Source organism: Amycolatopsis sp. NPDC023774, assembly GCF_040639695.1.
In the GTDB taxonomy this organism is placed as follows: domain Bacteria; phylum Actinomycetota; class Actinomycetes; order Mycobacteriales; family Pseudonocardiaceae; genus Amycolatopsis.
Genome location: NZ_JBFAAJ010000013.1, coordinates 54904 through 111219 on the forward strand (window position 1 = coordinate 54904; position 56316 = coordinate 111219).

Here is a 56316-nt window from a genome sequence, read left to right on the forward strand (position 1 = left end):
CCCCGGGTCTTCCGGTCACCGCAGAGGCCCAACCCGAGTTGTGGGCACTGGTTCGCGAACTGGCGAAAACCGTCGGCACCGCGCCGCCCGACGAGATCCGGATCATGAACCGGGCGAACGCCGCGGTGCACGAGCGGACGGTCTGGTTCGGGCTACGCGTCACAGTGCGCACGCGGTTCATCGGCGCCCTGCTGTTCGTGGGCCTGGGCGTGGCCGAGCTCCGGGCCGTGCTCGGCCACGAGTTCGCGCACTACAGCAACCGCGACACCCGGTTCTCCGGTGCGACCTACCGCGGGCGGGTGGCGATCCCGCGAGTCCTGAGTGGACTCGACGGGGCGTCGTGGTTCAGCCGGCTGCTGCATCCGCTGTTCCAGGGCTACGGCTGGGTGTACTTCGCCCGTGTCGGCGCGGCTGGGACGCCGGTTACCTGCCTGACCGGCCCGCCGAGGGATACCGGCCGCTGCTGACCGACGAAACCCGCGCCCAGGAGCCGGCACAGCCGCGGCAGAACCCGCCCGAGGCGTCGCCGTTCGACAGTCGCCCGCCTACGGCCGAGCGCATCAGAGTGCTCGAAGCGGCCGGCCTCATCCCGGCGTGCGGGGGGAGGACCGGCCGGCGAGCGAGCTCCTCCGCGACGCCGAAGAGGTCCTCGACGCCGCGTGGTTCGCCGAAATGTCGGACGAAGGCCGCACAAAACAGCGCACCGACTGGGACACCCTCGCCGACGTCTCGTCACGGCACGAGTTCGGCGAGCTGGCGGCGCAAGTCCTGCGGGACCGCTCGGCGCGCGACGTGCTCGACGCGCTGGACGCCGGACGGCCGGACGACCTGGCCGATCCCGACCTGCCGATCCCCGCCGACGCGGACCGACGGACTCGCCGGGAACTCGTGACCGAGTCCGCTCGCGTCCGGCTGTCGGTCGTGGCCCTGTCGCAGGCTGCCGGCGCGGGCGGGGCGCGGTGGACCATCTCGTGGTCGAAGACGACCGCGCTCAGGCTGACCCCGCGGCTCAGCGGAGCGCTCTTCCCCGCGATCGATGCCGCCGTGGCCGGGGACATCGCTGCCCTGCGCGCGTTGCTGAGCGAGCGCAGCCGCGTTCCGGCTGCCTGATTCCCGAGCCGAACGGGAGCCCGCTCCACAATGGATCGACCGGAGCCGCGGGAACAATCGTCCGAATCGCACGATTTGCCGGAGTAGCGCAGACAACGTCGTTTCGTGAGCGAAACGAAATCGAGGTTTCCGCCGATATCCGCCAGGATGATCGAGCCCGGCGCTCGAAGCGCCGCCTGGGAGGATTCCACTTTTCCATGAAGAACTCTTCGCGAGCGTTGCTCGCTGTTGTCCTGCTGGCCGGATTTCCGGTCCTCGTGCTGGTGATCGTCGCCGCGATCGTCGTGGCCGAGGTCTGGGCGATCCGCGACTCGCCGAGCATCGGGCTCCGGCTGGCGGTCATCGCCGTGCCGGCGGTCTACGTGCTGCTGCAAGCCCTGTTCACCATCGAACGCACCCACGACGACGGCGGCTCAGGGCTACCGGTGACGCCCGAAGCGCAGCCCGAGCTGTGGGCGCTCGTCCGCGAGCTCTCCGACGCCGTCGGCACCCGACCGCCGGACGAGATCTACCTGGTGCCGCAGGTCAACGCGGCCGTGAACGAACAGACGCGGTGGCTGGGCCTGCGGGTGACGCGGCGCCGGTTGTTCATCGGCGCACAGCTGTTTGCCGGCCTGCGGATCGACCAGTTCCGCGCGGTGCTGGGCCACGAGCTCGCGCACTACAGCAACCGCGACACCCGCTTCGGCGGCGCGACCTACCGCGGGCGGCAGACGATCGGCCGAGTCGTGAATGGACTGAACGGCACCAGCTGGTTCGGCCGAATGCTGCGCTCGCTGTTCCATGCCTACGCCAAGCTCTACTTCGCCGTGTCGATGCGGGTGAGCCGCGACCAGGAGCTCGCCGCCGACGCCGCGGCCGCCCGGGTCGCGGGCACTACCGCGGCGAGCAGCGCGTTGCGCGAGATCGAGGCGCTCGCCGTGGTGTGGCGGTTCTTCCTGAACACGTACGCGACGATGGGCTGGACGGCCGGCTACGTGCCGGCCCGGCTGGCCGAGGGCTACCGGCAGCTGCTGGCCGACGACAGCCGCGGGGTGGAGATCGACAAGGTGCGGCAGAACCCGCCGCAACGCGAGGTCTCGCGGTACGACAGCCACCCCGCCACGCTCGAGCGCATCGCGGTAATCGAAGCGGCACCCGTCGTGCCGGTGGCGGAAGGCGGCGAGCGGCCGGCGACCGAGGTCCTCCACAACGCTGCCGCGACTCTCGACGAAGCGCTGCTCACCGGCCTGTCGACCGAGGCCCGCCGGAAGAAGCCGACGGACTGGCCGACCCTCGTCGACGCCGCCACCCGGCACCAGTTCAGCGAAAACTCGACGAAGATCCTGAGCGGCCGTTCGCCTCGGGACCTCCTCGACGCACTCGACGCCGGCCGGCTGGAAGACCTGGCCGATCCCGACCTGAAGGTGCCCGCCGGTGCCGGCCCGCGAGCGCGCCGGGAACTCCTCGGCGAGTCCGCCCGCTCGCGACTGTCCACTGTGGTCGTCTCGGAACTCGCCACCGCAGGCCTCGCACACTGGACGCTCTCGTGGTCCGGGCCGGCCGAGCTGGCGCTCGACGAGCCGTACGCCGAATCACTCACCCCGGCGCTCGATGCCGCCGTCACCGGGGACACCGCCGGGTTGCGGGCGCTGCTGCCCGCCGCCGAACCCGACCCGATCCGTTCTTGAGAGGAAACCCATGAGACTCGTAGGCCTGCTGTTCGACTCGAGACGTCGGAAGACCGCGTTCGCCCTGGCCAAGGCCGCCCGGGAACGCGGGATGAGCGTCGCGGAGTTCACCGCTTCGCTCAGCCGCGAGGACCTGGCCCGCTACGTCGCGCCGGACAAGAAGGCGCCGAAGATCGAGATGCCCGACGTCACCCGGTTCGGCCTGCCGCCGGACAACGAGGTCACGGCCGCCGATTTCAACCGCGACCGCGAGATCGACGCGGCCAGGAAGGCATTCGTGACCGGCGGCTGGGAGCCGGCGGCGGGGCTGTTGACCGAGATCGGCACCGACTGGGACCGGCGCACCTACCTCATCCGCCAGCTCGGTGAGGTGGCGGCGAACGACGAGGCCGGGTTGGAACGCTGGCAGAGCGAGCGGCCGGGCGACGCGGACGCCGCCGCGGTCAACGCCGAGAGTCTCGTGCAGCTGGCCTGGCAGGTCCGCAGCGGGCTGCGGGCCGAGCACGTGAGCCGCGAGCAGTTCCAGAAGTTCTTCGCCATCCTCGAGACCGCCGTGCCCGCGGCCCGCGAAGCGGCGGCGCTGGCCCCCGAAGACCCCACCCCGTGGGTGACGATGCTGGCGGTCGCTCGCGGCCGGCAGTACGACAACGACGCGTTCCGCGAGGTGTGGAAGGACCTGGTCGCTCGCGACCCGCTGAACCTGCCCGCGCACGGCTCCGCGCTGCAGTACTGGTGCGAGAAGTGGTTCGGGTCGCACGAGCTGATGTGGGCGTTCGCCGAAGAAGGCGCGGCGAAGCACCCGAAGCTGGCGTGGCTGCCGCTGGCCGCGGCGCACGAGGCGGAGTACCTCGGGGTCGAGAACGCGTGGCGGAACCCGCTGGTCGCTCCGGCCGTCGACCGGCTGCTGCCCTGGCTCGAAGGCGAGGGGCGCGACGCTTCGGGCACGGCGACGAGCCGGGCATACGCCGCGCGGGCGTTGGTGGAGCTCGGGCGCGGCGAGGAGGCCGTGGAACAATTCCGGCAGCTCGGAGTGCACGCCGACGCCACGATGTGGGCGTACGGCAAGAAGGGACCGGTCGTCGAGTTCCGCAAGATCCGGTACCTGGCCTGTCACCTCGCAGAGAAGGCCAAGTCCACAGTGGAGTGACGAAACGTTGTCACCGCCGCGAGCGATATCCGACAAGACCGGGCGAGGAGGTCCGAATGGCGCTGCGTGCCGTGGGGCTCCTGGTGGCGTTCTTGCTGGTGGTGGTCCTCGCCGTCGGCGGGTTCGTCGCGGCGGAGGTCGTGCTGTGCGTGGCGATGTCCCCCGCGGCGCTGGCCTTGCTCGTCGTGGCGCCGGGACTCGCGACGCTCGTGACCGCAGTGTGCTCCCGCGCCGACCCCACGCCGACGATCCGGCTCACGCCCGCTTCGACGCGGTTGTGGGAGCTGGTGCACGCCGCGGCGGACGACGTCGGCGTCGAGGCTCCGACGTCCGTCCGGCTCGACGCCGGTGTCGCGGTGCGGCTCGCGTCGCGCCGCCGGCTGGTCATCGGGGTCCCGTTGCTCGAGGCGGCGAACCCGGCGCAGCTGAGCGCGTTGGTGCGCCGCGCGCTCGGCGAGGACGTCCGTCTCCGTCCGGCGATCGCGTGGGGTGTGCGGTTCCTCTCGCGGACGCGCGACACCCTGGCCCACGCACCGCGCTGGAACGCGCCGGCCCGTCCTGCGGTGCGGGCTTTCACCGGGTACTACCTGCGCTGCGCCGAACGAGCGCTGGCCGCGCCGGATGCGGCTGAGGTGCGGTGGGAACGCGAGGTGATCGGAGAGCTCTGGGAGCTGTTCCTGGTCCGCTACGCCGCGCTCGGCCTGCGAGCAGGACTCCTGCCGGCGCGGCCGATGGGGGGCTTCCGGCAGCTGCTCGACGCCGAGCTCCCCCTCGGTGACGAGCCTCGGGCCAGCGCACTGCTCGCCGACGACGAGACGCTCGACCACGCCTTCGCGCAGCTGCTCTCCGAGGAACAGCGCGCCATGCCGCGCGCCGACTGGGACACGCTCGCCGACCTGTCCCAGCGGCACGAGGTCACGCGCGCGGCCCTGGAGGTCCTCGGCGGCCTCACCCTCGGGGCCGCGCTCGACCGGCTGGCCGCGGGTGAGCTCGCGTTCCTCGCCAAGCCCGGTGCCGCGGACGTCGTGGCTTCCGTCCGCTACCGCCTGGCCCTGGTCGTCACGGCGGCCCTGGCCGACGCGGGAGTCGTGCGCTGGCGCATGGCGTGGCCCGGGCCGCCGGAGCTGGTCGTGGCCGATCCGGGTGCGGAGGCGATCACGACCGCACTCGACGAGGCGGCGGCGCTGCCGCCGGAGGTCTTGCCGCTGCGGCTGCTGCTCGTGGTTCACGGTGTGTCGCCGGACTTCCGACCGGTTCGGCAGCTGAGCTCGACCCGATGAGACAGGGCCGCCTTCCCGAGGGAAGACGGCCCTGTCTCACACCGAGGATCAGCGGTTGCCGGCCACCAGCTCCGCGATCTGCACCGCGTTCAGCGCGGCGCCCTTGCGCAGGTTGTCCGTCGCCACGAACAGCGCCAGCCCGCGGCCGTCCGGCACACCGGGATCGGAACGGATGCGGCCGACGAAGCTCGGGTCCTTGCCCGCGGCCTGCAGCGGTGTGGGGACGTCCGAAAGCTGCACGCCGGGCGCCACCGAAAGCAGTTCCGTGGCGCGCTCCACCGAGATGGGCTGCGCGAACTCGACGTTGATCGACAGCGCGTGGCCCGAGAAGACCGGGACACGGACGCACGTGCCCGACACGAGCAGCTCCGGCAGGCCCAGGATCTTGCGGCTTTCGTTGCGCAGCTTCTGTTCCTCGTCCGTCTCGAACGAGCCGTCGTCGACGACGGAGCCGGCCATCGGCAGGACGTTGAACGCGATGGGCGCCACGTACTTGGCCGGGGCCGGGAAGTCCACGGCGGAACCGTCGTGGGTCAGGGCGGCGGCGCGGGAGGCGACGGCGTTGACCTGGGCGGCCAGCTCGTCGACGCCGGCGAGGCCGCTGCCCGATACGGCCTGGTAGGTGCTCGTGATCAAGCGCAGCAGGCCGGCCTCGTCGTGGAGGGGCTTGAGCACCGGCATGGCCGCCATGGTGGTGCAGTTGGGGTTCGCGATGATCCCCTTGCGCGCCTCCTTGATGGCTTCCGGGTTGACCTCGCTCACGACCAGCGGCACGTCGGGGTCGCGGCGGAAGGCCGACGAGTTGTCGATCACCGTCACGCCCGCGGCGGAGAAGCGCGGCGACTGCTCACGCGAAGTCGAGCCGCCCGCGGAGAACAGGGCGATGTCCAAACCGGACGGATCCGCCGTGGCGGTGTCCTCGACCGTGATCTCCTCGCCCTGCCACGGAAGCTTCGTTCCCGCTGACCGGGAAGACGCGAAGTAGCGCATCTCGTCCACCGGGAAACCGCGCTCCGCCAGCAGTTTCCGCATCACACCGCCGACCTGGCCGGTCGCCCCGACCACGCCGACGCGAAGACCGTTGCCCATCAGCGACCACTCCCCGCATACACGACGGCTTCTTCGTCGCCGCCGAGCTCGAACGCCTCGTGGATCGCGCGCACGGCGTCGTCGAGCTGCGCGTCGCGGATCAGCACCGAGATGCGGATCTCCGAGGTGTTGATGATTTCGATGTTGACGCCCGACTGCGCGAGCGCCTCGCAGAACGTCGCCGTGACCCCGGGGTGCGAGCGCATCCCCGCGCCGACGAGCGAGACCTTGCCGACGTGGTCGTCGTACAGCACGGTCTCGAAACCGATCTCGCCCTTGACCTTCTCCAGCTCCTGCACGGCCTTGGCGCCGTTGGCCTTCGACAGCGTGAACGTGATGTCGGTGCGACCCGAGATCGTGCTGGACACGTTCTGCAGCACCATGTCGATGTCGATCTCCGCGTCGGCGATCACGCGGAAGATCCGGGCGGCCGCCCCGGCGTGGTCCGGCACGCCGGTGACCGTGATCTTGGCCTCCGAACGGTCGTGTGCCACACCGGTGATCAGCGCTTGTTCCACGGGGATCTCCTCGATTGACCCGGTCACGGTGGTGCCCGGTTTGTCGCTGTAGGAAGAGCGGACTCGGATCGGCACGCCGTAGCGGCGCGCGTACTCGACCGAACGCAGGTGCAGGATCTTCGAACCGCTCGCGGCGAGCTCCAGCATCTCCTCGTACGGGATCGTGTCGAGTTTCCGCGCGTCCGGCACGATCCGCGGGTCGGCTGAGTACACACCGTCCACATCGGAATAGATCTCGCACACGTCGGCGCCCAGCGCCGCGGCGAGCGCGACGGCGGTGGTGTCCGAACCGCCGCGCCCGAGGGTCGTGATGTCCTTGGTGTCCTGGGAAACGCCCTGGAACCCGGCCACCAGCGCGATGTAGCCCTGCTCCAGCGCCTCCGTGACACGGCTCGGCGTCACGTCGATGATGCGCGCGTTGCCGTGCACCGACGTCGTGACGACACCCGCCTGCGAACCGGTGAACGACCACGCCTCGGCGCCGTGTGCGGAAATCGCCATCGCGACCAGTGCGTTCGAGATGCGCTCACCGGCGGTGAGCAGCATGTCCATCTCCCGCTCCGGCGGCGCGGGGTTCACCTGCTGCGCCAGGTCGAGCAGCTCGTCGGTCGTGTCACCCATCGCCGAGCACACCACGACGACGTCGTTGCCCGCCTTCTTGGTGGCGACGATGCGTTCGGCGACGCGCTTGATCCGGTCGGCACTCTCCAGCGACGATCCGCCGTACTTCTGGACCACGAGGGCCACAGCCCGAACCTCCTTGACGGGCCGGGTCTGCTCCTGGTGGGCACCGAGGAGCCCCCGCGTCCCTTCACTTGGGCGAAACTCTACCGGGGCCGTCCGCGCTCGCCACTCAATCGAGTGGCGGCGCACACCGATCGAGGGTGTGTTGGAAGTAAATCTTCCTTAACACCACCGAAATGTTCGAAGTCCTTCCTCCGGAGTGATGGAGAGCACTCCCGCCGTACTACGGTGCGGGACGTGCGCAAACCCGCAGAAACGAGTGTCCCCGTGATCCCGGCCGTCGCCGAGCGCTGGAGCCCCCGCGCCTTCGACGCGACCGCCGAGGTGTCCCCGCGTGAACTGACCGCCTTGCTGGAGGCCGCGCGCTGGGCTCCGTCCTTCGGCAACACCCAGCCCGCGCGCTACCTCGTGGGCCGGCGCGGCGACACCACGTTCGCGCGGATCCTGGCCGCGTTGAACACCGGCAACCAGGCGTGGGCGTTCCGCGCGGGCGCGCTGCTCGTCGGCGTGATGGTGACCGCGAACGAGAAGGGCGAGGTCCCCTACGCGGAGTACGGCCTCGGCCTGGCGAGCGAGAACCTGGTGCTGCAGGCCGTGGAGCTCGGCCTGATCGCGCACCAGATGGCGGGCTTTTCGCCCGACGCGGTCCGCTCGTCGTTCGGGTTGCCGGACGAAGCGGTGCCGCGCGTGGCCATCGCCGTGGGCCACGCCGCCGAGGCCGCCGTGCTGGAGGACGAGCGGCGCATCGAGCGGGAGCTCAAACCGCGGCAGCGCCTTCCGCTGAGCGAGTTCGCGTTCAGCGGCGAGTGGGGCACGCCCGCGTTGGGTGACTGAACCGCGGACGACTGATCGCATTCGCTTCGCACCGCTAAGTAATGTCGCTCGACCGGGGAACCGCTGATCGGGGCACCGCATCGAAGCCGGCAACACACTGGGTGGACACGAGGAGAGAACGATCATGCGTAGTCGTGTGCTGGCGGTCCTGGGGATCTCCGCGGCGGTACTGGCGCTGGCCGGCTGTGCGGGCGAGACGAACGGCACGCCTTCGGCCGCGGGCGGTGCCCCGGCGCAGCAGCAGAGCCAGAGCAGCAGCAGCGCGAGCGCTCCCGAGACGAGCAGTTCCGCGTCGTCGGGCGGCACCGGGAACACGTCGGCCGGTGGTTTCACTCCGCAGGGCACCAAGCTGAAGCTGGGCGAGAAGGCGATCGTGCCGTTCAAGTCGGAGGACAAGACCGGCTCGATCGGCGTCACGGTGAAGTCGATCGACAAGGGCACCGAGGCCGACCTCGCGCCGCTGGACCTGGGCGACAAGGCGAAGGGCATGACGCCGTACTACGTGCGCGTCACCGTCTCGAACGAGAGCGGCACGGACTTCTCCTACACCTCGCTCGGACTGATGAACGCCCTGCTCCCGGACGGTTCCGAAGCGCAGGGCGTGTCCGTGATCGGCACGTTCGACAAGTGCGACAGCGGCGACGCGGGCAAGGACTTCACCGCGAAGGGCGCCACCTACGAAAGCTGCGTGCTCGCGGTGGCGCAGGCCGGCACAACCGTGACCGGCGCGTCGTACAACGAGGGCGACTACAGCGACCAGGCGCCGGGCACGGACTACGGCAGCAAGCCGATCACCTGGCAGAGCTGACCGGGAGCCGAACCCGTGCGAACGGGCCGTTCCCGCCACGGCGGGAACGGCCCGTGACCGCGGTCAGGAAGAGATCCCACCGCCGATACGGCGGAGGATCTTCGCGACGATCCCGGACACCACGAGCCAGAAGATCGCCGCGATGCCGTAGTTGACCAGCACCCTGAGTTTCGCGTCACTCGGGGTGAAGAGATCCTTGAAGCCGATCGAGAGGCCGTCGGCCCAGCTTCGGACGAACGAGACGATTCCGTTGTCAGGATTGGCCTCGCCGACGGTGAAGATCACGTACAGCACGAGGATCGCGGCGAAGATCAGCCCGACCCACCGCACGAGCGTGGCGAGGAAGGAAAACGCCTGCTCACGGGTGCGCCGCCAGTCGATCTCGGCACGCTTCGGCCGCGGCTTGGTCTCCGCCTCAGGTGTTTGTTCGGCGTGCTCGCCCATGCTCGGCAGTCTGACACGTCACACCCCCGCCCGCTACCCGCTGGTAACACCCAGCAGCCACCGGACGTAACAGTTCGATCGCGGAGGTGACTTCACAACGACCGCGTTCCGTGGTTAAGGTGACCTCGTGGCGCGTGCTCTCCTGCTTCGCTGCCGCGACGGGGCCTGACCAGACCGGCTCCTCGTCGCGGGGCTTTGTGGTGCCGGTCGTAAGCACCCACCTCGTCAGGAGACGTCTTCACCCATGGCCACGAACGATCCCCGCACGAACACCTCCCGGGTCCGCACGCCGTCGCGCCCGGCGCCCGCGGACCAGCCCCGCTGGAACCCGCAGCGCGGCACGTCGATGCCCGTCCACCGCTACAAGCCCTGGTACGAGCTGATCGAGAACATCGAGCTGCCCGACCGCACGTGGCCCGAGAAGCGCATCGAGCGCGCGCCGCTGTGGTGCGCGGTGGACCTGCGTGACGGCAACCAGGCCCTGATCGACCCCATGTCGCCGGCGCGCAAGCGCAAGTTCTTCGACCTGCTCGTACGCATGGGCTACAAGGAGATCGAGGTCGGGTTCCCCGCCGCGTCGCAGACGGACTTCGACTTCGTGCGCGAGATCATCGACGAGGGCGCCATCCCGGACGACGTGAGCATCCAGGTGCTGACGCAGTGCCGCCCGGAGCTGATCGAGCGCACGTTCAAGTCGCTCGAGGGCGCGCCGCGCGCGATCGTGCACATCTACAACTCCACCTCGATCCTGCAGCGCCGCGTGGTGTTCCGGGAGGAGCGCGAGGGCATCAAGAAGATCGCGACGCAGGCCGCGGAGATGGTCGTCGAGCTGGCCGCGAAGCAGCCGGACACCGACTTCCGCTTCCAGTACTCGCCGGAGTCCTATACCGGCACGGAGCTGTCGTACGCGCTCGAGGTCTGCAACGCCGTCACCGAGATCTGGCAGCCGACGCCGGAGAAGCCGGTGATCCTGAACCTGCCGGCGACCGTCGAAATGGCGACGCCGAACGTCTACGCCGACTCGATCGAGTGGATGAGCCGCAACCTGGAGCGCCGCGACTCGGTGATCCTGTCGCTGCACCCGCACAACGACCGCGGGACCGGCATCGCCGCCGCCGAGCTCGGCTACCAGGCCGGCGCCGACCGCATCGAGGGCTGTCTGTTCGGCAACGGCGAGCGCACCGGCAACGTCGACCTCGTCGCGCTGGGCATGAACCTGTTCAGCCAGGGCGTCGACCCGCAGATCGACTTCTCGGACATCGACGAGATCAAGCGCACCGTCGAGTACTGCAACCAGCTGCCCGTGGGCGAGCGCACGCCGTGGGGCGGCGACCTGGTGTTCACCGCGTTCTCCGGCAGCCACCAGGACGCGATCAACAAGGGCCTCGACGCACTGAAGGACGCTGCCGACAAGGCGGGCGTGCCGGTCGAGGACTACCCGTGGGAGGTCCCGTACCTGCCGATCGACCCGAAGGACGTCGGCCGCACGTACGAGGCCGTGATCCGCGTGAACTCGCAGTCGGGCAAGGGCGGCGTCGCCTACATCATGAGGGCCGAGCACCAGCTCGACCTGCCGCGGCGCCTGCAGATCGAGTTCTCCAAGGTGGTCCAGGCCTACACCGACACCGAGGGCGGCGAGGTCGACCCGGCCACGATGTGGAACGCGTTCTCGAAGGAGTACCTCGAGCCGCGCACCCCGCTGGAGCTGGTGCGCCAGCGCGTGACCGACAACGGCGGCGGCGAGTACGACATCGAAGCCACGGTGACCGTCGACGGCGACGAACACGACATCACCGGCCGCGGCAACGGCCCCATCGCGGCCTTCTTCGACGCCCTGTCCACCGTCGGTTTCGACCTGCGGCTCCTGGACTACAGCGAACACACCCTGACCCCGGGCGACGACTCGCGCGCCGCGTCGTACATCGAGTGCGCGATCTCCGACCGCGTGTTCTGGGGCGTGGGCATCGACCCGTCGATCGTGACGTCGTCACTGCGCGCGGTGGTGAGCGCGGTCAACCGGGCGAACCGCTGATGTCGTCGGTGCGGTGAAAGCGGAGAGGCTGGTCGCGCTGCTGTTCACGCTGCAGCGCCGCCGCAGCGCGACCGCCTCCGAGCTCGCCGCCGAGCTGGGTGTTTCGGAACGCACGATGCACCGCGATCTTGCGGCGTTGCGGGACGCTGGCGTTCCACTGTGGACGGAACAGGGGCGGCACGGCGGCTTCCGGCTCGTCGACGGGTGGCGGGCCGGCCTCGAGGGGCTGACCGCACGGGAAGCCGTGGCGCTGTTCGCTTTGGGCGCGCCGGAAGCGTTGGCCGGGTTGGGGTTGGACACCGCCGGCAGTGCCGCCCGGGCGAAGGTTTCGGCGGGGATGCCGGCGGAGCTACGCGAGCACGCGGCGCTGGTGGCCGGCCGGTTTCACCTGGATGCGCCAGGGTGGTTCGGTGGCGCTGACCAGCCGGCGGCATTGAGCACGGTTTCGCGCGCGGTCTGGACGCAGCGCCGGCTCGCGATTTCCTATCAGCGCAAAGACAAAGTCGCCGACCGGGTGCTGGAGCCGTTGGGGCTCGTGTTGAAGGCGGGAGTCTGGTACTTGGTGGCGCGGGTCGAGAACGCCTACCGCACGTATCGCGTCTCCCGGATCCTTGACGCCGACGAGCTCGCGGAAGAGTTCGACCGCCCGGCCGATTTCGACCTCCCGACCTGGTGGCGCACTTCATCCGCGACCTTCGAACAGGTCTCCCGCCCAGTGCGGGTGCAGGCCCGCCTGAACCGCCTCGCCGTCCGCGAACTCCGCCGCGTCTTCGGCGGCGAACACCTCGCGGACACCGTCCGCTCCCTGGCCGAGCCGGACTCCGACGGCTGGGCCCTCGCGGAACTCGCGCTTGAGGGCGGCGAGATCGCCCTCGGTCAACTGGTGGCCCTCAGCCCCGGCGTCGAAGTCCTCGACCCACCGGAGCTGAGGGCCGCCCTGGCCGACATCGGCACCGAGCTCGCCGCCCGCAACGCTCAGCGGTAGCCGCTCACCTCCGCCGGCTTGCCGGCGTCCGCCACCTCGACCAGGTACCGCCAGGCGTCCGGCCGGCTCCCGTCCACATCGGTCACGGAGTACGCCTGCGCGAGCTGCCCGCTGCTCACCGTCTGACCCGACCACCGGGCCCGGTCCGGATCCGCGGCGAGCGCGACGATCGTGCGGCCGCAGAGATCGCGAAGTGCGGCTCCTTCGCCACCGCGTCGCGCCAGGTCGCTTCCGTGACGCCGTAGATCTCCAGCATCGCCTCCGAGCGGAGCCAGCCCGGGGTGAAGGCGACGGCCGTGCCGCCGAACGGCGCCAGCTCGGCGGCTTCGCCGATCGCCAGCGGGTGGGCGGAGCACTTCGCCAGGTAGAACGGCAGCGAGGTCCCCGCGCGGTACTTCGCGTTGTACGACGCGGTGCCGTCCGTCAGCTCCACCACCAGGCCGCCCGGGCGGTCGATCAGCAGCGGCAGCAGATGGTGGCTGGTGATGAGGTGCGCGTCGATGGCCAGGCGGATCATGCGCAGGCCCGCGTCCAAGGAGTGTTCCCAGACGGGTTTGCCCCATTCCAGGTGGCGGTCGCCGCCCCAGAGGCCGTTGACGAGGATGTCCAGGTGGTCCAGCCGAGAGGCCAGCGCCCCGACCTCGGACGGCACCAGGTGGTCGACGCGAATGGCCTCGGCCTGGCCACCCGCCGCCTCGACCAGAGCAACCGTCTCCTCGATCGTCTCCGGCCGGTCCACTTCGGACCGCTCAGCGCCCGACGTCCGACCCGTGACGTAAACGAAGGCGCCGGCGCGGCCCAGCTCCACGGCGATCGCTCGGCTCGCACCGCGCGTGCCACCCGCGACGAGGGCGATCTTTCCCGAAAGGTTCATGCGGACCACGGTCGCGGTCAACCATGACACCCGCTGTCATGGTTGACCCGAGCTGTGTACCTCCTGTGCCTTGCTGTGAGTACTCGGTGAACGGGACTCATCCGCCCGCGCACGGCGGTTAATGGGAGTGTGGACGCAACGACGGCAGGGCTCGTGGTGCTGTTCGTCGTCTCGCTGGTGCCCCTGCTGCCCACCGAGGTGACGATCCTCGGCATGGGCATCGCGGCCGCGCAGGGCGGGACGTCGCTGGCCGTGGTGATCGCCGTCGCCACCGCCGGATGCCTGGTGAGCGACCAGGCCCTCTACGCGCTGGGCCGCTTCGGCGGCGCCCGTGTACTGGCACTTCTGAGCCGGCGCCGCAAGATGGCCGCCGGCCTGGCCTGGCTCGACGGTCGCCTCCACCGCCACCCGCGTCCGATCCTGGTCCTCGCCCGCTGGCTGCCCTCGGGCGGCACGGTCGGCGCGCTGCTGGCCGGCTCGCTGCGCTGGCCGATGGGTGAGTTCTTCAGCGCGTCGGCCATCGGCATCACGCTGTGGACGGCGTACGTCGCCTTCCTCGGCTACGCCGGCGGCGAACTCATCGACGAACCGGTGGTCAGCATGCTGCTCTCCTTCGGCGTCGCGACGCTACTGGGCGTGGCGATCACCTTCGGCGTCCGCCGCGGCGCCCGCGACTAGCGAGCTAACCCGTCAACGCCGCCACTTCCGCCCGCAGCTGGGCGATCACCGTCGCGACCGCGGGACGCGTCAACGCACCCCGCCGGCACACCACCTCGACCAGCCGCGCAGCGCGAATCCCCGCCAGCGGACGCCCGACCAGACCACTGCCCCGCCGCGTGTCCATCGTGTACCGCGGCAGCAATGCGATGCCGTGCCCGGCCGCGACGAGCCGTTCGGTGATGCGGAAATCGTTGATGCGCTGGACGATCTGCGGCCGCATCCCCGTCCGCACGATCAGCGACCGCAGCACGTCGTCCACCGGAAACCCGTGGTCCACGGAGATCCAGCGTTCATCGGCGAGGTCCGCGAGGTCCACCCGGCGCCGCCGCGCCAACACGTGCCCCGCCGGCAACGCGACGTCCAGCGGCTCGCGCAGCAGCGGCACCACCTCGAGCCGGTCGGAGGTGAACTCGCCGGCGTGCTCGTCCCGGTGCGTCACGACCACGTCGTAGTCCGCGACCAGCCCCGGCACGTCCGAAGGCGTCATGTCGACATCGCGGACGTCCACCTCCAGGCCGTCGAACGCCGCGACGCGCGTGAGCAGCCCGGGCAGCAGCATCAGCCCCGCCGACTGGAAGATCGCGATCCGCACCCGCCCGCGCGGTGCACTTCGGTACGTGTCGAGCTCGGATTCCGCCCGATCCAGCGCGGCGAGCACCTCGTCGGCGCGTGCGACGAGCGCCCGGCCGGCGTCGGTGAGCCGCAGGCCGCGACCGTCCGGCTCGGTCAGCGGCAGGCCGACCTCCGCCTGCAGCGCGCGCAGTTGCTGCGACACCGCCGAAGGAGTGCAGTGCAGCGCCCTCGCCGCGGCAGTCACGCTGCCGCGGTCCGCGAACTCCCGCAGTGTCCGGAGTCTTCCGAGGTCCACAATGCCCCCTTTACCGATCCGACCAAAAGTAGGCGGGAACCCAACCGGACGTAACGCGGCTGGCAACCAGCCCCGCCAGTCGGATCGGTGAACAACAACACAGTATGTGAAGCAGGGCTACATGGTCAGTGCAGTTTTTCTCGCTGGTCCTTCACGATCCCCGCCTGCACAGTGGAGAACATGCCCGCACGTGACCGTCTCCTCGCCGTGTTCGTCGCCGTGCTGTGGGGCTGCAACTTCCTCGCCATCCATGCCGCGCTGGGCCAGTTTCCCCCGATGTTCGCCGGCGCGCTGCGGTTCGCGCTGATCGCGATCCCCACGATCCTGTTCGTGCCGTGGCCCAAGGTGAAGCTGCGCTACCTGCTCGGCTACGGGCTCGGGTTCGGCACCGGCCAGTTCGCGTTCCTGTTCGTCGCCATGGACCTCGGCATGCCGACGGGCCTGGCTTCGCTGGTGCTGCAGGCCTCCGCGCCGTTCACCGTGCTGCTCGGCGCCGTGCTCCTGCGCGAACGCGTGTCCCGCCGCCAGCTCACCGGCATCCTGCTGGCCGTCGCGGGCATGACGGCGATCGCGTGGCAGCAGTCCTCGCACGCCGCGCTGCTGCCGGTGATCCTGACCCTGCTGGCCGCGCTGAGCTGGGCGTTCGGCAACCTCGCGGTGCGCCGCGCGACACCCGACAACCCGATGCACCTCATGCTCTGGATGTCCGTGGTGCCGCCGCTGCCGATGCTCGCGCTGTCCTTCCTCTTCGAAGGCCCGACGGCCGGCTGGCACTCGCTCACGACACTCGGCACCACCACCACCGGCTTGATCGGCGTCGCGGGCATGGCCTACGTGATCCTGTTCGGCACCGTCGTCGGCTCCGGCATCTGGACCACGCTCATGAAGCACCACCCAGCCGGCGTCGTCGCGCCGTTCTCGCTGCTCGTACCGGTGGTCGGGCTCACGGCGTCGTACTTCGTGCTCGACGAGGTGCCCACTGTGCTCGAGATCGTCGCCGCGGCCGTGGTCATCGGCGGGGTGCTCCTGGGCAGCCTGCGCCGCAAACCGGTCGAGCTGCCCGACGAAGACCTGCTACCCGCCGGAACCTGAGGCAGGCGGGGCGAGGCGGGCGTCGAGCTGGCTCCACGCGGCGAGGGCCACCAGACCGGACAGCCCGAACACCGCGGCCGGCCCGATGCCGGACGCCGCCGCGCCGGCCAGTGGCGACGCCGCGGTCTGGCCGACGCCGAGGCCGACGAACGACCAGGTGACCCCGCGAGCCGGGCGCGCGGGAAACAGGCGGGTGGCCCAGAGGATGCACAGCCCGGTCAGTGCCATGTAGGTGCTGCCGAACAGCGCACTGGAGACCAGCGCACCGGGCAGGCCCGGCCGTGGCAGAGCCGGCAGTGCGAGGCCGACCGCCGCCAGCGTCCAGGTGCCGAGGTTGGCGATCCGCAGCCCGACGCGCTCGGCGGCCCGCCCGGCCAGTCCGCCGAGCAGCCCGGCCACTCCGATCGTGAACCAGCACCAGGTCGCCGCGGCCGGGCTCAGGCCCGTCGCGGTGAGCCGCGAGCTGGAGAACGTCCAGTACGGCGCGCTCGTCGTCCCGATGAGAACGGAGTTGACCACGAGCGGCACCAGGCCGCGGACCGGGGTGGACTCCACCGGGATCTCGGCGGACGAGGGCGGGCGCGGCAACGTCCGCCAGGCGAGCACCGTCATCGCCGCGGCGAGTACGGCGAAGCCTGCCCAGATCGACGACCAGCCGAACGCCAGCAGCGGCGTGAACGCCGACGCGGCCAGCCCGAGCCCGGTCCCGGTGTTGGCCCAGGTCTGCGCCCGGACGCGGCGGCGCACCCCCACCGTTTCCCCGATCAGCTGCGCGACGCCGGGCGAGACCAGCCCCGCGCTGCCGCCCGCGAGGATGATCCCGGCGCCGAACACCGCCACGTCCGGCGCGGCGGCCATGAGCCCGAGCCCCACCGCCGCCAACGCGCCGGCCAGCAACACCGTGCCGCGCGCGGATCGCGTGGCCGTGCGCAGGGACAGCAGCAGCCCGACACCGAAGCCCGCGGTCGACAGTCCGCCCAGCACGCCCACACCGACGGTCGTGAGCCCGAACGTCTCGCCGAACCGGGGCACGAACAGTCCGTAGGCATAGCGCGCGAAGCCGTAGCAGAGCGCGATCACGCCGCCGCCGACCGCCGCGGTGGACCACCACCGCGCGGTTGCCTGCTCGCCGATCCCGACCATCACCGCAACCAAACAGACAGGTCTGTCTGTTGTCAACTGATGCTAGAGTTTGGACTGGTCAGCACGAGACCGAACAGTCTGGAGTAGCCGTGAGCCGGACCCGGCGCGGCGACGCGGGAGCCAAGGTGCTCAAGGCCGCGTCGACGTTGTTCTACCGCGACGGCATCCATGCCGTGGGCGTCGACACCGTGGCGGCCGAGGCGGGCGTGACGAAGGCCGCGCTCTACGGCAACTTCGGTTCGAAGAGCCGGCTCGTCGTCGCCTACCTGCGCGAGCGGGACCGGCAGTGGCAGGAGGAGATCGACGGGATCACGGCCGGGCACACTGACCCGGTGGAGCGGGTGCTGGCAGTGTTCGACGCCTACGAAGCCTGGCTCTCCCGCGACGGCTACCGCGGCTGCGGCTTCCTCAACGCCACCTCGGAGTTCCCCGATCCGGCCGACCCGGTGCGCGAAGTCGTCCGCCACCACAAGACCGCGCTGCACGGCTACCTGCTGACGCAGCTCCACCGCATCAAGCCGGAGCACGCCGAAACCCTGGCCGACGAACTGATGCTGTTACTGGAGGGCGCCGCGGTCACGTCGGTGGTCACTCAGGCCGCGCGGCCGTTCCACACGGCGAAGCGGCTGGCGGCGACGCTGATCTCACCGCCCGCGAACTAGGCGACCGCGTCGTCCTTCTGCTCCGTCTGCGCCTCGTGGTTGCGCGACATGCGCTTCTTCAGCACCAGTGTCACGACCACGCCGATCACCACCGCCGCGCCGAGGCCCGCCCACTGGAAGCCCTTGAGCCACTTGTCCGCGACCACGCCGAGGTAGTAGATCAACGCCGTGGTGCCGCCGGCCCAGACGATGCCGCCCAGGGCGTTGGCGATGAGGAAGCGCGGGTAGTGCATGTTCAGCGAACCCGCGAGCGGACCGGCGAGGATGCGCAGCACGGCGACGAAGCGGCCGAAGAACACGGCCCACATGCCGCGTTTGTGGAACATCCGTTCCGCGTTCGCGATGTGCTCCTGCCCGAAGTGCTTGGGGAACTTCCGGCCCGCCCAGTCGAAGAGGCGTTTCCCGCCCTTGCGGCCGATCAGGTACCCGATGCTGTCGCCGACGATGGCGCCAGCACTGGCCAGGATGCCGATCCACAGCGGGTTGAGACCACTGTGCGAAGAGGCGAGCAGAGCCGCGCTCACGAGCACGATCTCGCCGGGCAGTGGGATGCCGAGGCTCTCGACCATCACGACGAGCCCCACGAGGAGGTAGACCGACAGCGGAGGGATCGCCTCCAGCACGTGGTCGATGTTCACTGCCCTACCCCCTGCGGCTTGCCGTTTTGTGCCTGCACTCCGCAGACTACCGGGGCCCTGGTGCGCGGGCGTCACCCTTCAGTCGGGGGTGGGGTCCGACTTGGGTCAGGATTTTCGGTGCATATCGGGCAAACTACGCGCTTCGAGATGCCTGCGCTCCGGCAGGCTCAACGTCCGCCGCGCCGCGGCCGCGTAGTACTCCCGGGCGGCTTCGCGATCACCCGCGAGCTCCAGCAGGTGCGCGCGGACGACGTCGACGCGGTAGTGGTCCGGCGGCTCGGCGGCGTCGAGCTCCGCCAGCGCGACGGCCGGGCCCTCGACCATCGCGAGCGCCACGAGCCGGTTGAGCGTCACCATCGGTCCCGGCGCGACCCGGCGCAGCAGGTCGTAGAGCAGCAGGATCTGGGGCCAGTCGGTGTCTTCCGCCGAAGCCGCCTCGTCGTGCACGGCGGCGATCGCGGCCTGCAGCTGGTACGGACCGACGGGGGCGGTCGCCAGCGCGTGGGTGATCAGCGCCGTGCCCTCGGCGATGGCGTCGGCGTCCCAGCGCGAACGGTCCTGTTCCGCGAGGGGGACCATCGTGCCGTTCTCGCCGAGGCGCGCGGCCCGGCGCGCGCCGGTGAGCAGCATCAACGCGAGCAAGCCGGTCACCTCACCATCCGAGGGGAGCTCGGCGTGCAGCTGCCGCGTGAGCCGGATGGCCTCGGCCGTGAGCTCCACGCGGTCCACGGCCGAGCCCGCGCTGGCCGTGTGCCCCTCCGTGAAGATCAGGTACAGCACCTGCAGCACGGCGGCGACGCGAGCGGGCCGTTCGTCCGCCGGCGGCAGGCTGAACGACGTGCCCTTCACCTTCTGCTTCGCGCGGCTGATGCGCTGGCCGATCGTCGGTTCCGGCACGAGGAACGCCCGCGATATCTCGGCCGTCGTCAGGCCGCCGACCGCGCGCAACGTCAACGCGACCTGCGAAGGCCGCGTCAGCGCCGGGTGGCAGCAGAGCAGCAGCAACGTGAGCGTGTCGTCCACGGCCGGCGCCGGGTCTGGGTCGGGCGGCGCCAGCGCGGCCGCTGCCTCCTCACGCCGTTGCCGGGCGGAATCGCTGCGCCACAGCTCGATCCGCCGCCGCGACGCCGTGGTGATGAGCCACGCCTTGGGGTTGTCCGGCACGCCGTCACGCGGCCACTGCACCGCAGCGGCGAGGAGAGCCTCCTGCACGGCGTCCTCGCACGTGTCGAACCCGCCGTAGCGGCGCACGAGCGCGGTGAGGACCTGCGGCGCCAGCTCACGCAGGAGGCCCTCGATCACAGGTCCGCCAGGTCGAAGTCCACGTCGCCGGTCAGGCCCATCACGGGCCGGACCTCGATCGTCGCGTACGGCGCCTCCGGGATCCGCGCCGCGATCTCCAGCGCGCGCGCCTCGGAGTCGCATTCGAGCAGGTAGAAGCCGGCGAGCTGTTCTTTGATCTCCGCGAACGGGCCGTCGGTGGTGCTCACCTCGTCGTCGCGCACGATGACCTGCTTCGTGAGCTCGGGCGCGGCCAGCCGTTCGGAGACGATGCGCTCGCCGGAGCCGTCGAGGTCGTCGTTGAACTCGACGTACGCGCGCAGGCCCGCGGCCTTCTGCTCGTCACTCATGCTCGCCCACACCGAGCGCGAAGCCGGGTTGCCGTAGATCAGGACCAGGTACTTCATGGGGTGCCTCCTCGAAATCGTCGTCACCCGTGATGTCGAAGCCACGCCAACGGCTTCGACGTCCCCGGTGAACGCATCCGGCGAAGGAACCAAGGAGAGCACAGAATGTCCGAGAACGAGATCCGGAACCTGCTGGCCGAGCGCACCGCCGCCATGTCCGCCAAGGACCCCGCGCGCCTGGTCGCGGGCTACGCGCCGCAAGCCGTGAAGTTCGACCTCGCGCCGCCGCTGCGGACCACCGGCGCGTCCGCGGAGGACCTGACGAAGTGGTTCGCCACGTTCGACAGCCCGGTGACCTACGAGTACACCGACGTCGAAGTGACCGAGTCCGGCGACCTGGCCTTCACCACGGCGCTGGCGAAGATGTCGGCCGTGCCGGTGGGGATGAGCGAACCGTTCACGCTGTGGTTCCGCTCGACGCTGGTCTTCCGCCGCGTCGAGGGCGCGTGGCGGATCGTGCACGAGCACAGCTCGACGCCGTTCCACATGGACGGTTCGTTCCGGGCCGCTATCGATCTGCGGCCGTGAAACGCGGTGAAGGGCACCTCGAGGAGATCGAGGTGCCCTTCACGCCCAGCGGTTACAGGATTTCGGTGACCGAGCCGATGTCCGGCGCCGCGTCCGGGCTCAGCACGCCGGTGAGCTCCACCAGCTCGGGCTCCACGTCGTGCGGCTGGATGCGGCCGTCGCGGATTTCCTCAGCGTAGTGGCAGGCCACGCGGTGCCCGGCGCCGATCTCGCGCAGCTCCGGCCGGTCGGTGTCGCACAGGCTCGCCTGCCGCCACGGGCAGCGCGTGTGGAACCGGCAGCCCGTGGGCGGGTTGGCCGGCGAAGGCAGGTCGCCCGCGAGCAGGATCTGCTCCCGGGTGTCCTCGACCACCGGGTCCGGCACGGGAATCGCCGAAAGCAGCGCCCGCGTGTACGGGTGCAGCGGGTTCTCGTACAGCTCCGCCGAGGTCGTCTCCTCCACCAGCGCGCCCAGGTACATCACGCCGATGCGGTCGGAGATGTGCCGGACGACGGCGAGGTCGTGCGCGATCACCACGTACGTCAGGCCCAGCTCGTTCTGCAGGTCCTCCAGCAGGTTCACCACCTGGGCCTGCACCGACACGTCGAGCGCGGACACCGGCTCGTCGGCGACGATCAGGTCCGGCTCCACGGCCAGCGCCCGCGCGATGCCGATGCGCTGGCGCTGTCCGCCCGAAAACTCGTGCGGGTACTTGCGCAGCGCCGTCTCCGGCAGGCCGACCGCGCCCAGCAACTCACGGAGGCGCTGGTCCGTGGCCGCCTTGTCCTTGGCGAGCCCGTGCGCGCGCATGCCTTCGAGCAGGATGGACTCCACCGGCTGCCGGGGGTCCAAACTGGACATCGGGTCCTGGAAGATCATCTGCATGCGCCGGCGGGCCTTGCGCAGTTTCTCGCCCTTGAGCTGGGCGACGTCCGTGCCGTCGAACACGACCTTGCCGGCGGTCGGCTCGTTGAGCCGCAGGATCGCGCGGCCCAACGTGGACTTGCCGCAGCCGGACTCGCCGACCAGCCCGTAGGTCTCGCCGCGGCGGATCGACAGGTCGACCCCGTCCACCGCGTACACGTGCCCGACGGTGCGGTCGACCACGACGCCGCGCTTGATCGGGAAGTGCACCTTGAGGTCGGTGACCTCCAGCAGGACGTCGTCCTGCGGCTCGTTGATCACCTCGGTCATCGGGTCCCTCCTGTGGTGGCCACGGCGGGCTTCACCGGGTTGTGGCAGCGCAGCAGGCCGTTGCGATCGGGCACGAGCTGCGGCGAACGCTCCTGGCAGACCTCCAGCGCGTTGGGGCAGCGCGGCGCGAAGGCGCATCCGCCGTCCCACGGGATGTTGTCGGCCACGGAGCCACGGATCGGCACGAGCTTCTCGCCCCGGCCCTCGTCGAGGCGCGGGATCGAGGCCAGCAGCCCGTGGGTGTACGGGTGGCGCGGCTCGGCGAAGAGCGCGTGCCGCTCGGCCCGCTCCACGATCTTGCCGCCGTAGAGCACGTTGACCTCGTCGCAGAGGCCGGCGACGACACCGAGGTCGTGCGTGATCATGATCAGCGCGGTGCCGGTGTCCTGCACGAGTTCGCGCAGCAGTGCGAGGATCTGCGCCTGGATGGTCACGTCGAGCGCGGTCGTCGGCTCGTCGGCGATGAGCAGCCGCGGCCGGCACGCGAGCGCGATCGCGATGAGCGCGCGCTGGCGCATCCCGCCCGAAAGCTGGTGCGGGTACTCCGAAAGCCGCCGCGTCGGGTCGGGAATGCCCACCTTGTCGAGCAGGTCGGCGGCCTCGACTTTGGCCTTGCTGCGCGACATCCCGCGGTGGCGTTCGAGCACCTCGGTGATCTGCAGGCCGATCGGGATCACGGGGTTGAGCGAGGACAGCGGGTCCTGGAACACCATGCCCAGGTCGCGCCCACGCCGGTCGCGCATGTCGCGGTCGGAGATCTTCAGCAGGTCGGTGCCCTCGAACGACACCGAACCGCTGACCTTGTTGCCCCGCTTGGCCAGCAGCCGCATGATCGCCAGCGACGTCACGGACTTGCCGCAGCCGGACTCGCCCACGAGCCCCACCGTCTGGCCGGGTTCGACGTCGAAGCTGACGCCGTCGACCGCGGTGAACGGCTTTTCACCGCGGCGCTGGAACACGACCGTCAGGTCGCGGACTTCGAGGAGTGCCATGGGTTACCGCCGGTTCTTCGGGTCGAGGGCTTCACGCAGGGACTCGCCGAGCAGCGTGAACCCGAGCGCCACCACGATGATCGCGATGGCCGGGTAGTACGCGAGCTCCGGGCGGATGTCGAGGAACTGGCGCGAGGCGTTGCCCAGCATCAGCCCCCACTCCGCGCGCGTCGGGTCCGGGTCGCCCAGGCCGAGGAACGACAGCGCCGCGGCCTCCAGGATCGCGGTGGCCAGCGTGAGCGTGGCCTGCACGATCACGGGACCCAGCGAGTTGGGCAGCATGTGGCGGAAGACGATCGTGCCGCGTTTGACGCCGAGTGACGTCGCGGCCAGCACGTGGTCGGCTTCCCGTTGCGCCAGCATGGAACCGCGCAGCAGGCGCGCGAAGATCGGCACGCCGATGATCGACACCGCCAGGATCACCGTCCACTGGCTCGGCTTCGCGAACAGCGCCGCAATCGAGATCGCCAGCAGCAGCGAGGGGAACGACAGCAGCACGTCGACCAGTCGCATGAGGACGGTGTCGACCCAACCGCCGAACGCACCGGCGATGCCGCCGATGAGCACCCCGATCAGCACGCCGATCACGGTCGCGAGCACGCCGACCAGCAGCGTCTGCTGCGCGCCGACGATGAGCCGTGAGAGGAAGTCGCGGCCGAAGTCGTCCACACCGAGCGGGAAGCCCGGGCTCGGGCCGGGGATGACGCCCTTCCCGAGCTCGACCTGGTCCTGCAGGTAGCGGATCTGCGGGTCCTTCGGCGCGAGCAGCGGCGCGAAGATGGCCAGCAGCAAGAACAGCAGCGTGATCACACCACCGGTGATGGCGACCGGACTGCGCAGCATGCGCCGCAACGCTTCGGCCCCGAGGCTGCGCCCGCCCGCCGACGCCGCGGCGAGCTTGTCGATCGGTTCCTTCTTCTTGGCAAGCAGAGTGTTCATCGCACACGCACCCTCGGGTCGATGATCCCGTACGAGATGTCGACCAGCATGTTCACCAGCACGTACACCAGAGCCCCGAACAGCAGCAGAGCCTGCAGCCGGGGGTAGTCACGCCGTTCGATGCCTTCGGCCAGCAGGAAGCCGAGGCCGCGGAAGTTGAAGACCCGCTCGGTCAGCACCGCGCCGCCGAGCAGCGCGCCCGTCTGCAGGCCGATGGTGGTGACCACCGGGAGCAGCGCGTTGCGCAGCACGTGCCGGCGCCGGATCACCGACTGCGTCAGGCCCTTGGAGTTGGCCGTGCGGAGGAAGTCCTCGTTGAACACGTCGAGCACCGACGCGCGCGTGATGCGGGTGATCACCGCCAGCGGGATGGTCGCCAGCGCGAACGCCGGCAGGATCAGGTGCTTGATCGCGTCCCAGACGGCGTCCCACTCGCTCGTCATGATGCCGTCGAGGATGGCGAAGTTCGTGATGCTCGTCGCGTCGATACCCGGGGCCTGGCGGCCCTGCGACGGCAGGCCGAGCGGAGCGGCCAGCAGGTCCTGCATCGTGTAGCCGAGGAAGAACACCGGCACCGCGACGCCGACCAGCGTCAGCACGATGATGATGTTGTCCGGCACGCCGCCGCGGTAGCGCGCGGCCAGATAACCGAAGGGCACGCCGAGGACGATCGCGATGATCATCGCGGACAGCCCGAGCTCGATGGTGGCGGGGAGGAACGTGCCGATCTCGCCCATCACCGGCTGGGCCGAGACGAGGGAGTTGCCGAAGTCGCCGGTGACGGCGCGGCCGAGGAACTTGAAGTACTGCAGGATGATCGGCTGGTCCAGGCCGAGCACGTGGTTGAGGCTGGCGATCTTCTCCGGCGTCGCCTTGTCACCCAGGAGCGCGGCCGCGGGGCCGCCGGGCAGGGAGCGCAACCAGGCGAAGACCAGGATGGACAGGATGAGGAGCGTCGGAATCGCTTGTAGCACCCGACGCACTAGGAAACGGAGCACTTGTAGTCCTTTGTGTACAGCCCGGGAACGTGGGCAAAGGGGGCAGGCGCGGTAGCGCCTGCCCCCCAGCCCGGCTGCTCAGCGGAGCACGTCAGCCGATCGTGACGTTGTTGAAGCGTTCGTCGGTGAGCGGGCTGGCCACCACACCCTTGATCTTCGGTCCGACCACGATCGCCGGCGTCGGGTAGGCGATCGGGATCGCGGGCAGGTAGTCCATGATCTGCTTGTTCACGCCCTGGTAGGCCTTGGCGTGCGCGTCACCGGCGGGCGAGGCGTCAGCCGCGGCGAGAGCGTTGAACAGCTCGGGGTTGTTGAACCCGAACTCCTTCTTCTCGCGGCCGAAGAACGTGCCCACGAAGTTGCCGGCGTCGTTGTAGTCACCGGTCCAGCCGAGCAGGTGCAGATCCTGCTTGCCGAACTTCTGCACGTCGTCCTTGTAACCGCCGTTCCACGGCTCGGCCACCGGCTGGATGGTGATGCCGATGTTCTTCAGGTCCTCGGAAATCGAGGTGAACGTGTCGGCCGGGTTAGGCATGTAGGGCCGGGTGACCTCGGTCGGGTAGTAGAACTTCAGCGTCAGGTTGCTGGCGCCGGCCTCGGCGAGCAACTGCTTGGCCTTCGCCGGGTCGTACGGGTACTTGGTGACGTCGTCGGTGTAGCCCGAGATGGCCTTCGGCACGAACTCGGTGGCGACCTCGGAACCCTCGGCCAGCTTCGACTTCACGAACTGCTCGCGGTTGATGCCGTAGGCCAGGGCCTGGCGGACGCGCACGTCCTTGAGTTTCGGGTTGCCCGACTGGTTGATACCGAGGTACAGGACGTTGAACGACGGGCGGATGAGGACCTGCTCACCCTCGTTGCGCAGCAGCCCGTAGTCGGCCGGCGCCGGGAAGTCGTAGCCCTGGATGTCGCCGGCCTTCAGGGCCTGCTTGCGGGCGTTCTCGTCAGGGATGACCTTGAAGACGAGCTTGTCGAGCTTCGCCGGCGCGTAGCTGGAGTCGTTGCGCACCAGCGTGATCTCGCCCTTGCCCTGGTCCCAGCTGTCGAACTTGAACGGGCCGGTGCCGGTCACGAACTTGTACGCGTAGTCGCTGTAGGTGAAGGAGTCACCGGACTGCGTGACCTTGTCCGCGTCGTGCTGCTTCATCGCGGTCGGGCTCTGCATCGCGAACGACGGGAGCGTGAACGCGGCCGGGAACGCGCCCTTGGCCTTGTTCAGGTTGATGACCGCGGTCGACGGGTCCTTCGCCTCGCAGTTCTTGTAGACGGGGTCGCCGCCGGCGTCGCCCTCGTTGTTGGCGAAGCCCTCGAAGACGTCGCCGTAGTAGATCATCTGGCTCTGGGCGGCGGCGCCCTTCATGTTGTACCAGCGGTTGAAGTTGTAGCAGACCGCGTCGGCGTTGAAGTCCGTGCCGTCACTGAACTTCACGCCCTGCTTGAGGGTGAAGGTCCAGGTCTTGCCGTCGTTGCTCGACTCCCACTTCGTGGCGAGCGAGGGCTCCAGCTCCGCGGTGCCCTGCTTGTTCTGGATCAGCGTGTCGAGCATCTGCCGCGTGATCCGGAAGGTCTCGCCGTCGTCGTTGAACACCGGGTCGAACATCTTCGGGTTGCCGGTGTCGCCGAAGACCATCGTGCCGCCGGTGCCACCGCCTCCGGCCTCGTCGCGCTTCGACTCGGCGCACGCGGTGAGCGAGACCGCGAGCACCCCGGCAAGCCCGATCAGGGCCGCTCGACGTGTTCGGGTCAGGCGCAATTGCTGCATCTGGCACCCCTTGGGAGATGTTCGGTGTCAAGTACCGTCCGGTCGGTCAGGAACTCTCGGACGGTCGGTGTGCTCGCCGACACTAGCGGGAACTCGGCTTGCACTTAAGCACGTGAGGTTACGATCGCGCTACGTAAGGGCCAAAGTCACCGCAATGTGTCAAAAATTGTGTACGCACTGTGACGAATTTTGTCGCATTGGTACGGAGCGTGGCACTATGGCCACCCTAATGGCCTAGTACCCAAGGCGGTTTTCGGGTCCTTTCGGACGCGCGGTGACGATCAAGGCAGTCTGGTTTGTGCCGATTCGGGTGTGCCGTCGACAGCGAACCAGCCTTGTTCGAACAACTGCCAGCGACGCAGTTCCGCGCGCGAAGCCTCCCCGTCGCGTGCGACAGCGCGCTCCAGCCGTTCCGCCGCCGTGCCGCCCTCGATCCAGCACAGGTGCGACAACCGCGGCCGCATCGACCGGCGGCCGCTCGACACGCCCTCCAGCACCAGAATCCCAGGCACCTCAACGGTCACGAGCTCGCCGGGCCGCGGCTCTCCGGAGGTCCAGTCCACCCGCCGGTACTCGCCTGCGCGTCCGGCAGAAAGGGGTTCCAGCACGCCGTGCTCGAGCTGCGGCCACCACGCCACCGGGTTGTCCCAGGTCGCGAACGCATCGGTGCTCACGAGTGCGGCCCGCGGTCCCAGCTCGGCCACCACGGCCGCGGCCAAGGTCGACTTGCCGGCCCCGGAAGGCCCGTCGACCGCGAGCACACGAACGCCGCCCAGCCGAGGCGGGGCGGCGAGCAGTGCGGAGATCAGCGAACGCGTGCGGCGCTCACTTCGGGCAGGCCCTTCACGTCGTCGGGCGTGGCCGTCTTGGCCTCCAGCGCCTCGATGCGGGCCGCGAGCTCCCGCTTGGTGTCCTCGAGCTCACAGCGCAGCAGCGCCGTCTCCTCGACGGAGGTCCGGACCTCTTCCTCCAGGTGCCCGACCTCGGTGGACAAGTGCAGCGCGACGAGAGCCAGGACGACGCCGGCCAGGAGGAACACGAAGTTCGACGGGGTCTGGACCCCCGTGATCTTCGCCAGGAACTCCGCGGCCTGCGGGATCACTGCCAGCACCACGACACCCACGGCGACCACGAGCCACACGCCCGCGTACTTCTCCCGAAGCTTCCGGCGCCGCATCATCTCGAGGACGACGAACAGCACCAGGCACGCGACGACGATGCTCAGGACGCGCCAGCCGGCCATGAATTCCCCTTACGCTGCGTCGGACGAGTCGACGGACGGACGGCGCCGGACGAGCGCCAGCAGCAGCGCGAGCCCGGCACGGGAGAGGTACACAGCCGATTTCACCGGCGAGTGGCTGGGCGTGCCGGCGACACGTTCACGCATCACGACCGGCACCTCGGCGATCGTGAGCTTGCCCCGGATCGCCATCACGAGCGATTCCACGGTGTCGCCGAGGTACTCGGCCGGGTAGTAGCTCGCGAACAGCCGGATCGCGCGCGGCCCCATGGCTTTGAAGCCCGACGTGACGTCGGTGATCTTCCGCCGGGCCAGGCGCGAGAAGACGAGTGAGAGCGCGACCATCGCGTACTTGCGCGGGCCGACGGCGCGGTAGGCGCCCTTGCCGGCGAAGCGGGAGCCGATCGCGATGTCGGCGCCTTCGTCGAGGGCCGAGAGCAGCGCGCCGACCTCTTCGGGGTCGTGCTGGCCGTCGGCGTCCACCTGCACCACGACGTCGTAGCCACGGGCAGCGGCGTACCGGAAGCCGGTGCGCATCGCGCCGCCGACGCCGAGGTTCACGGCGAGCCGGGCGACTTCGGCACCCGCGGCGCGCGCGAGCTGCGCCGTTGCGTCCACCGAACCGTCGTCGACGACGAGGATGTCCATCCCCGGCAGGGACGACTTGACCTGGCTGATCACGGAGCCGACGCTGGCCTGCTCGTTGAGGGCGGGCATCACGATCAGAACGCGTCGGGTGCTCACGGAGGTGGTGGACACAGAGATCACTCTAACTTCTCACTGATCGTGAGGGGCGGCGGACCCGGGAGAAGCACCCGCCGCGACGACGCCCTGCTGACCTTCGATCTGGTAGATCGTGGCCCCGTCGTTGTGGAAGACCTCGTGGAAGTCCGGACCAGCGACGATGTCGGCGACACCGACGGACTGCTCGGCCGTGGGGGTCGCCTTGCCCTTGCCCACGATGACGTAGCGCACGTGCAGGTCGGTGAGGTCCTTGCGCACCTGCGGGTACTGGTCGATGTCGTCCAGCCACACGGACAGGTAGCCGGCCTCGGTGTCCGGGTCGGCGCCGTAGAAGGTCCACTCCACCGGGGTGACCCCGGCCAGGGCGTACATCCACACGGAACCGTCGGCCTTGTCGTTCATCACACGCTCGCCCGGTGCGGTGTGCTGGCCCAACCACTGGTAGGCGGCTTCTTCGGCCTTCGAGACGGTGGGGCCGTCGCTGTAGTTGATCTCCAGGCGGGCGGTGTTGCGTCCGATGTAGCCACCACGGCTCAGGCCGCCCACGACGACGGCGATGAGGACCGCCCCGATCAGGCCGAGCGTTGCGGGCTGCAGCTTCACCCGCGAGCCGACCTTGCGCGCGAACCAGCCCGAAACCGTGTAGGTGAACTCGCCGAACGCGACGCTGCCCGCGAGCGGCACGAGGGCCGCGATCCGCCAGTGGTCGTTGTAGAAGATGCCGGTGATCGTGTGGATCAGCGGCGTCTCGAGCGAGACGGTGGCCGCGAACAGGCCACCGAACACGATGTACGCGCCGACCATCCACATCATCCGGCGGTGGCGCACCATCAGGAAGACGCCGATGATGGCCGGGATGCCGATCCACCACTGCGGGAAGTCGGCCATCGGGGAGAACGTGATGGTCTCGCCCAGACCACCGCTGACCGTGGCTTCCGAATCCCACGTGGCGCTGGTCACACCGCCGGCGTTGTAGAGCGAAGGCAGCACGAGCGGCACGCCCAGCACCGCCGCAAGCACCACGGTCGCGACGAGCGACGGGCCGGAGCGGCGCCAGTCGATCTTTTCCCAGCGGAACAGCACCGCGAGCAGGATGAGGATGAAGTAGACGGCGATCACGAACACGATGCTCGTGTGCAGGCCGGTGAGCCCGGCCACGCCGACACCGATCGCGACGGGGCCGGCGATGCCCATCGGCTTGAGCAGCAGCTTGGCGATCGCCAGCATCGCGGGGATCATCGCGACGCCCGCCACGTACGGCCACAACGGACCGCGCCACAGCGAGTCGTACGGGAAAGCGGTGAACCACGTCGTCACGGCCGCGGCGGCCGCGATGCCCAGCGGCGGCATGTTCCACGCCCGGCACATCGCGGCGACACCGAGCGGCACGCTGAGGATCACGGCGAGCACCGCGAGGTTCAGCGTGGGCATCATCGTGAGCCCGGCCTTGTCGAACACGAGGGCGAGCAGCGCGTGGTAGGTGTCGGGGTAGAAGTAGTCGGTCTGGTTGGGCAGGTTGGCGATAGTGCCCACAGTGGACGGCCGCGCGTCGCCGTGCTCGGCGATCCAGCGCACCAGGTTCGCGTGGAACGGCGCGTCCCAGCCCTGCTGCACGCGGTCGATGCCGTTGGTCCCGCGCAAGAACGTGACCGCGCCCACGGCCATGCCGACGAACACGCCGAGGCCGATCAGCACGTGGTTGCGCACCGAGCGCGCCGGGGGCTCCTCCGGCTCGCGCTCCGGGTGGCGGCGCGCGGTGAAGCGGCGCACGCCGAAGCCGATCGCGAAGCCGACGAGGGCCAGCACCACCGTCCACAATGCCACGTCGAGCAGGTTCCAGCGGATGCCGAGGTCACCCAGCACCGGCACGCCGAGTGCGACGATGCCGAACGTCAGCAGCGGTCCCGCCGCGGCGAGCGTCCAGCCGCGCAACCCGATGGCCGTGCCGAACACCAGCCCGGGCACCCAGAAGGCGAGCAAGATCAGTACTACGTTCATCGGATTCGCTGTCCAACCCTTACCGGCTCTTCACACCGACTTCGCCGCCGGCCTGAGCTCGCCTGCACGATACTCAGACGCCCGAGGTGGCCTGCACGTTGCCCGGTCGCCGCAAGACGAACGCCGCCGCGACCACGAGACCCACGGTCGGCCCGACGGCCAGCCCGACCACGGCCCGCAGGATCGTGTCACCCGGCAGCAACAGGAGCACCAACGCCGTCGAAACGGCGACCACGGCCCAGGTGACGAGCACCTTGTTCGCCTGCGTCCTGGCGACGAGGACCGCGGTCATCAGCTGCAATGCGGTGAGCAGCACGGCACCCCAGACCATTCCGGCCACCCACCAGCCCTGGGCCGACGCGTAGTTCGAGCCGAAGAGCAGCTGCACCACCCAGGGCCCGATCACCAGACCGACGAGCGCGCCGACGACGCCGAGCACGAGCGTGCCCAGGGTGCCAAGGGCGAGCAGGCGGCGGAGTCGGTGCATGCCGTCGGTCGAACCGGAGAGCCGCACGACCGTCGGCACCGCGAGCGCCTGCAACGGCGAAAGCAGCAGAAGCGGAACACGCGAAACCTGCAGCGTCGCGAACAACACGCCCACCCTGGTGGCGTCGCCGCCGGGCGCGAGCACGTTGACCAGCGCCGGGTAGCCCGTGATCACGCTGGCCGTGAGGCCCGCGCTGAGCAGCAGCAAGAGGATGCGCGAGGTGATCGGCCGCCAGCCGTCGCCTTCCACGCTGGTGTCGACCATCCCGCGCGCCGAGCGCAGGAACAGCAGCCAGGCGAACGACCCGACCGCTGCCGCTATCGCGAACGACACCACGCCGGTGAGCCCCGCGACCACGACGAGACCCAACAGCACCGCGCGTACGGCCGCCTCGGCGATGACCAGCCAGGAGTAGGGCCGGATGCGGTTGTGCCCGACCAACAGGCCGCGCATGGCGAACTGGCAGGCGAAGGCGATGCCGCCGCAGAGCGCGATCACCCCGAGCTCGAGGTGTCCGGAGTAGAGCCGCTGGTTGAGCACCGGAACGGCAATGGTCACCGCGGCCACCACCGCGATCCCGGCGGCACCGACGGTGAGCGCACGCAGCGCGGGCTTGCCGACCCGGCCGCCGTCCATCGAAGCGACCGCGGATTGGCGCGAAAGCTCCTGCTCCAACGGCGAAAGTGCGCCGCCGAGCCCCATGAGGATGCCCCAGAACGAGGCGAACACGGCGTTGTCGACGGGTCCGAGCAGGCGCGGGGTGAGGAACGAGAAGACGTAGCCCAGGGCGATGGCGACCAGCAGGGAGATGCCGATCTTCCCCGCCGATTTGCCGGTTTCCTTCGCCAGTTCGCGTTGTCCCTCGTCGGCCACCGGTGTGCCCGGCGTGCTCATCGGGTGGACCGGCCGCGGCGGGAGCGCAGGGCCAGGACCAGGCCGCGGACGGCACCGGCACCGAAACCGGCGCCGAAGACAGGGGCGAGCAGCGCGACGGCGCGCGCTTCGGACTTCGTGGCGCCGAAGCGCGTCACGGCTGCGCCCGCGGCGGCGGAACCGGCGGCGGCCAGTGCGACGGCCGTCTTCGGGCGGCGCGCGACCAGGCCCAGGCCGAGGAGGCCGACGGCGAACGCGGCGAACAGGCCGTTGCGCGCCGGGCCGGGTGAGGCGAGGTAGGAATCCACGAACGTGGTGCCGCGGAAGTACGACTGCGCGGTGAACTTCTTGAAGGAGTCGCGCCCGTGGTAGGTCGCGGAGAAGTCCGGCGCGAGGAAGATGCGGTGGCGCTCGGCGATCCAGCGCAGCACGCCGGTGTCGTCGCTCGCGAAGCGGGAATCGTCGAACAGCGATTCGAATGCGGCGCTCGCGTTCTCCAGAACTTCACGTGGCGCGGAAAAGAATCCCGTGCCCTTGGGGAACACGTCGAATTCGTCGATCCCGAACGACATCAGTCGCGGATTCGCGCAGTAGCGCCGCCACGGAATCTTCACCATGCCGGCGAGGAAGCCCGCGTACGGATTGTGCGCGGAGTCGACGTTGATGTGACCGTTCCAGACCGTGCGCTCCGGGTGCGCCACGAGCTGGTCGCGCAGGAACACGAGTGAGGTCTCGTCGACGATCACGCGGCTGTCGACCAGCAGGACCTGCTGCCCGGACGCCTTGGCGAGCCCCGCGCGACGGGCTTCGAAGCGCCCGCTGTTGGGCTGGGCCAGCACAGTGATGCCGTGCCGCCGCTGGAGTGCGGCCAGCTTCTCGGGCGTCCCGTCGGTGCTGCCGTCGTCGACCACGACGATCTCCGCCGGCCAGCCCGCGGCCTCGGCGGCCGCGACCAGTGCGCCGACGCTGCGTTCGATCCAGTCCTGCTCGTTGTAGACCGGAATCACGACGCTGAGCGAGGGGAGGAGCGGGTTCGCACTCACGGGGCGAGGCTACCCTGTGCCCCGGGGCCGGACGTGCCCAGTATCCTTCGGGCACCGCAAACCGACCAGAAATGGGCCTTACGGTGATTTCCTTCATTCTCGGCACCACCGCGGAACTGATCAAGATCGCGCCGGTCTACCACCGGATCGCCGAACGCGGCATGAGGCCGAAGATCTGGTTCACCGCGCAGCACGTGGACGAGGTCGCCGACGTGCTGGCGGACCTCAAGCTTCCCGAGCCCGACGTCTGGCTCGTGCCGGAGGACAAGGCCCACAACCTGGAGTCGCCGGCGCAGGTGCCGGGCTGGGCCGCGCAGGTGCTGCGCACCGCGTGGAGCCGCCGCGCCGAGCTGCGTGCCGCGCTGAACGAGGACGGGCGGCCACCGCTCGTGCTGGTGCACGGCGACACGTTCACCACGCCGTACGGTTCGCTGATCGGCAAGCGCATCCTCAAGTCGCGCGTCGGGCACGTCGAGGCGGGCGCGCGGTCGGGCAGCATCCTGTCGCCGCTGCCGGAAGAGCTGAACCGCAAGATCGCGGCGAAGATCGTGGACATGCACTTCGCGCCGAGCGCGCGTGAGGTGAACAACCTGCGCCACGCTCGCGGCGTCGTCGTCGACACCGAGGCGAACACCGCGATCGACGCGATGCGCCTGGCGATCAACCAACCGCTTGACGTGCCGAACCTGCCCGAGAAGTTCGGCCTGGCCACGCTGCACCGCTTCGAGCTCGTCTCGCGCGCGGACAAGTACCGCGAGGCGCTGGAGATCCTGCGCGAGCAGAGCCGCAAGATGCCGATCCTGTACATGGCCGGTGCGCCCGAGCGGGAGAAGATCCGGTCGCTGGGCCTGGACAACCTGTTCGACGACAAGTTCATCGCGCAGCCCAAGATGCGTTACCTGAAGTTCCTGCCGCTGGTGGCGCGCGCCGAGTACGTCGTCACCGACTCCGGCGGCCTCTCGGCCGAGTGCTACTACCTCGGCCTGCCCTGCGCGGTCCACCGCGAGCGCACGGAAACCCCGCAGCACCTGGGCGAAACCGTGGTGCTGACGGAGATGCGCGGCGACAAGCTGCAGAATTTCCTGGACACGTACCAGAACCGGCGCGGTGAGTCCTGGATGGACAAGTACCACCCGTCCGACATCATCGTGGACACGCTGGCGCAGCTCGGTTACTGCTGAACCACAGCAACGCGAAACAGCCCCTTCACCGCGGTGAAGGGGCTGTTTGCTTTTGCCCGCACAGTTGCTGAAGAGCCCGCCGGTGCTACAGAGCCCGCCGGCCGGACAGCGCGCGGCCGAGGGTCAGCTCGTCGGCGAACTCCAGGTCGCCGCCCATCGGCAGGCCCGAGGCCAGCCGCGTGACGGACAGGCCCGGGAAGTCGCGCAGCATGCGGACCAGGTAGGTGGCCGTGGCCTCGCCCTCGGTGTTGGGGTCTGTCGCGATGATGATCTCTTTGACGTCCGCCTCACCGATGCGCTTGAGCAGCTCGCGCATGCGCAGCTGCTCCGGCCCGATGCCCGACAACGGGTCGAGTGCCCCGCCCAGGACGTGGTAGCGGCCCTTGAACTCGCGCGTGCGCTCCACGGCCAGGACGTCCTTCGGCTCCTCGACCACGCAGATCACCGTGAGGTCGCGGCGCTCGTCCCGGCAGATGCGGCAGGTCTGCTGCTCGGAGACGTTGCCGCAGATCTCGCAGAACTGCACGCCTTCCTTGACCTTGCCGAGCACGTCCTGCAGCCGCCCGATGTCAGCGGGATCCGTTGCCAGGAGGTGGAAAGCGATGCGCTGGGCGCTCTTCGGCCCGACCCCGGGCAGTCGCCCGAGCTCGTCGATCAGGTCCTGGACCACACCCTCGTACAAGGGTCAGCCGCCGAACCCGAGGCTGCCGAGGTCCGGCATCCCGCCACCGCCGCCGAGGCCGCCGGCCAGGGGGCCGAGCTTCTGCTCGGTGAGCTTCTGCGCGCTGGCCGACGCGTCGCGCACCGCGGCGACCACGAGGTCGGCCAGGGTCTCGACGTCGTCCGGGTCGACCACCTTGGGGTCGATCACGAGGTTCTTGAGCTGGCTGTCGCCGGACACCGTCGCGGTGACCAGTCCGCCGCCCGCGGTGCCCGTGACCTCGGTGTTCGCGAGCTCCTCCTGCGCCTCGACCAGCTTCTGCTGCATCTGCTGCGCCTGCTGCATGATCTGCGACAGGTCGAAGCCGCCGCCGGGTTGCACCATGATCGCTCTCGATCCTTCCGCCACTGGGTGTTCCTCCCCAGCGTAGCCGCGTCGCCGTGCTGCCTGCCCAGGCGCCACGCGCACGCCTGTGGCACGGTGGTCGCCGTGCGCGTGAACCCTCTCCCGCTGCTGGCCGGCCTGATGCTGCTCACGGCGTGTTCCGGTGGTGGCGGAACGCCGGCCACGGCTCCTGCTCCGAGCACTTCGGCGCCGGTGACCACGACGTCGGCGGCAGCTTCCTCCTCCGTGGCTGCACCGCCGCCGGTGCCGTCGACGTCTTCGGCCAAGGCCTCCGCGCCGGTGGTGACGGGCGAGGTCGTGGTGCTGGACCCCGGGCACAACGGCGGCAACGCGTCGCACCCGAAGGACATCAACCGCAGTGTCCCGGCCGGGCGCGGCGAGATGAAGCCGTGCAACACGACCGGCACGGCCACCAATGCGGGGTACTCCGAGCACGCGTTCAACTTCGCGGTGGCGCAGGAGGTCGGAACCGCGTTGGCGGCCAAGGGGATCAAGGTTGTCTACACGCGCACGAACGACACCGGCGTGGGCCCGTGCGTCGACCGCCGCGCGGAGATCGGCAACAACGCCGAGGCCGACGCGGTCGTCTCCATCCACGCCGACGGCTCCACCTCGGCGGGCGCGCACGGGTTCCACGTCGCGTACTCGTCGCCGCCGCTGAACGCGGCCCAGGGCGCCCCGTCGACGCGGCTCGCCCGCGCCCTGCGCGACGGGCTTCGCGCCGACGGCTTCACCACGTCCACCTACATCGGCAGCGCGGGCCTGTCCGCGCGCTCCGACCTCGGCGGGCTGAACCTCTCGACCCGCCCGACAGTGCTCGTGGAGTGCGGCAACATGCGCAACTCCACGGAGGCCGCGCTGATGTCGTCGGCCGCCGGGCGCGCGAAGTACGCGGCTGCCATCGCCGAAGCGATCGAGGCCTACCTCGCCTGACGCGCCGCTCGGTCGACCGGCTCAGTCGAGGGGGCGCGCGCCCAGGTGGTCGGAGATGAGTTTGCGGGCGATCTCGTCCGGGTCCTCGTCCGGGGCCGGCGGAGGCGGCGGCGGGACGGGGCTCGAGTCCTCCGAGTAGATGTCGTCGTCCTCGTCCGAGGGTTCGGGCGGGAGCGGGATGTCCGGCTCGGCGGTGGTGACCTTCGGGCGCGCCGGGGGTTCCGGGGCACGCGGCGGCTCGGGCGCCGGCTGCTGTTGCTGCGGCGCGGACGCCGCGGCGGCGGGGGCGGACGGAGCGGCTGATGGACGCGTGAACGAGCGTTCCGGCGCGGGCGCGGCCTGGTGCCGCTGGGGTGCGGCGGCGCGGGAGGGTGCGGCGGCCGCGGCGGCGCCGTGGACGCAGCGGACCTGCCAGTCGCCACCCAGCACGTCGGACAGCGCGCCGGCGATCTTGCGCGCGTTGTCCTGGTCGGACAGGCGCCGGGCGAGGGGCTCGGACTTGTGCGTGAGCGTGACGCTGGTGCCCACGACCTCGGCGACCGTCGCCTGCGTGAGCATCGCTTCGAGGCTGCGGCCGCCGGCCAGCTTGCGCAGCGCGGCCAGCAGTTGCGGCCAGACGTTGCGGATCGCGGCGGCGTCGAAACCACCTTCGGATGCGGCCGGCGCAGCCGGAGCCGACGGTTCGGGGGCCGGTTCCGCAGCGGCGGGGGGTGTGGGCGCGGAGGTGCCGCCTGGAGTCCGCGGGGTGCCCCAGCCGTCGTCGGACGGAGCCGGGGGCGCGGGTGCGGCGGCGGCCGGAGCGGGCTCTTCCGCCGGACGCACCGGAGCCGGAGCGGCAGGCCGGGACGGAGCCGGAGCAGCCGGAGCCGGAGCCCGAACCGGCGGCTCGGCAGCCGGAGCGGCAGGCGCCGCGGAAGCCGGACGCTGCGAAGGCCGCTGGAATTCCCGCTCCGCCGCGGGAGCCGAACGCAGCTGCGGCTCGACACCCGCCTCACCGCCACCGCCGGCGACGACGGCACGGCGTTCGAGCCGCTCGATCCGTGCCAGCAAAGCCTTCTCCGCCTCCGTGACCGAAGGCAGCAGCATCCGCGCGCACAGCAGTTCGAGCACGAGCCGCGGTGACGTCGCCCCGCGCATCTCGAGAAGTCCATTGTGGACGATGTCGGCGTAGCGCGACAGCGTGCCCAGACCGATGCGTTCGGCCTGCGCGCTCATCCGCCCGAGCTCCTCGGCGGGCGCGGACACCAGGCCGCGCTCGCCGGCCTCCGGCACCGAGCGCATCAGCACGAGGTCGCGCAGGCGATCGAGCAGGTCGGTGGCGAAGCGGCGCGGGTCGTGGCCGGCGTCGGCGAGCTTTTCGACCGTGCTGAACACCGTAGCCGCGTCGTCGGCCGACAGCGCGTCGACCATGTCGTCGATCAGTGCGACGTCGGTGACGCCCAGCAGCGACACCGCGCGCGAGTACGTGACGCCCTCGGGACCCGCGCCGGCCAGCAGCTGGTCGAGCACCGACTGCGTGTCCCGCGCCGAGCCGCCACCCGCGCGGATCACCAGCGGGTAGACGGCGGGCTCGACCTGCGCGCCCTCGGCCGCGACGTTGCGTTCCAGCAGCGCGCGCATCGAGCTCGGCGGGATCAGGCGGAACGGATAGTGGTGCGTGCGCGAGCGGATGGTGGTGAGCACCTTGTCCGGCTCGGTCGTCGCGAAGATGAAGATCAGGTGCTCGGGCGGCTCTTCCACGATCTTCAGCAGGGCGTTGAAGCCCTGCGTGGTGACCATGTGCGCCTCGTCGATGATGAACACGCGGTAGCGCGACTCGGCGGGCGCGTAGAAGGCCTTGTCCCGCAGCTCGCGGGCGTCGTCGACACCACCGTGGCTGGCGGCGTCGAGCTCCGTGACGTCGACGCTGCCGGGCCCCTCGGGTGCCAGCGCGCGGCACGAGTTGCACTTGCCGCACGGATCCGGCGTCGGGCCTTCGACGCAGTTGAGCGACCGCGCCATGATCCGCGCGCTCGACGTCTTGCCGCAGCCGCGCGGCCCGGAGAAGAGGTACGCGTGGTTGATGCGGCCCGCAGCGAGAGCGGTCCGCAGCGGTTCGGTCACATGCTCCTGGCCGACGACCTCGGCGAAGGTCGCCGGACGGTACTTGCGGTACAGCGCGAGAGCCACTCCGCGAGACTACCGGCACCGACCGACAACCTTCGCCGGGCCAGGTCAGCGCACCGAGGCGGCCGCGTTCGCCGCGTCCGCGACCAGCGCGTTCACCGCCGCGACGTGCGCGGCGGTCGCCGCGTCCCGCTGCTGGGCGCGGGGCACCTCGTTCGCGAGGAACGCCGCGAGCGCCGAGTCCGGCCCGTCGAGCGCGCCCTGCGCGACGGCGTTGACCTCGTCGGCGCCGGCTGCGGACATGGCCCGGCCGATGAAGATGCGGTCGTCGATCTCCTTCGCCTCGTACTGCCCCTTCTCGAGGAACTCGGTGACGTCGGCGGGGGTGCCGTCGAGCGCCTTCTGCGCCCGATCGCGGGTCGCGGGGCCACCGGCCGCCATGATCTGGTCCACGGCGAGGCGCTCGTCGTTCTCCTTGCCCGGGTACTGCTTGGTGCGCAGGAACTCCTTGACTTGAGCCCAGGTCCCGGCCAGCGCGTCGGCCGCGGCCTGCTTCAGCGCGGGCTTCCCGGCACCGTCGGCGATGGCCGTGACGGCCGCGCGGTCGTCGGCCTCCTGCGCGCTGTCGAGGCCGGTGCGGACGAACGCGGCCAGGTTCTCGTCCGTGCCGCTCAGCGCCGCGCGGGCGGCGGCGCGGACCGCGGTGCCGGCGTTGCGCAGCAGGTACAGCGCGGCGGAGCGGCCGTCGGTGAGGGCGAGCGCGGGGTCCGTGTCCGGAGCGACCGCCTCGGCGAGCTGCCGGTCCTTCTCCGCCACGAGCCGAGCCGCCTCGTCGGCCTTCGCCTGCGCGTCGGCCTCGGCCTTCGCCGCCTCCGCAGCCGCCTGCTGGCCGGCCGCCTGGCCCGCGACGAGCTGCTTCTGCAGCCGGTCGGCGTTCGCCTTGCGCGCGTCGCTCGCGAGCTTTGCCGCCGCGTCGGCCGCCGCCTGCGCCTGGGCCTTGAAGTGGAAGTTCGCGGCCTTGCGCGCGAGGTCGCGCTGGTGCGTCACGGCCGAGATCTCGGTGTCACCCGCCGCGGCGACCCCGCTCCACACGGACAGGAAGTAGCGGACGTCCTCGATGGTGCCGCTCAGCGCCTGCTGCCCGGCCGCGTGGACCTCGGGCCCGCCGGCGGACATGACCTGAGTGGCGCGTACACGGTCGTCGTCGGCCTGGGCCTGGGCGAGGCCGGTCTGCAGGAACTCGTGCCGGTCGGCCGGGGTGCCGTCGAGCGCGATCTGCGCCGCTCGCTTCACGCCGGGGCCACCCGCGGACATGGCCTGGTTGACCAGCAGGTCCTCGTCGATCTCACGCGCAACCTGGAGGCCGGTGGCCAGGAACGCGCGGATGTCGTCGGGCGTGCCGTCGAGCGCCTTCTGCCCGTCGCGCTTCACGATCGGACCACCCGCGGCGATCGCCTGGTCGACCAGCAGTCGTTCGTCGTTGTCCTGCGCGCTCTGCCGGCCGGTGGCCAGGAACGCACGCAGCTCATCAGCGGTGCCGAGCAGGGCCTTGTGCGCCGCGTCGATCATCGCCGGGCCGCCGGTCTCATACAGCGCCACGGCCTGCGCGCGGTCACTCGCCACGTCGGCGCTCGCCGGCGTGGCGACCCCCAGCCCGAGCGCCAGCACAGCCCCGGCGACGAGCAGTCTTGTCCCGTTCAACGGTTTCCCCCACATCGGTAAAGGATCTTCCGAAGCCTTATCGGCGTGGACGCGAAGGTGTTTCAGGTGTCCGCGAAGCCTCTGCAAGTACGCTCGGACAGACTCGTCCGAAGAGAGGAGCCCCGTGAGCCGTTCTGCCCGCAGTCGCGACAAGGGTGGGCCGCGGCCCGGGAAGTACCCGGTGCGGTTCGGCACGGCCGAGCTGCTCGCCGACGCCGACCGGGCAGGCGCGTGGCTCATCTCGGTCGATGGCGTGGCGCAGTCCTACGTCGACCTCGACGACCCGACGAACCTGGAGTTCGATTACGTCCGGCGGCTCGGCGACGTCGTCGACTGTCTGCCCGAAGGCCCGCTCGACGTGCTGCACGTGGGCGGCGCCGGCTGCACGCTGGCGCGCTACGTCGCGGCGACGCGGGCGGGGTCACGGCAACTGGTGTTCGACGCGGACGGGCCACTGATCGACCTCGTGCGCGAGCAGCTGGACCTGCGCAGCGTGCCGCGGTTGAAGGTGCGGATCGAGGGTGGGCGCGAAGGCGTCGCGTCCCGGTACGACGCGTCGGCGGACCTCGTGGTGGTGGACGCGTTCGAGCGGGCGTCGTTCGCCGGCGGCCTGGCGACGGTGGAGTTCGTGACCGACGTGGCGCGCGTGCTGCGCGGCGGCGGCGCGATGCTGGCGAACATCACCGACGGGCCGGGGCTGGCGTTCGTGCGGCGGTTCCTGGCGACGGTCGGCGAGGTGTTCGACCACGTCGTGCTGCTGGCCGAGCCCGGGGTGCTGCGCGGGCGGCGCTTCGGCAACGTCGTGGTGGCGGCTTCGCGCGCCGAACTGCCGGTGGCCGTCCTGACCCGCAAGGCGGCTTCCTCGGCGTACCCGGCACGCTGCGTTTCCGGCGACGAGCTGCGGAAGCTGCGGGGGAAGGCGCTGCCCGTGCGGGACGCCGAGCGGATCGCGTCGCCGGTGCCGCCGGAGGACGTGCTCGGGCTGTTCTGAACGGGCCCCGAAAACGCCGGCTCCAAAACAAAGGGGACCCCGCGCACCCGTCAGAGCCTGCTTATCCTTGCTGCCTTCCGGCCCTGGGGAGGTTCACAGGGTGGACGCCGCGCGGGGTCCGTCATCCAGTGTAGCGGAGGCGAACCGGCGCCTAGCTGCCGACCGCTTGTTTGAGCTCCTCGATGAGCGCCGGGGTCAGGACCTCGGTGGCGCGGTTGGCGAACATCGCCATCTCGTACGCGATCGTGCCCAGGCTGGCCTGTTTGTTGGCCAGCACGCCGAGCGAGCAGCCGACGCTGATGGTGCAGACCAGCAGGTAGCCGCGCTCGAGCTCGACGATCACCTTGTCCGGCGAGCCCAGCGGGTGGCTGTCGGCCACGCCCTGGGCGAGGCCGAGCATCGCCGACGAGATGGCGGCCAGGCGGTCGGCGTTGGCGCGTTCGAGCTCCTGGGACATGGCGATGAGCAGCCCGTCGGACGACACCGCGAGGGCGGCGATCGCGCCGGCGGTGTGGAGTGCGAAGCGGTTGACCAGCCAGTTGAAGTTCTGGGCTTCGGCGCTGACTTGCGGGATCGTCATGTGTCTCCTCCTGCGTTGGCGGTGGCGGTGGCTCGCGACGCGTCTGCCTTGGCCACGCCGTCGGAGTACGAATCGAAGACTGCCCGTTCCGCGGCCGGGTCACGCAAACCGCGGCGGACGGCGCGCAGCGGGGTGCGGATGGTCTGCTGCGCCTTGAGGCCCGGGGCCAGCTGAGCACCGGGGACGCGGCGCGTCAGCTTCTGGTCCAGCGGCGCGAACCGCTGCGTGGTGAGGCCGTGCACGGCTGACTTGGTGCGTTCCAGCTTCGCCGCCAGCTCCTTCGCGCGGGCGACGGCGGTTTCCACCGTCTGCTGAGCCGGCACCGGCGGGTCGGCCGACAGCGAGGTGGCGAGGTCGTCGCCGTCGAGGGTGAAAGCCGGTGTGGGCGGCTCGTCGGGTTCGGTGTCGGGCCACTCGGGTTCCGGCTCGGGGTCCCTGAACCAGGTGAAGCCGAGTGACGCCGTCTCCAGCACCGCGATCGCGGGCGCCGGCAGCGGTTCGGGCACGCGAGCGTCGAACAGGCCCACGGCTTCGGCCGCCGGTTCCGTTTCCACCGGCGGGTCCTCGACCGGCGCGGCCATGCGGTCGAACTGCCCGGCGGGCACCGTGACGCGCGCGGTGACCCCGCCCGTGTCCGGCGTCGAGGCGAGTTCGACCCCCAGCGAATGCCGCCGCGCGAGACGGCCGGCGACGAACAGGCCGAGCACGCTCGTCGGCGCGAGCTCGAGGCGTTCGCGCTCCAGCAGGCGCCGGTTCTCCTGCGCCAGCGTTTCCGCGGCCATGCCGATGCCGTGGTCGACGATCGCGACGACGAGGTCGCCGGACTCCAGGAACTCCGTCTCGACCTCGACACTCGTGGTCGGCGCGGAGAACGATGTCGCGTTCTCCAGCAGCTCCGCGAAAAGCCGCACGAGGTCGGCACCGAGTGAAGACGTGAGCCGCACGTCGGGCAGCTCCCCGAGCCGTACGCGGGGGAAGTCCTCGATCTCGGCCAGCGCCGCGCGCACGGCCGTGGACAGCTGGATCGGGCCGGCGATCGGGTTCTCGTCGTGGGTGCCGGAGATGACGAGCAGGTTGTCGGCCGTGCGGCGCAGGCGCGCGGACAGGTGGTCGAGCCGGAACAGCCCCGCGAGCGCGCGCGAATCCTGCTCGTGGCGTTCGAGCTCGTCGACGAGCGCGAGCTGGCGTCCGACGAGGTTCTGCGTGCGCTTCGCGACGTTCGCGAACATCAGGCTGGTGTTGCGCCGCGTCAGCGTCTGGCGCTCGACCAGGGCGGCTGCGGTGGTCTGGACCCGGTTGAACGCGGTGGCGAGCTCGCCGAGCTCGTCGTCGGAAGCGACGTCGATCGTCGCCAGCCGGGGTGCCAAGTCGTCATCGGCCTCGGTGTCGCCGACGCGGACGAGCTCGGCATCGGCCAGGTCCGCGACGGAGGTGGCGGCCGAGGTGAGGCGGCGCAGCGGGTCGGCGATCGAGCGGCGCACGGCCAGAGCGAGGAACGCGACGAGTCCGAAGAGGACGCCCGCGCCGCCGCCGACCAGCCAGGCCAGCCGGGTCGCCGCGGCCGCGCGATCGCCCGCCGCGACGTTGATCTCGCCCGTCACGCGGTCCTGTGCGGTCCGGCGCTCGGCGGCCTGCTGCCCGCCGGCCGCCACGACGTCGTGCACGTAGGGCTCGGGGCCCGCGTTCGGCTCGGGCAGCTGCGTGGCGAGCTGGTCGACACGGTGGACGGGCTCGCCGGAGTCGACGTCGGCCAGGAGCGCGGCCTGGTCGTGGCCGGCCAGCTGCGTGAAGCGGTCGGCGTGCACCTGCCCGCGCTGGGTCGCTTCGTCCAGGAGGGACTGTCCGGCCGACCGCGACTGGGCCGCCACGACCAGCGCGGTGACGCGCAGCGACTCCTCTTCGTCGGCACGCAGGAGCGCTTCGAGCGCCGAGAGCTGACGGGCTCCTTCGGCGTCAGCGGCGGTGCGCGGCACGAGCTGCAGCGCGTCGATCAGCGCACTCACCACGGTGTCGTACGTGCGGGCGATGCGTTCGGCGGAAATGCTGCGGTGCAAGGTGTTCTGCCGCTCGTCGCCCAGGGAACCGACGCGCGTGAGCGCCGTCTTCAGCTCGGCCGGCAGGCCGGCACCGAGCGCGGTGCGCACCTGGCCGACGGTCGCGTCGACGGTCTGCTGCTGGCGCACGAGGTCGGTGTCGGTCGTCGAGGGCGACGCCACGAACGCGGCGGCGAGCACGCCCTCGCGCTGCACCTGCCAGACGAGCCCGCTGAGCTCCTGGGTGTTCCACGCGGCCCGGACGGTGTCGTCGGCCGAGGCGACGCTGCCGGTCTGCTTGACCACGAACGGCACGGAGACCAGCAGCACGGCGGCCAGTGGCGGCAGGAGCAACAGGTTGAGCTTGCCACGGATGCCGAGTCTCGACAGCACCCGCGCACCGGCCCACCAGGGCCGGGTCCTGCCGTGGCGCATCAGCGTCACCTTCCCGTTCCTCCGCTCACCGCGGGCGGACTTCTGTACACAAAGGAGCAATACCGAACGGATGACACCACGAAGGAGGACCATGCATGGAACCCAACACGCACAGTGAGACCCGTACCGTAACGAACAAGGGTGGCCGGCCCCTGGCTCTTCCGCGCGAGAGCTTAGCGACTGGCACAAGATCCCGACAACGCTTCAAGACCGCGTGTCCCAGGACGAAGATGGACGGTATGAGCACACCACCGCGTACACCGACGCCCGCCGACGTGGCCGCAGCCGCGAACCGCATCCGGCCACACGTTCGGAGGACACCGCAGCTACGGACCGAAATCGACGGTCGGCCCGTGGTGTTCAAGCTGGAGCACCTTCAGCGCAGTGGTTCGTTCAAGCTGCGCGGCGCCGTCAACGCGCTGCTCGCCGGACCGGCCCCGCGCCGCGTCGTCACGGCTTCAGGCGGCAACCACGGCCTCGGCGTCGCGACGGCTGCACAGGCGCTGGGGCTGCCCGCGGTCGTGTACGTGCCGGAGTCCGTCCCGGCCGCGAAGGCCGCGGGGATCGAGGCCGCGGGCGCGAACCTGATCCGCCACGGCGCCACGTACGCGGAGGCGGCGGCCGCGGCGCTGGCCGTCGGCGATGAACCCGGCACGCGCTACCTGCCGGCCTATGACGATCCCGACGTGGTCGCCGGCCAGGGCACGGTGACGGCCGAGATCGTCGCGGACGACCCGGACATCGACGCCGTGGTGGTCGCCGTCGGCGGTGGCGGGCTCGCGGCGGGCACGGCCCTGGCGGCGAACCGGAGACGCGTGTTCGCCGTGGAGCCGGATCGCTGCCAGGCGCTGCACTCCGCGCTCGAGGCCGGTCAGCCGGTGGACGTCACGCTCGACTCGGTGGCCGCCTCGGCGCTCGGCGCGACCCGCGTGGGCGAAGTGCCCTTCCGGATCCTGAACGCCCCGAACGTCACGTCCGTGCTGGTCAGCGACGCCGAGCTGCTCGTCGCACGCGACCGGCTGTGGGCGGAGTTCCGCCTGGCCGTGGAGCCCGCCGCGGCGGTCCCGCTCGCGGCGTGGCTCGCCGGTCGCGTTCCCGCCGCGCGGCCCTGTTTCGTCCTCTGTGGAGCGAACACGACCGTTACTTTCGCGTGAGGTCGTAGACGGTCGTGCCGTCGACGTTCGTCGCGGGGAAGTTCTGCTCGACCCACGTGGTGATCTGCCCGGCCGTGCCGCGGTTGCCGCCGAACCCGCCGAAGCCACCGCGGCCGCCCACGAAGTAGTGCACCTCGCCGGCGCCGACGTACTGCTGGAACTGCGCGAGCGTCGGCGCCGGGTCGCTGCCGCTGAAGCCGCCGATCGCCATCACGGGCTTGCCACTGCTCAGCGCGAGCCCGGCCGACTGCATGGCGCCGGTCTGCGCGGCGGCCCACTTCGTGGTGGTCGCCTGGAGCAGCCGATCGAGCTCCACTGTGGACGTCGCGGTCCCGCCGAAGCCGCCTCGGAACCCGCCGCCGCGCCGGCTCACCGGCCCCGACGACGGCTGGCCGCCGGTGTGCGCGGTCGCGGCCGTGACAACGGTGAACGACGCCGTGCCGAGCAGTGCCGCCACGAGCCCGAGCACGGCGACCACCGGTGCCGCGCGGCGGAGCGAATCGGCGCGGAAGAGCACGGCCGCCGTGCCGAGCGCGCCCAGCACGAGCACGGTGTAGCGCAGCCACGGCTGCCAGTCGGGCGTACGCGCGAGCAGGATGAACGCCCACACGGCCGTGGTCGCGAGCATCAACGCCAGCACCGCGCGGGGGGCGAGGTGCGCGCGGCCGCGCCACAGCTCGCGGGCCGCGATGCCGATCGTCGCGGCGATGCCGGGTGCGAGCGCCACCGTGTAGTACGGGTGGATGATCCCGCTCATGTAGCTGAACACCACGACCGAGACGACCATCCAGCCGCCCCACAGCAGCAGCGCGGCGCGCGTGCGGTCGGTGCGCGGGGCACGGCGGGTGAACCACAGCCCGGCGAGGAGCCCGATCAGCGCGGCAGGCAGCAGCCACGACGCCTCGCCGCCGAACTGCTCGGTGAACAGCCGCGTGAGGCCCGTTCCGCCGCCGAAGCCGCGGAAACCGCCACCGCCGCCGGCCCCGTCCGGCAACTCGAAGCCGGCGGGCAGCTCGGGCCGGGCAGCTCCCCCACCGTGGCCTTGGCCGAAGATCCGGCCGAGCCCGTTGTAGCCGAAGGCGAGCTCCAGCACGCTGTTGTTCGTCGAACCGCTGATGTACGGCCGGTCGGCGGCGGGCCACAGCGCGACGGCCAGCACCCACCACCCCGCCGACACGAGCACCGCACCGGCCGCGGCGAGCAGCTGCCACAGGCGCCGGCCGAGCGACGTCGGCGCCGCCACCGCGTACGCGAGCACGAACGCCGGCAGCACCAGGAAGGCCTGCAGCATCTTGTCGAGGAAGCCGAAGCCGATCGCGACACCCGCGAGCAGCAGCCACTTCGTGCTCGCCTGCTCCAGCGCGCGCACCACGCAGTAGCCGCCGGCGACCAGCAGCAGCACGAGGAACGCGTCGGGGTTGTCGAAGCGGAACATCAGGGCGGCGACGGGCGTCAACGCGAGCGCGGCGCCCGCGAGCAGCCCGGCGCCCGGGCCGGACAGGCGCCGCACCGCGAGGTAGAGCAGGCCGACGGACGCGACGCCCGCCAGCGCGTCGGGCACCAGCATGCTCCAGGTGGAGAAGCCGAAGATCCGGCCGGAAAGCCCCATGACCCACAGCGAGAACGGCGGCTTGTCGACCGTGACCACGTTGCCCGGATCGAGCGAGCCGAAGAACCAGGTCTTCCAGCTCTCGGTGCCGGCCTGTACGGCCATGGCGTAGAAGTCGTTCCCCCAGCCAGAAATCGCGACATCGGTGACATACAGCGCAGCGGTCGCGGCCAGGAGCACCGCGACGGCCGCCCGCACCCATCTGGGCCGCTCCGCGGACGGGGCCGCGGGCGTCGAGTCCACTGTGGTCGGTCCGGGCGCGGTGAGGGCACTCGTCATGCGGCCATGCTCACGACGGGGTTTGTGGCTCCGATGTGCGCTTCCTGTGCGCGCCCTGTGAGAACTTCACGACCGGGTGACAGCCGAGTCACGGAACTCTGGGAACATTGCGACGAACTCGGTTCGTCCGGGCTCGCTGAACACCGAGACGCGGCCGCTGTGCGCGGCCACGACAGCGGCGACGATGGCCAGGCCGAGGCCCGTGCTGCCGGCCGCGCGGGAACGTGAGTTGTCGCCGCGGGCGAAGCGTTCGAACACGTCCGGCAGGATCTCCGGCGGGATGCCGGGGCCGTCGTCGAGTACCGAGAGCCGCACCCAGCCCTCCTGTGTAGACAGTGCCGTGGTCACGGTGGTGCCGGGCGGGGTGTGGGTGCGCGCGTTGCCCAGGAGGTTGAGCACGATCTGGTGCAGCTGGCCGGCGTCACCGAGCACGCTGATCGGCTCGCCGGGCGCCGCGAGCCGCCACTTGTGGTCGGGCCCCGCCACGTGGGAGTCGGCGACGGCGTCGGCCACCAGGCGCGAGAGGTCCACCGGCTCAGGCACGACGGGGCGGCCGGAGTCGAGCCGGGCCAGCAGCAGCAGGTCTTCCACCAGCGTCGTCATGCGCGCCGACTCGGACTCGACGCGGTTCATGGCGAACGCGACGTCGGGCGGCACCTGCTCCTTGCTGCGGCGCGTGAGCTCCGCGTAGCCGCGGATGGCGGCCAGCGGCGTGCGCAGCTCGTGGCTCGCGTCGGCGACGAACTGGCGCACACGGCTTTCGCTGGCCTGGCGGGCTTTCAGCGCGTTGGCGATGTGGCCGAGCATGCGGTTGAGCGCGAAGCCGACCTTGCCGACCTCGGTGCGCGGGTCGGTGTCCACTTCGGGCACCCGCTCCGACAGCGCCACCTCGCCGCGGTCGAGCTGCAGCTCCGACACGCGCGAGGCGGTGGCGGCCAGGCGGTCGAGCGGCGCCATGGTGCGCCGGATCGTCACGGCGCCCGCGACACCGGCCACGATGATGCCGCCGAGCGCGACGCCGCCGAAGATGAACCCCAAGCGCCACAACGTGTCCGTGACGTCCGACAGCGGCAGGCCGACCACCGAGAAATCGCCCGACGGGGAGAACGACGCGATCACGCGGTACTCACCGAGGTCGCCGCCGAGGTCGATCGTGCGGCGGTGGCCGTCGGGCGGCAGGCCGAGCAGCAGCTTCTGCTGCGCGGTGGAGACCGACTGCAGCGGCGGCTTGACCTTCGACGGCGTGGCGGAGCCGAAGTTGAGCACAGCCGCGCGCACCGCGCCGTTGTGGACCTGGACGGCGAGGGTGCCGTCGCCCTGGCCGAGCACACGCAGCGGGTCGGGGGGCGGTTTGTCGCCGTAGATCCACGGTGGCCGGTCGCCGCTGCGGAAGCCGCGGTCGGTCGCCGCGGCGAGGCGCTTGTCGACCTGGCCGACGAGGAAGTCCTGCAGCGCGAACTCCGTGACCACCCCGACAACCAGGCAGACGAGCGCCAGCAGGGCCGCCAGTTGCACGATCAGCCGGCGCCGCAGCGACCACGGCCGGCGCGCGCGGCCCGGGGGTGCGTCAGCCGGCGGGTTTGAGGACATACCCCGCGCCGCGCATCGTGTGGATCATGGGCTCGCGGTCGGCGTCGATCTTCTTGCGCAGGTACGAGATGTAGAGCTCGACGATGTTGGCCTGGCCACCGAAGTCGTAGCTCCACACGCGGTCGAGGATCTGCGCCTTGCTCAGCACCCGCTTGGGGTTGCGCATGAGGTAGCGCAGCAGCTCGAACTCCGTGGCGGTGAGGGGCACGAGGTCGCCGCCGCGGTGGACTTCACGGCTGTCCTCGTCGAGTGTCAGGTCGCCGACCACGAGCTGCGAACCGCTGGCGCCCGTCACCCCGTTGGCGCGCCGGAGCAGGGCGCGGAGCCGGAGCGCGACCTCTTCGAGGCTGAAGGGTTTGGTGACGTAGTCGTCGCCCCCCGCGGTGAGGCCGGCGATGCGGTCTTCGACGGCGTCCTTGGCGGTGAGGAACAGCACCGGCAGGAACGGCGCCTCGGCGCGCATGCGGCGCAGCACCTCGAGGCCGTCGAAGTCGGGCAGCATCACGTCGAGCACCACGGCGTCGGGCCGGAACTCACGCGCCACGCGGACGGCCTCCGTTCCGTCGCCCGCGCTGCGCACCTCCCAGCCCTCCATGCGCAGCGCCATGGCGACAAGCTCGGCCAGCGTCGCCTCGTCGTCCACCACCAGCACCCGAACCGGGCTGCCGTCGGCGCGGCGCAGCTCGTCCTTGCCCCGGCCGGGCGACGTCGCGTTCATACTGCTCATGGTGCCATCCTGGGGCCCGGTGTTCAGGCCGAGCTGTGCGGCGACTGTGCGTTTCCTGTGCGCGCGTTCAGCCGTTCGTGGCGCTCTTGCACAGCCTCGACCCACTCCGGACACAGCTCCCGCACAGCGGCGGCCGCGACTCTCGGTCGGACAGTCAAGACCCGGAGGAAACACCATGACGACCGATCCAGCACAGGGCGCCACGTGGGGCGCACCTGGCGGCGAGCCACCGGCGGCCCCGAAGAAGTCGTGGTCGGGCCGCAAAACGGCGATCGCCGCGGGCGTCGCGGTGGTCATCGCCGTGGGCGGCGGCCTCGCGATCTGGGCAGGCACCAGCTCCAATGACGCCTCGGCGCAGCAGGGCCCCGGCGGCCCCGGCGGCTTCGGCAGCCCTGGCGGTCAGGGCGGCCCGGGCGGCTTCACCGGCCGCGGCTTCGGCGGCCCGGGCGGCTTCGGCGGCGCCGCGGCTCTGCGCAACGCCCTCCACGGCGACTTCGTCGTCACCGACGCAGGCGGCGGCTACACCACCGAACGCCTCCAGACCGGCGCGATCACCGAGATCAGCGCGACGTCCGTCACCCTGACCAGCAAGGACGGCTACAAGCAGACCTACGTCCTCGACTCGTCCACCCAGAAGTCCGCCACGACCCCCAAGACCGGCGACAACGTCACCGTCATTGCCAAGGTCAACGGCACCACCGCCACCGCCACCTCCCTGGAGCCCGCCACGACCGCCACCCGCGGCGGCCAACCGGGCGGCACCGGACAGCCGGGCCAGGGCCGCCGCCGCTACGGCAACTGACCCGGCTCCCCCGACGCCGGCGCCACGTCCCGACCGCCTTCGGGAAGTGCCGCCGGCGTCGTCGTTTCCGGCACGGCGGGTCCACTCGCACCGCAGGCCCCCGCACGACCGGTCCACTCGCGCCCTTGCGATGGCACGACCGGTCCACTCGCACCTCAAGGTCGGCGTAGCTGGTCCCATCGCAGGCCCCGACTCGGCACGAGCCGTCCCGTCGCGACCCACCGGCACACCACGACCGGCCCGGTCGCACCACCGACGTGACCCCGACCGGTCCACTCACCACCAAGCCGTCGCGACCAGTCCCGTCGCTCGGCAAGTGCGGCACGGCAGATCCCGTGGCGCGGCTATCCCGTCATGACCAGTCCTTTCCGCACCATCGAGCCGGAGACACGCAGCCCGACTTCGAGTGCGTCGGCGAAGCGGCCGACGGGCGTGAAGCCGTGGCGGAAACCCAGCGCCTCAAGCCGGACGTCGCGGTCCTCGACGTCCGCATGCCCCGCCTCGACGGCCTCGCCGTGACCGAAGCCATCCTCGCCATCCCCGGCAACGACACCCGCGTACTGGTCCTGACCACCTACGACGCCGACGAGTACGTCTTCCGCATCCTGCGCGCCGGCGCCTTCCTACTCAAGAGCCTCGCGCCCGAAGACCTCGTGGCCGCCATGCGCGTCGCGGCGAGGGGTGCCGCGTTGATCGACCCGTCTGTCACGCGCCGGCTCGTGGCCGGCTTCGCCACCAGCCCCGCGCCGCCGAGCCGCCGCCGGAGCTGGCGCGGCTCACCTCCCGCGAACGCGAGGTGTTCCTTCTCATCGCCGACGCGCGCAGCAACGCGGAGATCGCACGCCAGCTTCACGTCGGCGAGGAGACTGTGAAGACGCACGTCTCGCGCGTGCTCGCGAAGCTCGGCCTGCGCGACCGTGTGCACGCCGTCGGCTACGCCTACCGCAACGACCTGGTCGCGACAGAGGCCACCTAGGAGGAATCCCCGTGAAACGCTGGATCACGCTGGCCATCGGCGCGGTGCTGGTGCTGGTGGGGGCCGTCTGGGTCCTGCAGGGCGCCGGCGTCATCACCGGCAGTTTCATGACCGGTCAGAAGCTGTGGTTCCTGATCGGGCTGGTCGCGATCCTCGTCGGGGTCGTGACCGTCGCCGCCACAGCTCGACGGACCACGAAGAAGTAGCTCAGGCGGGCATCAGCTCGAAGATGGGGTAGCCCGGCGCGATCTCGCGCAGCTTCTCCTCCGGCGCCTTGGCGTCCACGCCGTCGAAGAACACGCCGACCTCGAACTTCCAGCGCTTGAGGTATGCGCGCAGCAGCACGGGTTTCTCGTCGTCGGACAGCTCGCGGTAGGTGAAGCCCTCCACGCGCTTGCCGACGCGCAGCTGCCCCTCGCCGGCCACGCGCAGGTTGCGCACCCACTGCGTCTCGCCGCGCGGCGCGACCAGGTAGCGGCCGCCCTCGAACGGCAGCAGGTTCACCGGCACCTCGCGGATCTCGCCGGTCTTGCGGCCGCGGACCATCAGCACGCGGCTGCCCACCACGCTCACGCCCCGCTTGGTCAGCCACTGCACGAAGTTGTTGAACGAGTTGGTGGCCTTGGCGGGCTTGACGTAGCGCTTCCCGGTGTTCATCTCGGGACCTCCAGTTCAGCGAGAGCACTGCTCTCTGTTGAGATCAGTGAACACGATAACGCGCTCCGCGTCAAGAGCGGCGCTCTCCATTGTGTGCAACGCTCTCGAAGTGGCACACTGGCCCCCATGACCGCCACCAAGACCGCCCGCGAACGCGCCCGCGCCGAGCTGACGCGGGAGATCAAGGACGAAGCCCGCCGCCAGCTGGCCGAGGTCGGCGCGCACGGGTTGTCGCTGCGCGCGGTCGCGCGTGAGCTGGGCATGGTGTCCTCGGCGCTCTACCGCTACTTCCCCAGCCGCGACCGCCTGCTCACCGAGCTGATCATCGACGCCTACGACGCCGTCGGCGAGGCCGCGGAGAAGGCCGACCCGGGCACCGGCGACCCGCGCACGCGCTGGCACGCCGTCTGGCAGGCCACGCGCGCGTGGGCCAAGGCGCACCCGCACGAGTACGCGCTGATCTACGGCTCGCCGATCCCCGGCTACCAGGCGCCACAGGACACGATCGTGCCCGCCGCGCGCGTGGCGCAGGCGATGGCGAAGGTGCTGCTCGAGGCCGACCCGCACGAGCCGGCCGTCACGGCGCCGATGTCCGCCGAGCTGCGCGGGCAGGCCGAGGCCCTTGCCCGGGCCCTGGGCGCGCACGCGCCGGCCGAGGTCGTGACCCGGCTGATCGGCGCGTGGACGCAGCTGTTCGGCGCGATCAGTTTCGAGCTGTTCGGGCAGTACGTGGGCAGCGTCGACCCGTCCGACGCCTACTTCGAGCACCTCACCGGACAGATGGCCGACTTCGTGGGGCTGTGAAGTCCCGGCCGTGAAGTCCCGAGCTGTGAACTAGCCCTCCCGAGACGGTTCACCCGCGGCGTCGAGACGGTACGTTCGCCGGTGACGACTTCGTGGGGAAGGTGGTTCGACGTGGCGGGATGGGCCGAGCGGGTGAGCAGGGTCCGGGTGGTCGGGACCGGCGTGATGGGGCGCGGCATCGCCCAGCTCGCCGCGACCGGCGGGGTCACGGTCGAGCTGGCCGACCTCGATCTCGACGCGGTGCGCTCTGCGCTCGACCACGTGCACACCATGCTCGACAAGCTGGTCACCAAGGGCCGCCTGTCCGAGGACGAGGGGCGCGCCGCCAAGGAACGCCTGGTGATGGTGGCCGCGCCGTCCGCGCCGGCCGCGAACGTGGACCTCGTGATCGAGGCCGTGCGCGAGGACCTCGAGGCCAAGCGCGTGCTGTTCGGCAAGCTCGAGCAGGTCTGCCGACCCGACACGGTGTTCGCCACCAACACGAGCTCGCTGTCGGTCACGGAGATCGCCGCGGGCCTGACCGACCCGACGCGCGTGATCGGCCTGCACTTCTTCAACCCCGTGCCGCTGATGCGGCTGGTCGAGGTCGTCCCGGGCGTCCGCACGGCCGAGTGGCTGCCGGCGGAAGCGGGGAAACTGGTGCGCCGCTGGGGTCACGAACCCGTGCTCGCGAAGGACGCGCCGGGCTTCCTGGTCAACCACGCCGGGCGCGGCCTGAACACCGAGGCGCTGCAGATCCTGTCCGAGTCGATCGCCGAGCCGGTGGACGTCGACCGCATCGCGCGCGACGTGCTGGGGCTCAAGCTCGGGCCGTTCGAGCTGCTCGACCTCACCGGTCTCGACGTCTCCCACGCCGTGCTCGAAAGCATCTGGAGCGGCTTCCACTCCGAGCCGCGGCTGCGCCCGTCCTGGCTGACGCGCCCGCGCGTGGCGGCGGGGCTGTTCGGCCGCAAGAACGGCGAGGGCTTCTACAGCTACGTCGACGGCAAGCAGGAAGTCGCACCCGAGCCGGCCGCGCCGCCGGCCCCGGCCAAGCCCGTGTTCACCGCCGAGGACCGCCTCGGCCGCCTGCTCGCCGGCGCCGGCGTGCAGGTCGTCGCCGACGCGTACCCCGACGCAGTGCTGCTGGTGTCCCTCCGCGGCGAGTCCACTTTGGACGCCGCCGCCCGCGCCGGTCTACCCGCCTCGCGCGTCTGCGGCGTGGACGCCCTGGGCGGCTACGAAGGCCGCCTCACGCTGTCCGTCCACCCGGGACTCGACCCCGCCGCGGGCCGCGCCGCGTGGGGCGCGTTGGCCGCCACGGGCCGCCCGGTGACCATCGTGCAGGACGGCCCCGCGCCCGTCGCGCAGCGCCTGCTGGCCTCGATCGTCAACACGGCGTGCTCCATCGCCGCGCAGAACCTGGCCGACCCGGCCGACATCGACACCGCCGTCCGCCTCGGCCTCGGCTACCCACGCGGCCCCCTGGAATGGGGCGACTTCGTCGGTCCCGACAAGGTGCTCCGCGTCCTCACCGGCCTGTACCAGTCCACCGGGGATCCCCGCTACCGGCCGAGCAGCTGGCTGGTCGAACGCGTCGCGCTCGGCCTGCCGCTCACCTCGAAGGGCACGCGGCCCGCCGACCTCCTCTGAACCGGCGGGAACCGGGGTGCCGCCCCCGACCGCGGCACCCCGGCTCCGGCGCGGGTTCAGTCGAAGCTGCAGCCCGGGTTCGCCGCGTCGTCCGAGAGTGGCGCGCCGTGGGGCAGGACGTAGAGGACGTCGAGGACCATCGGCGTGGTGCCCTCGTTGCGGCCGATGTGGACGTGATCGGCGCCGGCCGGTTCCATGATGGGGGCGCCCTGGTGGTAGACGCCGTCGATGGCGCAGTCGGACTCGTAGTGAGTGAGCGTCCCGGAGCGGACCCAGCCGTAGAGGTTCCCCTCGTGGGTGTGCCAGCCGGTGGAGCCGCCCGGGGCGAGGGTGATCTCGCGCAGGACGAAGTCGGTGTTGCCGGCCGTCCACTGGGAGATCAGGGTCGCGCTGACGCCACGACCGGGCGTGGCCGACGCGACGGACGGCACGAACAGGGTGGCGAGGGTGGCAACGCCGGCGACGGCGACCGTGGCGAGCTTGCGCATGGAAGACCTTTCTCGATGATCTTCCGTGAAGTTACCCCACGAACGCTTGTCTGAAAGTTCCTGACTTACCGTCCGCACGGGCACTTCTCACCCGTCGGGAACGCCCACAATGGACAGATCACCCACGTCGGAACCAGCGCGGGTGACTCGGGCCACTCACCAGCGGCGGTCGAGGGCCCCTGCCGGCGTCCACACGATGTAGCCGCCCTGGAAGTCGCTGCGGAACCCGTTGCCGCCGTAGCGGTACTCGTCCGATGTCGGCAGCCCCAGGTACGACTTCTCCCACCCGAGTGCGGCCCAGCGCTTGCGGATCTCACCCTTCACGTTGTGCGCGCCCGTCGCCGGGCTCCAGTAGATCGACGCGTTGCCGGTGAAGTGGTTGTAGCGCGCGGCTCCGTTGGGCGTCGCGGTTTCGTCCGTGGTCGGGTAGCCGAACCCGCGCTCCCAGCCGTACGCCGCCCACTTCTGCTTGATTGCGCCGCCGATCTCGTGCGCGCCCGTCGACGGCATCCAGTAGATCGAGGCGCCACCGGTGAAGTGGTTGTAGCGGCCGACGCCGTCCGGAGTCACCGATTCGTCCGTGGTCGGATAACCGAGCCCGCGCTCCCAGCCGTACGCAGCCCACTTCTGCTTGATCGCCCCGTTGATCCAGTGCGCACCCGTGGCCGCGGTGTAGTAGATCGAGCCGCCGCCGGTGAAGTGGTTGTACCGGCCGGCGCCGTCGGGGGTGCCGGCCTCGTCGTTGATCGGGTAGCCAAGCGTCTTTTCCCAGCCCAGCGCCGCCCACTTCGCGCGGATCAGGCCCTGGATCGAGTGCGCACCCGTCGACGGCGTCCAGTAGATCGACGCCGCCTGCGTGCCCGGCGTGCCCTGCAGATGGTTGAAGCGGCCGACGCCGTCGGGCGTTCGCGTCTCGTCGGTCACCGGCGGCCCGTAAGCCTGGTGCCCGCCGATCGCGAGGTACTCGGCAAGGATTTGGCCGCCGATCTCGCGCACGCCGGTCCCCGCCGTCCAGTACAGGCGGGCGTTGGCGTACGGGCGGTAGTGCACCGGGCCGTCGACCACCTCGGGACCTGTCGCCGCGCCCACGAGCGTGCGCAGCGCGGGTTCGGCCGCGTAGCGCTGGTCGATCGCGTCGGCGTAGTTCGCGGTCAGCGTCGTGTCACTCGCGCCGACGGTGATCGACCACGACGCGGTGGCCGGCCCGTCCTGCCAGCCGGTGAACTTCGACGCGCCGTCGCTGCCCAGCGGCACCGCCGTCACGTCGAACGTCGCGCCTTCGGTCACCATCGCACTGCTCACGCCGCCCTCGCTGGGGATGCTGAGCGCGGCCGGCTGCGTGCTCACGAGCGTGAGCCGGTGCTGGCGCGGCATGGCGACGTATGTCTTGCTCGCCTTCACGCCGGCGCTGTCGGTGACCGTCGCGGTGAACTCCATGCGCGAGTCGG

The 56316-nt window shown here is 70.8% G+C and carries 54 protein-coding genes, 1 other RNA gene and 1 pseudogene (2 of these 56 cut by a window edge); 23 read left to right on the forward strand and 33 right to left on the reverse strand.

All coding sequences use genetic code 11. The annotated features are described in order from the left end of the window. The 5 genes from AB0F91_RS25520 to AB0F91_RS25540 form a co-directional block, all read left to right on the forward strand. A protein-coding gene (locus AB0F91_RS25520; RefSeq protein WP_360601184.1) for a M48 family metallopeptidase crosses the window boundary here: on the forward strand, positions 1–467 show its 3' portion. It extends 151 nt beyond the left edge of the window; 467 of the gene's 618 nt are visible here — the last part of the coding sequence; the start codon falls outside the window, past its left edge; its stop codon occupies positions 465–467. A 127-nt stretch (positions 468–594) separates the two neighbouring features. Beyond that, the gene (locus tag AB0F91_RS25525; RefSeq protein ID WP_360601186.1) at positions 595–1110 is read left to right on the forward strand and encodes a hypothetical protein; all 516 of its coding nucleotides are present in this window, start codon (positions 595–597) and stop codon (positions 1108–1110) included. A 197-nt stretch (positions 1111–1307) separates the two neighbouring features. Next, complete coding sequence (locus AB0F91_RS25530; RefSeq protein ID WP_360601188.1) at positions 1308–2780, forward strand: M48 family metalloprotease; 1473 nt, start codon at positions 1308–1310, stop codon at positions 2778–2780. A gap of 10 nt (positions 2781–2790) precedes the next feature. Beyond that, on the forward strand, positions 2791–3927 hold the full coding sequence (locus AB0F91_RS25535) for a DUF4034 domain-containing protein (protein WP_360601190.1): 1137 nt from the start codon (positions 2791–2793) through the stop codon (positions 3925–3927). A gap of 56 nt (positions 3928–3983) precedes the next feature. Next, positions 3984–5207 (forward strand): hypothetical protein, encoded by a 1224-nt coding sequence (locus AB0F91_RS25540; protein ID WP_360601192.1) that lies wholly within the window; start codon positions 3984–3986, stop codon positions 5205–5207. Between the two features lie 48 nt (positions 5208–5255). On the opposite strand, the gene AB0F91_RS25545 is transcribed toward AB0F91_RS25540, so the two are convergent. Both AB0F91_RS25545 and AB0F91_RS25550 read right to left on the reverse strand, forming a co-directional pair. Beyond that, complete coding sequence (locus tag AB0F91_RS25545) at positions 5256–6296, reverse strand: aspartate-semialdehyde dehydrogenase (protein WP_360601194.1); 1041 nt, start codon at positions 6294–6296, stop codon at positions 5256–5258. Further along, entirely contained in the window at positions 6296–7561 is a 1266-nt protein-coding gene (locus tag AB0F91_RS25550) for an aspartate kinase (RefSeq protein ID WP_220244908.1), read from the reverse strand. Before AB0F91_RS25550 ends, AB0F91_RS25545 begins: the two co-directional genes overlap by 1 nt. A gap of 234 nt (positions 7562–7795) precedes the next feature. On the opposite strand from AB0F91_RS25550, the gene AB0F91_RS25555 reads away from it, so the two are divergent. After that, positions 7796–8392, forward strand: coding sequence for a nitroreductase family protein (locus tag AB0F91_RS25555; RefSeq protein ID WP_360601196.1), 597 nt, complete (start codon positions 7796–7798; stop codon positions 8390–8392). Positions 8393–8516: 124 nt separating this feature from the next. Continuing rightward, positions 8517–9200, forward strand: a complete 684-nt coding sequence (locus AB0F91_RS25560) for a hypothetical protein (RefSeq protein WP_360601198.1) — start codon at positions 8517–8519, stop codon at positions 9198–9200. Positions 9201–9263: 63 nt separating this feature from the next. Here the strand turns inward: AB0F91_RS25560 and AB0F91_RS25565 are convergent, their stop codons facing one another. Further along, a complete protein-coding gene (locus AB0F91_RS25565) occupies positions 9264–9644 on the reverse strand; it encodes a hypothetical protein (protein ID WP_360601200.1) in 381 nt (126 codons plus the stop codon). A 244-nt stretch (positions 9645–9888) separates the two neighbouring features. Here AB0F91_RS25565 and leuA point away from each other — a divergent pair, with 244 nt between their 5' ends. Beyond that, entirely contained in the window at positions 9889–11676 is a 1788-nt protein-coding gene (leuA, locus tag AB0F91_RS25570) for a 2-isopropylmalate synthase (RefSeq protein WP_360601202.1), read from the forward strand. A 13-nt stretch (positions 11677–11689) separates the two neighbouring features. Further along, positions 11690–12661 (forward strand): YafY family protein, encoded by a 972-nt coding sequence (locus AB0F91_RS25575; protein ID WP_360601204.1) that lies wholly within the window; start codon positions 11690–11692, stop codon positions 12659–12661. Here AB0F91_RS25575 and AB0F91_RS25580 read toward each other — a convergent pair. Next, positions 12652–13535: pseudogene (locus tag AB0F91_RS25580) on the reverse strand (SDR family oxidoreductase). The gene AB0F91_RS25575 and the pseudogene AB0F91_RS25580 sit on opposite strands and share 10 nt — an antisense overlap. 129 nt (positions 13536–13664) lie before the next feature. Between AB0F91_RS25580 and AB0F91_RS25585 the strand changes: the two are divergent. Further along, complete coding sequence (locus tag AB0F91_RS25585) at positions 13665–14213, forward strand: DedA family protein (protein ID WP_360601206.1); 549 nt, start codon at positions 13665–13667, stop codon at positions 14211–14213. Between the two features lie 4 nt (positions 14214–14217). On the opposite strand, the gene AB0F91_RS25590 is transcribed toward AB0F91_RS25585, so the two are convergent. Further along, a complete protein-coding gene (locus AB0F91_RS25590) occupies positions 14218–15123 on the reverse strand; it encodes a LysR family transcriptional regulator (RefSeq protein ID WP_360601208.1) in 906 nt (301 codons plus the stop codon). A gap of 180 nt (positions 15124–15303) precedes the next feature. Here AB0F91_RS25590 and AB0F91_RS25595 point away from each other — a divergent pair, with 180 nt between their 5' ends. Continuing rightward, entirely contained in the window at positions 15304–16215 is a 912-nt protein-coding gene (locus AB0F91_RS25595; protein WP_360601210.1) for an EamA family transporter, read from the forward strand. Here AB0F91_RS25595 and AB0F91_RS25600 read toward each other — a convergent pair. Beyond that, positions 16198–17358 carry a YbfB/YjiJ family MFS transporter gene (locus AB0F91_RS25600; RefSeq protein WP_360601212.1) on the reverse strand — a complete coding sequence of 387 codons (1161 nt, stop codon included), beginning with the start codon at positions 17356–17358 and terminating at the stop codon, positions 16198–16200. The genes AB0F91_RS25595 and AB0F91_RS25600 overlap by 18 nt on opposite strands. Positions 17359–17447: 89 nt before the next feature. Here AB0F91_RS25600 and AB0F91_RS25605 point away from each other — a divergent pair, with 89 nt between their 5' ends. After that, positions 17448–18020, forward strand: coding sequence for a TetR/AcrR family transcriptional regulator (locus tag AB0F91_RS25605; RefSeq protein ID WP_360601214.1), 573 nt, complete (start codon positions 17448–17450; stop codon positions 18018–18020). On the opposite strand, the gene AB0F91_RS25610 is transcribed toward AB0F91_RS25605, so the two are convergent. The 3 genes from AB0F91_RS25610 to AB0F91_RS25620 all read right to left on the reverse strand — a co-directional run bounded on the left by AB0F91_RS25610 (position 18017) and on the right by AB0F91_RS25620 (position 20346). Beyond that, positions 18017–18658, reverse strand: coding sequence for a DedA family protein (locus AB0F91_RS25610; RefSeq protein WP_360601216.1), 642 nt, complete (start codon positions 18656–18658; stop codon positions 18017–18019). The two genes, AB0F91_RS25605 and AB0F91_RS25610, sit on opposite strands and share 4 nt — an antisense overlap. A 105-nt stretch (positions 18659–18763) precedes the next feature. Next, on the reverse strand, positions 18764–19960 hold the full coding sequence (locus tag AB0F91_RS25615) for a DUF6596 domain-containing protein (RefSeq protein ID WP_360601217.1): 1197 nt from the start codon (positions 19958–19960) through the stop codon (positions 18764–18766). After that, on the reverse strand, positions 19957–20346 hold the full coding sequence (locus AB0F91_RS25620; protein ID WP_360601219.1) for a YciI family protein: 390 nt from the start codon (positions 20344–20346) through the stop codon (positions 19957–19959). Before AB0F91_RS25620 ends, AB0F91_RS25615 begins: the two co-directional genes overlap by 4 nt. Before the next feature lie 105 nt (positions 20347–20451). On the opposite strand from AB0F91_RS25620, the gene AB0F91_RS25625 reads away from it, so the two are divergent. After that, on the forward strand, positions 20452–20874 hold the full coding sequence (locus AB0F91_RS25625; RefSeq protein WP_360601221.1) for a nuclear transport factor 2 family protein: 423 nt from the start codon (positions 20452–20454) through the stop codon (positions 20872–20874). A gap of 52 nt (positions 20875–20926) precedes the next feature. Here the strand turns inward: AB0F91_RS25625 and AB0F91_RS25630 are convergent, their stop codons facing one another. The 11 genes from AB0F91_RS25630 to AB0F91_RS25680 form a co-directional block, all read right to left on the reverse strand. Then, positions 20927–22048 carry an ABC transporter ATP-binding protein gene (locus AB0F91_RS25630; RefSeq protein WP_360601223.1) on the reverse strand — a complete coding sequence of 374 codons (1122 nt, stop codon included), beginning with the start codon at positions 22046–22048 and terminating at the stop codon, positions 20927–20929. Continuing rightward, complete coding sequence (locus AB0F91_RS25635; RefSeq protein WP_360601225.1) at positions 22045–23040, reverse strand: ABC transporter ATP-binding protein; 996 nt, start codon at positions 23038–23040, stop codon at positions 22045–22047. Before AB0F91_RS25635 ends, AB0F91_RS25630 begins: the two co-directional genes overlap by 4 nt. Before the next feature lie 3 nt (positions 23041–23043). Beyond that, positions 23044–23979, reverse strand: a complete 936-nt coding sequence (locus AB0F91_RS25640; RefSeq protein ID WP_360601227.1) for an ABC transporter permease — start codon at positions 23977–23979, stop codon at positions 23044–23046. Further along, positions 23976–24977, reverse strand: a complete 1002-nt coding sequence (locus AB0F91_RS25645) for an ABC transporter permease (protein ID WP_360601229.1) — start codon at positions 24975–24977, stop codon at positions 23976–23978. The genes AB0F91_RS25640 and AB0F91_RS25645 overlap by 4 nt, the downstream gene beginning before the upstream one ends. A gap of 91 nt (positions 24978–25068) precedes the next feature. After that, positions 25069–26739, reverse strand: a complete 1671-nt coding sequence (locus AB0F91_RS25650) for an ABC transporter substrate-binding protein (protein ID WP_360601231.1) — start codon at positions 26737–26739, stop codon at positions 25069–25071. Positions 26740–27020: 281 nt separating this feature from the next. Continuing rightward, complete coding sequence (locus tag AB0F91_RS25655) at positions 27021–27500, reverse strand: uridine kinase (protein WP_360601234.1); 480 nt, start codon at positions 27498–27500, stop codon at positions 27021–27023. Positions 27501–27544: 44 nt separating this feature from the next. Next, a complete protein-coding gene (locus tag AB0F91_RS25660) occupies positions 27545–27982 on the reverse strand; it encodes a DUF2304 domain-containing protein (RefSeq protein ID WP_285971799.1) in 438 nt (145 codons plus the stop codon). Between the two features lie 9 nt (positions 27983–27991). Further along, positions 27992–28738 carry a glycosyltransferase family 2 protein gene (locus tag AB0F91_RS25665; RefSeq protein ID WP_360601236.1) on the reverse strand — a complete coding sequence of 249 codons (747 nt, stop codon included), beginning with the start codon at positions 28736–28738 and terminating at the stop codon, positions 27992–27994. Positions 28739–28756: 18 nt separating this feature from the next. Beyond that, positions 28757–30721, reverse strand: coding sequence for a DUF6541 family protein (locus AB0F91_RS25670; RefSeq protein ID WP_360601237.1), 1965 nt, complete (start codon positions 30719–30721; stop codon positions 28757–28759). Between the two features lie 73 nt (positions 30722–30794). Beyond that, on the reverse strand, positions 30795–32102 hold the full coding sequence (locus AB0F91_RS25675) for a hypothetical protein (protein WP_360601238.1): 1308 nt from the start codon (positions 32100–32102) through the stop codon (positions 30795–30797). After that, positions 32099–33124, reverse strand: coding sequence for a glycosyltransferase family 2 protein (locus AB0F91_RS25680; RefSeq protein ID WP_360601240.1), 1026 nt, complete (start codon positions 33122–33124; stop codon positions 32099–32101). The genes AB0F91_RS25675 and AB0F91_RS25680 overlap by 4 nt, the downstream gene beginning before the upstream one ends. 71 nt (positions 33125–33195) lie before the next feature. Between AB0F91_RS25680 and AB0F91_RS25685 the strand changes: the two genes are divergently transcribed. Continuing rightward, the gene (locus AB0F91_RS25685) at positions 33196–34305 is read left to right on the forward strand and encodes a UDP-N-acetylglucosamine 2-epimerase (protein WP_360601242.1); all 1110 of its coding nucleotides are present in this window, start codon (positions 33196–33198) and stop codon (positions 34303–34305) included. A gap of 85 nt (positions 34306–34390) precedes the next feature. Here AB0F91_RS25685 and recR read toward each other — a convergent pair whose 3' ends face one another. Together recR and AB0F91_RS25695 are read right to left on the reverse strand one after the other, a co-directional pair. After that, the gene (gene recR / locus AB0F91_RS25690; RefSeq protein ID WP_360601243.1) at positions 34391–34987 is read right to left on the reverse strand and encodes a recombination mediator RecR; all 597 of its coding nucleotides are present in this window, start codon (positions 34985–34987) and stop codon (positions 34391–34393) included. A 3-nt stretch (positions 34988–34990) separates the two neighbouring features. After that, on the reverse strand, positions 34991–35350 hold the full coding sequence (locus AB0F91_RS25695) for a YbaB/EbfC family nucleoid-associated protein (RefSeq protein ID WP_360601245.1): 360 nt from the start codon (positions 35348–35350) through the stop codon (positions 34991–34993). A 141-nt stretch (positions 35351–35491) separates the two neighbouring features. Here AB0F91_RS25695 and AB0F91_RS25700 point away from each other — a divergent pair, with 141 nt between their 5' ends. After that, entirely contained in the window at positions 35492–36304 is an 813-nt protein-coding gene (locus AB0F91_RS25700) for an N-acetylmuramoyl-L-alanine amidase (RefSeq protein ID WP_360601407.1), read from the forward strand. A 21-nt stretch (positions 36305–36325) separates the two neighbouring features. Here AB0F91_RS25700 and AB0F91_RS25705 read toward each other — a convergent pair whose 3' ends face one another. Beyond that, complete coding sequence (locus tag AB0F91_RS25705; RefSeq protein ID WP_360601247.1) at positions 36326–38473, reverse strand: DNA polymerase III subunit gamma and tau; 2148 nt, start codon at positions 38471–38473, stop codon at positions 36326–36328. Positions 38474–38518: 45 nt separating this feature from the next. Further along, the gene (locus AB0F91_RS25710) at positions 38519–40111 is read right to left on the reverse strand and encodes an ALF repeat-containing protein (RefSeq protein WP_360601249.1); all 1593 of its coding nucleotides are present in this window, start codon (positions 40109–40111) and stop codon (positions 38519–38521) included. A 124-nt stretch (positions 40112–40235) separates the two neighbouring features. Here AB0F91_RS25710 and AB0F91_RS25715 point away from each other — a divergent pair, with 124 nt between their 5' ends. Next, entirely contained in the window at positions 40236–41102 is an 867-nt protein-coding gene (locus tag AB0F91_RS25715; RefSeq protein ID WP_360601251.1) for a fused MFS/spermidine synthase, read from the forward strand. 27 nt (positions 41103–41129) lie between these two features. On the opposite strand, the gene ffs is transcribed toward AB0F91_RS25715, so the two are convergent. From ffs to AB0F91_RS25730, 3 genes are all read right to left on the reverse strand, one after another. Further along, positions 41130–41226: signal recognition particle sRNA small type (gene ffs / locus AB0F91_RS25720), an RNA gene on the reverse strand. 27 nt (positions 41227–41253) lie between these two features. After that, on the reverse strand, positions 41254–41682 hold the full coding sequence (locus tag AB0F91_RS25725) for a roadblock/LC7 domain-containing protein (RefSeq protein WP_360601253.1): 429 nt from the start codon (positions 41680–41682) through the stop codon (positions 41254–41256). Then, the gene (locus tag AB0F91_RS25730; RefSeq protein ID WP_360601255.1) at positions 41679–44150 is read right to left on the reverse strand and encodes a nitrate- and nitrite sensing domain-containing protein; all 2472 of its coding nucleotides are present in this window, start codon (positions 44148–44150) and stop codon (positions 41679–41681) included. The genes AB0F91_RS25725 and AB0F91_RS25730 overlap by 4 nt, the downstream gene beginning before the upstream one ends. Positions 44151–44380: 230 nt before the next feature. Between AB0F91_RS25730 and AB0F91_RS25735 the strand changes: the two genes are divergently transcribed. Then, a complete protein-coding gene (locus AB0F91_RS25735; protein WP_360601257.1) occupies positions 44381–45304 on the forward strand; it encodes a serine/threonine dehydratase in 924 nt (307 codons plus the stop codon). On the opposite strand, the gene AB0F91_RS25740 is transcribed toward AB0F91_RS25735, so the two are convergent. The 3 genes from AB0F91_RS25740 to AB0F91_RS25750 form a co-directional block, all read right to left on the reverse strand. Next, complete coding sequence (locus AB0F91_RS25740; RefSeq protein WP_360601259.1) at positions 45291–47192, reverse strand: glycosyltransferase family 39 protein; 1902 nt, start codon at positions 47190–47192, stop codon at positions 45291–45293. The genes AB0F91_RS25735 and AB0F91_RS25740 overlap by 14 nt on opposite strands. A 66-nt stretch (positions 47193–47258) precedes the next feature. Next, positions 47259–48782 carry an ATP-binding protein gene (locus AB0F91_RS25745; RefSeq protein WP_360601261.1) on the reverse strand — a complete coding sequence of 508 codons (1524 nt, stop codon included), beginning with the start codon at positions 48780–48782 and terminating at the stop codon, positions 47259–47261. Next, entirely contained in the window at positions 48760–49509 is a 750-nt protein-coding gene (locus AB0F91_RS25750) for a response regulator transcription factor (protein ID WP_360601262.1), read from the reverse strand. The genes AB0F91_RS25745 and AB0F91_RS25750 overlap by 23 nt, the downstream gene beginning before the upstream one ends. 175 nt (positions 49510–49684) lie before the next feature. Between AB0F91_RS25750 and AB0F91_RS25755 the strand changes: the two genes are divergently transcribed. The 4 genes from AB0F91_RS25755 to AB0F91_RS25770 all read left to right on the forward strand — a co-directional run bounded on the left by AB0F91_RS25755 (position 49685) and on the right by AB0F91_RS25770 (position 51493). Next, entirely contained in the window at positions 49685–50311 is a 627-nt protein-coding gene (locus AB0F91_RS25755) for a hypothetical protein (RefSeq protein WP_360601264.1), read from the forward strand. A 440-nt stretch (positions 50312–50751) separates the two neighbouring features. Next, positions 50752–51183 (forward strand): response regulator transcription factor, encoded by a 432-nt coding sequence (locus tag AB0F91_RS25760; RefSeq protein ID WP_360601266.1) that lies wholly within the window; start codon positions 50752–50754, stop codon positions 51181–51183. Continuing rightward, positions 51108–51287, forward strand: a complete 180-nt coding sequence (locus AB0F91_RS25765; protein ID WP_360601268.1) for a LuxR C-terminal-related transcriptional regulator — start codon at positions 51108–51110, stop codon at positions 51285–51287. The genes AB0F91_RS25760 and AB0F91_RS25765 overlap by 76 nt, the downstream gene beginning before the upstream one ends. Before the next feature lie 11 nt (positions 51288–51298). Next, a complete protein-coding gene (locus AB0F91_RS25770; protein ID WP_360601270.1) occupies positions 51299–51493 on the forward strand; it encodes a hypothetical protein in 195 nt (64 codons plus the stop codon). A 1-nt stretch (position 51494) separates the two neighbouring features. Here AB0F91_RS25770 and AB0F91_RS25775 read toward each other — a convergent pair whose 3' ends face one another. After that, the gene (locus AB0F91_RS25775; protein WP_360601272.1) at positions 51495–51944 is read right to left on the reverse strand and encodes a nitroreductase family deazaflavin-dependent oxidoreductase; all 450 of its coding nucleotides are present in this window, start codon (positions 51942–51944) and stop codon (positions 51495–51497) included. A 126-nt stretch (positions 51945–52070) separates the two neighbouring features. On the opposite strand from AB0F91_RS25775, the gene AB0F91_RS25780 reads away from it, so the two are divergent. Continuing rightward, on the forward strand, positions 52071–52748 hold the full coding sequence (locus AB0F91_RS25780) for a TetR/AcrR family transcriptional regulator (RefSeq protein ID WP_360601274.1): 678 nt from the start codon (positions 52071–52073) through the stop codon (positions 52746–52748). A gap of 111 nt (positions 52749–52859) precedes the next feature. Continuing rightward, positions 52860–54380, forward strand: a complete 1521-nt coding sequence (locus AB0F91_RS25785; RefSeq protein ID WP_360601276.1) for a 3-hydroxyacyl-CoA dehydrogenase — start codon at positions 52860–52862, stop codon at positions 54378–54380. A 56-nt stretch (positions 54381–54436) separates the two neighbouring features. Here AB0F91_RS25785 and AB0F91_RS25790 read toward each other — a convergent pair whose 3' ends face one another. After that, a complete protein-coding gene (locus AB0F91_RS25790; protein WP_360601278.1) occupies positions 54437–54868 on the reverse strand; it encodes a cupin domain-containing protein in 432 nt (143 codons plus the stop codon). 156 nt (positions 54869–55024) lie between these two features. Then, a protein-coding gene (locus tag AB0F91_RS25795) for a PQQ-dependent sugar dehydrogenase (RefSeq protein WP_360601280.1) crosses the window boundary here: on the reverse strand, positions 55025–56316 show its end. Its footprint extends 1693 nt past the window's final position; the window shows 1292 of its 2985 coding nt (coding positions 1694–2985); the start codon falls outside the window, past its right edge; the stop codon is at positions 55025–55027.

What these genes read in the sequence shown, in the direction of transcription:
- AB0F91_RS25530 (WP_360601188.1), top strand. Translation starts at nt 1,308, where the DNA reads ATGAAGAACTCTTCGCGAGCGTTGCTCGCTGTTGTCCTGCTGGCCGGA.
- AB0F91_RS25535 (WP_360601190.1), top strand. Translation starts at nt 2,791, where the DNA reads ATGAGACTCGTAGGCCTGCTGTTCGACTCGAGACGTCGGAAGACCGCG.
- AB0F91_RS25540 (WP_360601192.1), top strand. Translation starts at nt 3,984, where the DNA reads ATGGCGCTGCGTGCCGTGGGGCTCCTGGTGGCGTTCTTGCTGGTGGTG.
- AB0F91_RS25545 (WP_360601194.1), bottom strand. Translation starts at nt 6,296, where the DNA reads ATGGGCAACGGTCTTCGCGTCGGCGTGGTCGGGGCGACCGGCCAGGTC.
- AB0F91_RS25560 (WP_360601198.1), top strand. Translation starts at nt 8,517, where the DNA reads ATGCGTAGTCGTGTGCTGGCGGTCCTGGGGATCTCCGCGGCGGTACTG.
- AB0F91_RS25565 (WP_360601200.1), bottom strand. Translation starts at nt 9,644, where the DNA reads ATGGGCGAGCACGCCGAACAAACACCTGAGGCGGAGACCAAGCCGCGG.
- leuA (WP_360601202.1), top strand. Translation starts at nt 9,889, where the DNA reads ATGGCCACGAACGATCCCCGCACGAACACCTCCCGGGTCCGCACGCCG.
- AB0F91_RS25595 (WP_360601210.1), top strand. Translation starts at nt 15,304, where the DNA reads ATGCCCGCACGTGACCGTCTCCTCGCCGTGTTCGTCGCCGTGCTGTGG.
- AB0F91_RS25600 (WP_360601212.1), bottom strand. Translation starts at nt 17,358, where the DNA reads ATGGTCGGGATCGGCGAGCAGGCAACCGCGCGGTGGTGGTCCACCGCG.
- AB0F91_RS25620 (WP_360601219.1), bottom strand. Translation starts at nt 20,346, where the DNA reads ATGAAGTACCTGGTCCTGATCTACGGCAACCCGGCTTCGCGCTCGGTG.
- AB0F91_RS25625 (WP_360601221.1), top strand. Translation starts at nt 20,452, where the DNA reads ATGTCCGAGAACGAGATCCGGAACCTGCTGGCCGAGCGCACCGCCGCC.
- AB0F91_RS25630 (WP_360601223.1), bottom strand. Translation starts at nt 22,048, where the DNA reads ATGACCGAGGTGATCAACGAGCCGCAGGACGACGTCCTGCTGGAGGTC.
- AB0F91_RS25635 (WP_360601225.1), bottom strand. Translation starts at nt 23,040, where the DNA reads ATGGCACTCCTCGAAGTCCGCGACCTGACGGTCGTGTTCCAGCGCCGC.
- AB0F91_RS25640 (WP_360601227.1), bottom strand. Translation starts at nt 23,979, where the DNA reads ATGAACACTCTGCTTGCCAAGAAGAAGGAACCGATCGACAAGCTCGCC.
- AB0F91_RS25650 (WP_360601231.1), bottom strand. Translation starts at nt 26,739, where the DNA reads ATGCAGCAATTGCGCCTGACCCGAACACGTCGAGCGGCCCTGATCGGG.
- AB0F91_RS25660 (WP_285971799.1), bottom strand. Translation starts at nt 27,982, where the DNA reads ATGGCCGGCTGGCGCGTCCTGAGCATCGTCGTCGCGTGCCTGGTGCTG.
- AB0F91_RS25670 (WP_360601237.1), bottom strand. Translation starts at nt 30,721, where the DNA reads ATGAACGTAGTACTGATCTTGCTCGCCTTCTGGGTGCCCGGGCTGGTG.
- AB0F91_RS25675 (WP_360601238.1), bottom strand. Translation starts at nt 32,102, where the DNA reads ATGAGCACGCCGGGCACACCGGTGGCCGACGAGGGACAACGCGAACTG.
- AB0F91_RS25685 (WP_360601242.1), top strand. Translation starts at nt 33,196, where the DNA reads ATGGGCCTTACGGTGATTTCCTTCATTCTCGGCACCACCGCGGAACTG.
- AB0F91_RS25695 (WP_360601245.1), bottom strand. Translation starts at nt 35,350, where the DNA reads ATGGTGCAACCCGGCGGCGGCTTCGACCTGTCGCAGATCATGCAGCAG.
- AB0F91_RS25700 (WP_360601407.1), top strand. Translation starts at nt 35,492, where the DNA reads ATGCTGCTCACGGCGTGTTCCGGTGGTGGCGGAACGCCGGCCACGGCT.
- AB0F91_RS25725 (WP_360601253.1), bottom strand. Translation starts at nt 41,682, where the DNA reads ATGACGATCCCGCAAGTCAGCGCCGAAGCCCAGAACTTCAACTGGCTG.
- AB0F91_RS25730 (WP_360601255.1), bottom strand. Translation starts at nt 44,150, where the DNA reads ATGCGCCACGGCAGGACCCGGCCCTGGTGGGCCGGTGCGCGGGTGCTG.
- AB0F91_RS25735 (WP_360601257.1), top strand. Translation starts at nt 44,381, where the DNA reads ATGGACGGTATGAGCACACCACCGCGTACACCGACGCCCGCCGACGTG.
- AB0F91_RS25740 (WP_360601259.1), bottom strand. Translation starts at nt 47,192, where the DNA reads ATGACGAGTGCCCTCACCGCGCCCGGACCGACCACAGTGGACTCGACG.
- AB0F91_RS25745 (WP_360601261.1), bottom strand. Translation starts at nt 48,782, where the DNA reads ATGTCCTCAAACCCGCCGGCTGACGCACCCCCGGGCCGCGCGCGCCGG.
- AB0F91_RS25750 (WP_360601262.1), bottom strand. Translation starts at nt 49,509, where the DNA reads ATGAGCAGTATGAACGCGACGTCGCCCGGCCGGGGCAAGGACGAGCTG.
- AB0F91_RS25755 (WP_360601264.1), top strand. Translation starts at nt 49,685, where the DNA reads ATGACGACCGATCCAGCACAGGGCGCCACGTGGGGCGCACCTGGCGGC.
- AB0F91_RS25775 (WP_360601272.1), bottom strand. Translation starts at nt 51,944, where the DNA reads ATGAACACCGGGAAGCGCTACGTCAAGCCCGCCAAGGCCACCAACTCG.
- AB0F91_RS25780 (WP_360601274.1), top strand. Translation starts at nt 52,071, where the DNA reads ATGACCGCCACCAAGACCGCCCGCGAACGCGCCCGCGCCGAGCTGACG.
- AB0F91_RS25790 (WP_360601278.1), bottom strand. Translation starts at nt 54,868, where the DNA reads ATGCGCAAGCTCGCCACGGTCGCCGTCGCCGGCGTTGCCACCCTCGCC.